Source organism: Mycobacterium tilburgii (genome assembly GCF_902168065.1).
GTDB lineage: Bacteria > Actinomycetota > Actinomycetes > Mycobacteriales > Mycobacteriaceae > Mycobacterium > Mycobacterium tilburgii.
Genome location: NZ_LR655713.1, coordinates 1 through 49,408 on the forward strand (window position 1 = coordinate 1; position 49,408 = coordinate 49,408).

Genomic DNA, 49,408 nt, shown 5'->3' on the forward strand with positions numbered 1-49,408 from the left:
CCCCCCCCCGCCCCCCGTTGGTTCTAACCCCCCCCAACTGTCCTGGATCCCCGTTCGGTCCGGCGCCCAGCGCAGCGCTCGCGTCGAAAGAGTCCCCGCATGACCCGCCCCCGAATCCGCGCCCGGGCGCCGCTGCGGATTTTCTTTGCCGGGGCTGCACCGACGCCCCGCCGTTCCCCGCCCTCGAAGGCGGCTGCGTGTTGTCGTGCGACCATCGACCGCTTCGCCTACGGCTCGCTGTCCTCGCGCACCGACCGCAAGGTCACGATCGAGTCCGTCGACTTCAAGACCACCCACGAGATGACGCTGGATAGCGAGATCCTCTACGACAGCAGCCTCGACCTGATCAAGGCCGCCGTACGGCGATTCGGCCGCGACGATACCGACGGCTACGACCTGGTGCTGCGGTCGAGTGCGCCGCCCGGCTCCGGGCTGGGCTCATCGTCGACGATGATGGTCGCGCTCGCCGGGCTGCTCGCCGAGCACTACCGCACCCCGATGGGCGAGTACGAGAACGCCCGGCTCGCCTGCGTCATCGAACGCGACGACCTCGGCATCGCCGGTGGCTTGCAGGACATGTACGCCGCCACGTTCGGCGGCTTCAACTTCATCGAGTTCTCCGACCGCGTGATCGTCAACCCGCTGCGCATCCGCGACGAGACGGTCTTCGAGCTCGAGCTCAGTCTGCTGCTGTGCTACACGGGCATCATCCGCGACTCCGCGCGAGTCATCGAGGACTAAACCCGCCGCGCCACAACGGGTTCCGACGGCACCCTCTCCGAGCTGCGCGCCCAGAAGGAACTCGCGGTGGCCATGAAGGCCGCGCTGCTGACCGGCGAGCTCAACGACTTCGGCGCGCTGCTCGGCGAGGCGTGGAGCCAGAAGAAACGCATGTCGCCCTACATCACCAACCCGCGCATCGACGAGCTCTACGATCTGGCGCTGAGCACCGGCGCGTTGGACGGCAGGCTCACCGGCGGCGGCGGTTACATACTGCTGTTCTGCGACTTCACCAAGAAGCACCGCGTCATCGAAGCGCTCGAGGGCGCCGGGGCCTCGGCGACCGAATTCGCTTTCGAGAGCAAGGGATTGACCACATGGCTGGCATGAGACTGTCGGATGTCGTCGCGCCGAGCGTGGAAACCGTTCAGGAAGGACTGGCCGAAACGATCGCGGTCAAGCAGCAGATGCAGTCCGGAGAATTTGCCCGGCAGACCGTCGAAGTGGCACGGGTGATCATCAGCGCCCTGCGCGCCGGTGGCAAGGTGATCTTCTTCGGCAACGGCGGATCGGCCCAGGAGGCCGGGCATTTGGCCACCGAGCTGATGGGCCGCTTCGCGTTCGACCGCCCGGGCCTGGCCGCGATCAGCCTGCCCGATGCCACCGCGGCGATCACAGCGATCGGCAACGACTACTCCTACGACGAGGTCTTCGCCCGCCAGGCGCTCGCGGCCGGGCCGGCGACGTGGTGGTTGGTCGGGCCTGACCACGTCGGGCAACTCCGCCAACGTCGTGCGCGCGCTCGAAGCGGCCGGCCATGCCGGAATGACGACCGTGACGCTGACCGGCGCCCGCGGCGGCAAGGTGCCGACGTCGCGCAGATCTGCATCCGGGTGCCCAGCCCCAGGACACCGGCCGGATCCAGGAGGCCTGCCTGCATCTGGGCCACACGATTTGCGAAATGGTCGAATCCGCACTGTTTCCAGACCGTCCTGACGATGCGATTGCGCAACGTCGCGACCGTGTTCCTGGACCGCGACGGCACCCTCAACGCCAAGGTCGCCGACGGCCAATGTATCCGGTCGCCGGCGGAGCTGGTGCTGTTGCCCGGCGCGGCGCGGGCGCTGGCCGCACTGAATGCGGCCAAAACCAGGCGTCGGGCAGGTGCCCGCGCAGTTGTTCGATGAGCCGCTCCTGCCGGGAAACCCAGGCCGACGAACACCAGATCGGGCACGGCGGCCACCCAGGCGGCGACCGCCGCCTGCGTGCCGTCGGCCGTCGCGTCGAACCTGAACACCGGCGATTGTGTGTCGGCGATGCGCGGCGTCGGGAACTGCGCGGTGAGCTCCGCGGCCGCCCGCTGCGGAATGCCTTCGGCGCCGCCGAGGATGTAGACCGACTTGCCGTCCGCCGCCGCTGCCGCGCTGAGCGGGCCGATCAGCGACGAGCCGTCCACCCGCTCCGGCAGCTTCGCGCCCTGCAGCCGCGCCGCCCACACCAGCGGTATACCGTCGGCGACCACCAGCGAATCCCGCGCGATCAGGTCGGTGAGGGCGGTGTCGCAGCTGGCCGCGCGGGCCACGTCGATGTTCACTGGGATGATCGCGCCTCCCCGGCCGTCGGGCCCATGCCTTGCGCACCATATCGACGACCTCGCGTTGCGTCAGGGCGTCAAACCGCAGCTCACCCACCTGGATCTTGGTTGGCCGCATGACCTGTGATTCTCACTGGATAGCCGGCAAAGTTCCACGGAACCCGCGAAAGCGGGCGGACGGGTTGTTGCTGCGCCGGTCACAAACGCCATAACCTGAGCCCATCGGACCGCAAGATGGGCCGCCGTGGCCGAACTGATCGGTGCCTGGGCAGAAGAACTCGCCGCGATGGACATCTTCGAAGGATGCTCCATCGATGACTTGGAGCCATTGGCGGCATGCCTGCAACCGCTACGGGCCGCGCCGGGCCAGGTTCTGATGCAACAGGGTGAGCAGGCCGTCTCGTTTCTGCTCATCTCCTCGGGCACCGCCGAGATCAGACACGTCGGCGTCGACGGGACGGTGTCGGTCGGCGAGGCGGCCGCCGGCACGATCATCGGCGAGATCGCCCTGCTGCGCGAAAGCCGTCGCATCGCGACCGTCACCACGGCCGAACCCCTGACCGGGTGGGTCGGCGACAACGACGCCTTCACCCGGCTGGTGCACATCCCGGGCATCATGCAACGCTTGCTGCGGACGGTCCGCCAGCGTGTCGCGGAGTTCGTCACGCCGCTGCCGATCGAGGTGCGCGACGGCACCCGCCTGCTGCTGCGTCCGGTACTGCCCGGTGACGACCAGCGCACCGTGCACGGGCACATCCGATTCTCCAGCGAGACGCTGTATCGGCGCTTCATGACCGCCCGGCTGCCGTCCCCGGCCTTGCTGCACTACCTGTTCGAGGTGGACTACGTCGACCACTTCGTCTGGGTCGTCACCGACGGCAGCGACCCGGTGGCCGACGCGCGGTTCGTCCGCGACGAAACCGATCCGACCGTCGCCGAGATCGCGTTCATCGTTGCCGACGCCTATCAGGGCCGCGGCATCGGCAGCTTCCTGATCGGTGCGCTGTCGATCGCCGCCGAGGTCGACGGAGTCGAAAGATTCACCGCGCGAATGCTTTCCGACAACCTGCCGATGCGCACCATCATGGACCGGTACAGCGCGATGTGGCAACGCGAAGACATCAGCGTCATCACCACGGTCATCGATGTGCCGCTCGGGCGCGACCTGCACATCAAACGAGAGCTGGCCGACGAGATCCGACGCGTCGCTCGCCAGGTCATCGAGGCACTCGGCTGACCCGCCGTCTCGTGCTATCAACGGCCATGCTCCCCATCCGGATTGGCCTGGCACTCGCGATGTTGACCGCTGAGTGCGGCCACCCGTCGTCCCACCCACCGTCGGCCGCGCCGTCGTCGCCACCGGCGCGCGCAACCACCGTCAACCCCGCCAACATCAAGCGAGTCGCCCGCGACCTGCCGCCCAATTACGAAGTCACCAGCGCCATCCCGAGCGCAGCCTCGCCGCGGCTGATCTGGGGTCTGGATCCGGACGCGAGATCCAGGCCCGCCAAGTGCGCCGCGCTGGCCGACCCCGGCCCGGGGCGCGACCAAACCGCGCAGGGACTGTCCGCGTCCGGCCAGGGCGGCATTATCAACGTCGTCGTGGTGACTATGCCCGACGCCGGACCGGACCCGGCCGTTATCGACGCCTGCGCCGAGTGGACCATGACCGCCAACCACACCACCGCCCACGCCCGGCTCACCGACCCGCCGCACATCGACGGCGTCGACACGATCGGGATAGCCGTCGACATCAAATCCGCCGTCGAATCGGGCACCGAAATCGACTCGCGGGCATACACATTCATCGCCTACCTGGGCGGCTATTACGCGTTCACGACGCTGACCACCGATCCCGGCTCCGCGTTGCCCGCTTTGCCACCGCAATTCGCCGCCGACTTGCTGGTCAAAACGGTGTCCACGTTGCGCGGCTGAACATCGCGGGTTGGGTAGATTAGCCACGGTGTCCAGGCTGGTCCGCGTGCTCGCAACGGTGTGCCTGCTCGCCGGTTGCTCATCGAAGCATGACAACGTCGCGCCGAGCGCCAACATCGCCAAAATCGTTCAGGTGAAGTCGAGCTTCGGGCCCGAATTCAAGGTCACCGACGTCTCGGAGCGGGCGATCGACCCCAAGCTGCTGTCCGCCCGGAAGCTGCCCGAGGGCCTGAAGTTCGATCCGGCCGACTGCGCGAAGCTGGCGTCCGGCCCGGACATGCCGCCCGACGTGCAGGGCAACATGGCCGCGGTGTCCGCCGAGGGCAACGGAAACCGCTACGTGGTGATCGCGGTGGAAACCAACAAACCGCTGCCGGCCAGCGATCCCGGCAAGGACTGCACCAAGGTCGCGTTCGCGGGGACCGGCGTGCGCGGCGGCCTGGAATCCATCGACGTGCCGCAGATCGACGGCACCCGCACCCTCGGTGTGCACCACGTGCTGCATGCGGTACTGGCCGGCGGCACCCGCACCGGCGAGCTCTACGACTACTCGGCGCAGTTCGGCGACTACCAAGTGATCGTGATCGCCAATCCGCTCGTCCTGCCCGACCAGCCCGTCTCCAAGGTCGACACCCAGCGCGCCCGCGACCTGCTGGTCAAAGGGGTCGCGGCGATTCGCGCCTGACCCGTTCAGCGCACGTCGCGCGTCCGGAACTGGATGCTGACCCGCGGGCCCTTCGGCGAGCGCGTCTTCGGGACGGCATGCTCCCAGGATCCGCCCCATCCAACAGATCGCCGTGCGCCTGCGGTAGCCGCAGCGACGGACCGCCTGCGCGCGGGTGCATCGCGAACATCCGGGTGGCGCCCAGGCTGACGATCGCCACCATGGTGTCTTCGGAGCTGCTGCGGCCGATGGTGTCCCCGTGCCACGCGACGCTGTCGGAGCCGTCGCAATAGCAACACAACCCGATCGTGGTGAACGTTTCACCGAGCTCACCGGCATAGATGTCGTTGAGTCGCCGCCGCATCCGCGCCAGCAGCGGATGGGGGCCTCCTCGACGGTCAGGTCGTAAAGCAGACCAGCCGCGGGACGTCGACCACCCGCTCGTACATCTGGCGGCGCTCGGCGCGCCACGGGATGGTCAGCAGCGCGTCGAACAGCTGCTGCGCGCCGCGCGGGTCGTCACCAAGCCAGCAGGCGCGGAGCTCGATGAAGGCACCATCCCCGAGCTGGCAGCGAGCCCTATACCCCTGCGATCTGGGTCCCCACGCGGCAAAGTTTATCGTACATTAGTTCGATTAGCCGGGACTCGCCCGGCCGCCAGGCCGCCTCGCGGGTGACGCGACGGCCGCGATCCGCGCGGCTACGGTTTAAGGTGGGTGTCACTCAATTGAGTACCAATTCCGAGGTGGGCGCACTTCGGGGTCGCGATCCTGCACCGGCCCGACGCCGAGCTGCGCCGACTCAATCCGCGCAACAGCGACCAACTGCTCTTCGACGGATTGCCCTGGGGTGGCCCGCGTCCAGGAGGAGTACGACCAGTTCTCCGGCCTGCTGCGCTGGCGCGGCGTCGAGGTGCTGCTGCTGTCCGACCTGCTGACCGAGGCGCTGCAGCACAGCGGTGCGGACCGGATGCAGGGCGTGGCCGCCGCCGTCGACGCACGCCGGCTCGGAGTGCCGCTGGCGCAAAGCCTTTCGGCATACCTGTGCGGCCTAGAACCGGCTAAGCTGGCGCACGTGCTGATGGCCCGGCATGACGTTCAACGAGCTGCTGCCCGACACCCACACCGACGTGTCGCTGGTGCGCATGCATCACGGCGTGGACTTCGCCATCGAGCCGTTGCCGAACCTGGTGTTCACCCGCGACTCGTCGATCTGGATCGTGCCGCGGGTGGTGATCCCGTCGCTGGCGCTGCGGGCCCGGGTTCGCGAGGCGCCGCTGACCGACCTGATCTACGCCCATCACCCGTGTTTCACCGGGGTGCGGCGGTCCTACGAATCGCGCACCGCTCCCGTCGAGGGCGGCGACGTGCTGCTGCTCGCCCCGGCGTGATCGCGGTCGGCGTGGGGGAGCGAACCACGCCAGCCGGGGCGGAAGCGTTGGCGCGCAGCCTCTTTGACGATGATCTGGCGCACACGGTGCTGGCCGTGCCGATCGCGCAGCGGCGTGCCCAGATGCACCTGGACACGGTGTGCACGACGGTCGACACCGTGGTGATGTACGCGAACGTTGTTGACCACCTGTCGGCGTTCACCATCCAGCGGGTGCCCGACGGGGTGAACATCAGCGACGAGGCGCCGTTATTGGAGGCAGCGGCCAAGGCGATGGGCATCGACAAGCTGCGGGTCATTGACACCGGGCTGGGTCCTCTTGTCGCCGAACGTGAGCAGTGGGACGACGGCAACAAACACGCTGGCGTTGGCGCCCGGCGTCGTGGTGGCCTACGAGCGCAACGTGCAGACCAACGCGCGGCTGCGCGACTCCGGCATCGAGGTGTTGACCATCGCGGGGTCCGAATTGGACACCGGCCGCTGTGGCCCGCGGTGCATGTTCTGCCCGGTCGCCCGCAACTTGCTGCAGCTCTGTGCCGTGTCGCTCGTCGCGAAACTGCAACTGGCAACACGTTTCCCGAGTACCGTCCGTCGCTGGTTGCAGTCCCGCGGGAAAGAATCTAACGCCAGCTGGGTAGCCAGATCTCCATGTCCCAGGTCTGCTGCGAAATCGGCAGACCGGTGAGGATCGGGAACAGCCAGGCGAAGTTCGTCACCACCAGCGCCACATAGCAGCTGACGGCGATCAGCCCCAGCGTCCGGCGCTCCGCCGTTTGATTGTGCGGCCGGTACAGAATGTCGCCGCAAATTAGCGCGATGGCCATCACCAGGAACGGCGCCATGGTCGCCGCGTAAAAGAAGTACATCTGCCGGTCGATGTCGGCGAACCACGGCAGCCACCCCGCGCAGTAGCCGACCAGCACCACGGCGTAGCGCCAGTCCCGCCGGATCGCCGATCGCCACAGGGCGTACAGCAGCACCGGCACCGCCAGCCACCACATCGCGGGCGTGCCAACCAGCAGCACGGCCTTGACGCAGGACTGCGCGCCGCACCCGCCGACGTTCTGCTGGTCGATGGCATACAGCACCGGCCGCAACGACATCGGCCAGCTCCACGGCTTGGATTCCCACGGGTGGTAGTTGCCGGCGGCATTGGTCAGGCCGGCATGAAACTCCAGGGCCTTGGCGCTGTAGTGCCACAACGAGCGCAGCGCATCGGGCACCGGCCACACGGATGACGGGCCGATCGTCTGGCCCACCTCGTGCCGTTCGATCGCGGTCTCGGACGCGAACCACGGCGCATAGCTGGCCAGGTACACCGCGATCGGGATCATCCCCAGCGCGTAGGCGGTCGGGGCCAGATCGCGCCGCAGCGTCCCCAGCCACGGCCTGCTCATCTGGTACTGCCGGCGTGCCGCGACGTCGAACGCCAGCGACATCACGCCGAAGAACACCACAAAATACAGGCCGGACCACTTTGTCCCGCAAGCCAATCCGAGGAGCACCCCGGCCAAGAAGCGCCACCACCGCACGCCCAGCCGCGGGCCCCACACGGTTTCGCCGCTGCGGCCCTCCAGCAGCGCGACGTGCATGCGGCGCCGCACCTCGTCGCGGTCGACGATCAACGCACCGAACGCCGCCACCACAAAGAAGGTGAGGATGCCGTCGAGCAGCGCGGTGCGGGCGGTGACAAAGCTGACGCCGTCGCAGATGCACAGCACCCCGGCGATCGCGCCCACCAGCGTCGAACGGCTGATGCGGCGCACGATCCGCATCACCAGCATCACCATCAGGACGCCCAGCAGCGCGCCGGTGAAACGCCAGCCCACCCCGCCGTAGCCGAAGATCGCCTCGCCGATGGCGATCAGTTGCTTGCCGACCGGCGGATGGACCACCAACCCGAAACCCGGGTTGTCCTCGACCCCATGGCTGTTGAGCACCTGCCACGCCTGCGGCGCGTAATGCTTCTCGTCGAAGATCGGGGTGCCCGCATCGGTTGGCGATCCCAAATTGATGAAGCGCGTCACCGCCGCGAGCACCGTGATGACGCCGGTGACCACCCAGCCGCGGGCGTGATCCAGGGGCCCGAAATCCGCCACCGGGACCAGCGGGCCCGGGCTGACCATGGGGACGGCACGCTCCGCGACGGCATCCTCCACCTGCACGGCGGCTTCGCTGGGCGGGGCAGACATCACGTCGATCGTAGGCTGTCCGTCATGTCTTACGGCCGCCTGTTGCTCGGTGCGACGCCGCTGGGCCAGCCGTCGGATGCCTCGCCGCGGCTGATCAGGGCGCTCGGCGAGGCCGACGTGGTGGCGGCCGAGGACACCCGCCGGGTGCGCACGCTGGCCAAATCGCTGCAGGTGACGATCATCGGCCGGGTGGTCAGCATGTTCGACCAGGTCGAGGCGGCACGAGTGGAGTCTTTGATCGCGGCCCTCAAGGGCGGCGCGACGGTGCTGGTGGTCAGCGACGCCGGGATGCCGCTAATCAGCGATCCCGGCTACCGGTTGGTCGCGGCGTGCATCGAAACCGGGGTGCCGGTGACGTGCTTGCCCGGACCGTCGGCGGTGACCACCGCGCTGGCCGTGTCCGGTCTGCCGTCGGAGAAGTTCTGCTTCGAGGGCTTCGCCCCGCGCAAGAGCGCGGCGCGCAAGACGTGGCTGGCCTCGCTGGCCGACGAATGGCGCACCTGCGTGTTCTTCGAGTCGCCGCGTCGGCTAGCGGTGTGTCTGGACGACGCCGTCGACCAGCTCGGCGGCGACCGGGCCGCGGCGGTCTGCCGGGAGCTCACCAGGGTGCATGAGGAAGTGGTGCGCGGTTCGCTCGCGGAGTTGGCCGCCTGGGCGGCCGACGGCGTGTTGGGCGAGATCACCGTGGTGCTGGCCGGCGCCCGCCCGGGCGCCGACGTGGGGTCGCTGGTCGCGCAGGTGCAGGAACTCGTCGCGGCGGGGGTCCGGATCAAGGACGCCTGCACCCAGGTGGCTGCGGCGCACCCCGCGGTGCGGTCGCGCGACCTGTACGACGCGGTGCTCGGCCAGCGCGAGGGCTAACCGGGCACTGACCCACGTCGGCCGCGGCCGCGGTGCGCGGCGATTTGACCACCGGAGCGGCCTTGTGCAGACACTCCTGCCATTCGGCGTCAGGATCGGAATTGGCGGTGATCCCGCCGCCCACCCCCAGCACGGCGCCGCCAGCGGCGTCGAACTCCACCGTCCGGATCGCGACGTTCAGCTCGCACCCCGCGACCGGAGACGCCAAACCGACTGTGCCGCAGTAGATCCCGCGATGGTGCTGCTCCCACATCGAAATCAGTTGGCGGGCACGGTGTTTGGGTGTGCCGGTGACCGAGGCCGGCGGGAAGGCGGCGTCCAGCAGCGCCGAGGTGGGCAACTCCACCGGCACCTGCGCCGAAACCGTCGACACCAGATGCCACACGCCCGGCGCCCGCCGGACCGCCAGTAGTTCAGGCACTTTGACCGATCCGGTGACCGCGACCCGGCCCAGGTCGTTACGCACCAGGTCCACGATCATGATGTTCTCGGCCACTTCCTTGGGAGAGGCGCGCAGCGCCGACGGCCACGCGTCCAACGGCAGCGTCCCTTTGATCGGACTGGACGTCACCAGCACGCCGCGGCGGCGCAGAAACAGCTCGGGTGACAGCGACGCGACCGCGCCGTCGGGGCCGGCGACATAGGCGGCGCGGGCCGGCGAGGTGCGCGCGATGCCATCGACGAAGAAGTCCAGAGGGGCCCCGCTGACCGCTCCGGTGAACCGGGTGCACACGCAGGCCTGGTAAACTTCGCCCGCGCGTATGGCTTCCAGGCACGAGAGCACGCCGTCGCGGTGAGTCGCCCGGTCGGCCGCGCCCCACGCGATGTGGAAGTCGAGCGGCGGCCCGGGGGTCGCGGCAAGCGCGGCCGTCAGCCACTCGGGCATCGGCGCCCCGGACAGGCTCTCGTACCACCACCGGCCGTCCCGATCGCGGCGCAGCGCGCAGTCGGTCCAGCCGCCGGCAGCCTCGGGGATCCGGTGCGGCTGTCCGTCGGCACCGGCGTCCGGGTAGGACACGTAGCCCACCCAGCCGCCGCCCACCGCGGCGCGCTCCCGGTGCGGGGTGTCCAACGCAACGGCGAACGCGTCCGCGACCGCCACCGGCCGCACCGCCACGCTCGGCGCGATCACCGCCAGCGCGCCGAACCATTCGCCGGTCAGCGCCGCGGGCGGCGGCAGGCCGATCCGGGCGGTGGCATTACCGATCGCGCGCAGCACGCGGTGCGCCTCGCCGAGGCCGCCGAGCTGCTCGATCCGCACCGACCTAGCTTGACAGAACGGTGCGCTCTCGCACCTCACGGCCCGCGCGGGCTCAGCCGCGGCTGATGTCGCGGGCCGTCCGCCAACGCGGCCAGCTTGTCCGGGTTGCGCATCACCTAGAAGTCCTCGATGATCGCGATCGTGATCACACCCTCGAGCTGTCCCTGCAGGTACAGCAACACCGAGGGAGCGTTGTTGCAGTTCACCACCTCCACGTGCATACCCTCCGGCGCTTTCCGGAACAGCCCGGTGATCGCCCTGGCCGACCTTGTCGGCGCCGACGACGGGCCGGCCGCGCGGCCGACACCTTGCCGCCGTTTTCGGCCATCTAGGTGGCGTCCGGCACCAGCATCGACATCAGCGCCTCCACATAGCCGCTTGCCGCGGTGGCCAGGAACTGCGCGGTGAGCTGCGGGTCCACGTTGTCGAACCGTTTGCGCCGCGCCCGCACGTGTTCGCGGGCGTGATGGGCGACTTGGCGCACCGTCGGCCCCGGTTTACCCACCGCGTCGGTGATCTCGGTGTAGTCGAATCCGAACACCTCGCGCAGCACGAACACCGCCCGCTCGTCGGGGCTCAGCGTTTCTAGCAGCACCAGCATGGCCATCGAAACCGATTCCGCCAGAACAACATCCGACGACGGATCCTGGTCGTCGAGCAGCAGCGGCTCGGGCAGCCAGGGCCCGACGTACCCCTCGCGGCGGCGGATACCGGCCCGCAACGCGTTGAGCGCCTGCCGGGTCACCAGCTGGGCCATATACGACTTGGTGTCGTGCACCTTCGACAGGTCGACGTCCGACCACCGCAGATAACTGTCCTGCAGCACGTCGTCGGACTCGGTGGCCGAGTCGAGGATCTCGTAGGCGATGGTGAACAGCAACGGGCGCAGCAGCGTGAACCGTTTCGCATGTTAACCGATCGCGATCATGGGATCGCGACCTGACGCTCGGCCGGCCGCGTGGGCCGCGCGCCGCTTTTGAGCCAGAAGTACGAGCCGGGCTTGGCCGCCTCGCGCCGAATGCTCCACAGCGCGCTCCGGCAGATGCGCTCCTTGATGGCCGCGGTGGTGCGGCCGCCGAGGGCCAGGTCCACCGGGGTGTCGTCGGTGCGCGCGAACTGCAGGGTGGGTGCTTCCGGTGCGGCCGATGCTGATGCACTGCCCGACGAACGCCTGGTTGAGCGGCGCGGAGGTTACGCCGGAGATCCGGGCAAGCACGGTGTTGGCCGCCTGGGCGCCCAACGGCCCGCCGGCCTGGCAGCTCATCCGCACGGCTGGCCCGACGGCGCGGCGGCGTCACCCGCGGCGACGATGCGGTCGTCGTCGACGCTGGTCAGCGTCTCGTCGGCGAGCAGGCGGCTCATCTCGTCGGTGCGCAGCCCGCTGCGGGCGGCCAGGTCCGGCACGGTGAATCCGGCCGTCCACACCGTCGCCATGCTGGGCAGCACCGCGCCGTCGCTGAGCACCACGGTGTTCCACCGCACCTCGGCGGCGACGGATTCCAGCACGACGACACCGCGGGCGCGCAGCTGCTTGTGCACCGACCGCCGCCCTCGCCTGCTCAGCGACGTTCCCAGCGGGCCCGCCGCACACCAGCGTCATCGGGCGGCCCTGCTCGGCGAGCTCGGACACCGTTTCGATGCCCGTCAGCCCGCCGCAGACGACGGTGACCGGGGCGCCCAGCGGCAGGTCGGCGAGCGCGTAACGCAGTCGCTGCGCGCTCTCCAGATCGCAGATCGAGTGGGCGAATTCGGCCGCGACCACCGTCGACGGCACCGCGCCGGTGCTGCCGACGGCGTAGATCAGGTAGTCGTAGTCCGGTTCGGCGCCGGACGTCAGCGCCAAGCGACGCGCGCCGGCGTCGATTCGCTCGACCGCGTCGACGACAAGCTGGATGCCCTGGCCCAGCAGCGTGCCGTAGTCGGCGGTCGCGGCGCCGGTGTCAGCGACCAGCTAGTGTAGGCGAATCCGTTCGACGAAGACCGGACGCGGATTGACCAGCGTGTCGATGTCGGTTCGCTGGCGCAGCCGATTGGCCGCCAACGCACCGGCATATCCACCGCCGACAACGACGACGCGGGTGTTTTCAGTCATTACTGTCTCTATCTTCTCATAGGACGTGTGCCCTTGAGACACCGGAGAACGGCCAGGCGTGACATTACTCGCCCGACTGTGAGCTGTATCACTGCATTTCGGGGTCGGGTGGCCGTGCCGCCGCTGCCCGCGGCCGGGGCGGCCCTCTAGCATCGCAACGATGATCCGGACAGCGAGACAAAGCGTGGCGGCGGTTGCTGCCTGCGCGGCCGTCGTGCTGAGTGGGTGCAGCAAACACAGCGATCCCGGTCCGTTGTCGGCTATCGTCAGTCCGGCCATCGCACCCAGCGCCCAGGAGATCGCCAACCCGTTGCGTGGCCAGTACGAAGATTTGCTGAATCCGCTTTTCCCGCAAGGTAATCCGGCCCAACAGCGGTATCCGGCGTGGCCGGCGTCCTACGATGCCAGCATGCGGATCTCGTGGCGGCAGCTGCAGCCCATCGATCCGGCCACGCTGCCTCCCGACGCGCCCGACGATCGCAAGTTCGACTTCAGCGCGATCGACGACACCCTGAACAAGCTCGCCAGCCGGAACATGCGGCTGAGCCTGCGCATCACCACCGTCAACACGGACCCGCACGACACGACGATCGCCATCCCCGAGTGGATGCGGCCGGCGTCGACCAGCTACCCCGCGGCACCGAACGGGTCCAGGACGCCGCAGGTCGTGCCAAATTGGGACGACCCACGCTATCTGGACGCATTCTGCCGGCTGCTGGCGGCGCTGGGCCGCCGCTACAACGGCGACGAGCGGCTCAGCGTCTTCGAGTTCTCCGGATACAGCCAGTTCCGCGATCAGGGCATCAGCGACGCCTCGGTTCGGCAGCTGGTGACGGCCAACGTCAACGCGTTTCCGCATACCCAATTGGTGGTCGCCCCGCAGCACCCGGAGATCGTGCGGGCGCTGCTCGCCGACGACGTCACCAAGCGGCTGTCCGCCCCGGTGGGGATCCGCGCCGAGTGCCTCGGCACCCAGTCGCCGTTGCCGGCCTGGGCGGAATCCGGGGATTCCCAATACGTCCGGAACAACGACGCGGTGGTCAACGTGCTAAAGCAGCGGCTGGCCTCGGCGCCGGTGATCACGCAGTGGTGCCCGCTGCCCGCGGGGACCGACCCGAAGACCTACTACGAAAAAGGGCTGCACGACGTCCTCCGCTACCACGTGTCGATGACGTCGAGTACGTACTTTCCGGACCGCGACTCGACCTCGGCGATGAACCCCAAGCTCTATGCGCTATGGGCACAGGCCAACGCGGCCGCCGGGTACCGGTATTCGATCCAGGCGCGACCCGGATCGCAGTCGATCGAGGGCAAGGTCGCGGCGATCTTGGTGGAGTGGACGAACTACGGTTCGGCGGCGACCACCGAGCGGTGGGCGCCCGGCTACAAGCTGGTGGACTCCTCCGGCGCGGTGGTGCGCACCCTGCCGTCGACGGTCAACCTCAAGACGCTGGTCCACGACGATTCCAGCCCGTCGCGCGAGGAGGCGGTCCCGGCGACGTTCACCGAGACGGTGCACGTCGACCTGGCCGGGCTGGCGCCGGGGCACTACACGCTGCGCGCATCCGTCGACTGGCAACAGCACAAGCCCGGCGCCACGCACGTGGTGAACTACGGACCGATGGCGCTGGCCCGCGACGGGCGCGACGGGTCCGGGCTGTACCCGGTTGCGGCGCTCGATATTCCGCGCTCTAGCCTGGCCGCTACCCGGGGCTGACCGGGCCCGCATCGAGCAGGTCGCGGCTGGTCATAGCCAAAACAATCCGGTAACGCGTGATACCATTTTCTCACCCATCACATCGGTGACCTGCCGTATCTGGCCTTTCGGCCGGGATATGTGCCCACGGAGGACCCATGCCGCGCAGCCTGGACCTGGTCCTGACCTCGGTCGCGGCGCAGCTGATGGAGGTCTCCGCGTCCACGGCGACGCAGGTGAGCCAAAACGTCCTCGTCCAGTTGGTCGAGCCGTTCCGGGTGGACGGCAGCTGTCGCACCTGAAGTCGCTTCCGGTCGACACGCTCAAAATTGACGCCGGATTCGTTCGTGACTTGGGAACCAACGCCAGCGACCTCGCCATCGTCCGCGCCATCATCGGCCTCGCTGAAGCCTTCGGCCTGCAGATCGTCGCCGAGGGCGTCGAAACACCAACTGCCGCATTGACTTTGATGTAGCACGACTGCCGCCGGGCGCAAGGATTTCTGCTGTCGAAGCCGGTCACCGGTCCCGCGATGGAGGCATTGCTGGCGGCGCGGTGGATGCCGATGCCGTTCTTCGCCGATCGTCAGGCCATGTCGCAACGCGCAATCTAGCATCGCAACGTGGTCCGTATAGCGAACAAGATCGCGGCGGTTGTCGGGTGCGTGGCACTGCTCGCCACCGGCTGTGGCAAACCGGGCGCCCCCGAGCCGCTGAGTGCGATCGCGACGCCAGCCATCCCGATGGGGGTGCAGGAGGTGCCGAACCCGCTGCGCGGCCAGTACGAAGATCTGCTGATGGGGCCGGTATTAAGGATATTAAATGGATGGATTTCCGTACTTTTATCCTGATTATGGCGGCGCACTGGAAAGCTCGCCGTGGGCGCGTTCTTGGCCTGCGTGATCGGCGCCGTGGTCTACACAGCGCTGCGGACCAAGCACTACCAGTCCTCGGCCACGATCCTGATCTCCTTCTCCGGTGCCACCGATCTCACCGAGCTGTACAACGGCACGTTGACCGCCCAGGAGCGGCTCTCCTTGTACACCCAGATCCCCGGCGGGCGCACCATCGCCGAGCGCGCGGTCACGCCAGCTTCAAGTGCCCGTGTCCCCGGACGCGCTCGTAACCCAGACCCAAGTGAAGTACACCGCCAAGTCGATGCTCTATCACGATCTCGGTCAAAGACACCGATCCCAACCGGGCCGCGGCGCTGGCCGGGGCGATGGCCGATCAGTTCGCCGCCATGGTCCCGACGCTCGGCGTGACGGCGCGGCCCAACCCGAACGCGCCGATCACCACAGCGCCGCGGCCCGACAGCGGCGACCAAACCGTCCGAGGCGCCCGGCCAGCCGCCGGCCAAGCCGCTGCCGGTCGCGAGGGCTCGCGTCGTGGAGGCGCCGCGGGTGCCCAACCATGCGATTGCGCCGTCGCCGGTGCGCAACCTGGCGATGGGGCTGGTCGCCGGCGTGCTGCTCGCCGTCGCCGTGGCGTCACCCGCGAGACCAACCGATCGCACCGTGCGCACCCGCGAGAAGCTGGAGGTGATCACCGGCCTGCCGACGCTGGCGGAACTGCCCGGAAAGCGTGCTGGCCAACCTGTCGTCACGGTTCGGCCGAACCGTCGTCGAGGCCCCCGGTGCTGGCCACGGCCGACGCCGGGCTGCTGGCCGGCGTCGGCCAGGCGACGGTGCTGGTGGTCCGCGCCAAGCGGACCACCATCGACGAACTCTCCGACGCGGTGGCCGCGCTGCGCGACTCCGGCGCCAACATCATCGGCACCGTGCTCACCGACGTCACCCCCTCCGTGCACACCAGAGCCGCGGCCCGCGCCTATCGCGGAAAGATCAGCGGGTCTGCGTGATCTTCTACCTGCGCAACGGCGACCGCCTGGTGGTGACGGCCGCACCGGTGGCCATGTTCCTGCTGGGCAGCTTCCTGTTCGGCGTGCTCTCCGTCCGCCGCACCACCGAGGGCGTGATGCTGATCGCCGCCCTGTTGTGCCTGATTGTGTACTGGGTGAAACCGAAGGTATGGTCGCGGTCACCCGGTTCGGCGCTGCGGCTGCTCAGCAACCCGAGGGTGCCGACGATAGCGCGATCGCCAGATAACCGCGGGCCAGGTCGACCTTGGCGAGCAGGGTGACCATCGCGATGATTCCGAACGTCCAGAACGACGCTCTGCCGATCCCCCGGTATTCGTCGATGCCGGGGGCACCGATGACGCGCGGTGACCGGGTCTGAAACACGGCCAGAGCCGATAGCCACAGCGTCGCGAAGAGCACCGAGAACAGCGTCATCACCGGGCCGGAGTACGCCGAGGTGCGGGCGGGGGATTCGCCGAACCGGACGTACTGAGCATGCATGATCGAGGCGAAAACGATGACCGAGTCGCTGACGCGCAGCCGCCCGGCGTACAGGTTGCGCCAGCGCCGCGTGGGATCGACACGGAGCCGCCCGGTGTGCGACGGCCGAACCCGGAGTCCGGTTGCCCGGCAGCGCGATCATCTTAGCCGGCTTCCGGTTAACCGGCGGCTGGTTGGGCCGGAACGCCGTGGTCGACGGCGCCGGCGCGATCGGCATGATCATGGCGCGACGTCCTCAGGTAGCGCATGGCTGATAGGTCGTACACAGAACCGGCGCGCGCCACGCGCCCCTCAGCATGATGCGATGCTCCGGAGCGGCGCGGATGCGTATGCGGCCCAGCTGGCATCCTCCTCGGAGATGACGGTCACCGGCAACGGCCACTCGAACCCGAATTCCGGGTGGTCCCACCGCAATCCGTGTTCATCGGACAGCGGGTATTTTCCGCTGACCTGATAGTCGACCTCGGTGTTGGCGGTTAGCGTCTGCAAGCCGTGTGCGATGTGTGGCGGCAAGAACAGCGCCCGGTGGTCGTCTGCGTTTAGCTCCAGCAGCACGTGATCGCCGAACGTCAGCGACTCGGGCCGGATGTCGACGACCGCGGCGGTGATGGCGCCGCGGGTGCAGCGCACCAGCTTGGCCTCGTTGTGATAGTGCAGGCCCGCACGGTGCCGCGGGTGTAGTTGAACAGGATGTCGGTCCGGACGGCGTGGAAGGTCGGACTGCAACGGATCAGCTCCACGCCGATCTACACCCACGTGACGAGTGCGCAGCAGGCCATCGATTCGTCGAACCAGCGATCCTGATCTCGTCCGACGGTTGGAACCACTCCAACGTCGTCCTCCCGGTATCCGCCGGGCCCAGCGGCCCGATCACGGTCAACGCCGTCCTTGTGCACTAATTCGACGACCATTTTGCCAGCGCGTGCACGAGCGACAGCAGGGATTCCGAATCCGGAGCCTCGTGGAAAATTTCGCGGAACGGCAACGCCAATACTTCTTCCGGCTCGTAGCCCACCATTTCTGCAAATGCGGTGTTGGTGAACAAGATCGTGCCGTCGTCGCCCACTGCCAGCACCGGAACCGGAATCCGTTCCAGCACGACCAGGGCAGGCAACTGTTTCATGGTGGTCATCGGCGATTGATTTTGTTGGTGCCGATTCTGTCGTCGCTCCACAGGCCGATTATGGTCTATGCCAGAGGCCATGTTTGACACCAATTCCTGAACGCAGGCATTTTGCGGTGAGTCGGTGCCAGTTCCCATTTCCGCCTACTGCTCTTCGGAGGGTGGCTGATACCGTGGAAACACGCCGGTGGGCGACGGTAACACCGTGCCGGGGACCAGCCGCACGCCCACGGCGCTGAATGTCCTTTGCTCCGCCGGCTGCCCCAACAGGTCTAGCAACTTGTTGGCCGACTCCGGCATGACCGGCAGCACCAGCAGCGCCGCGATGCGCACCGCCTCGCACGTGGTGTACAGCACGGTGCGGAACCGGACCTTATCCGCCTCGGTCTCGCTCTTGCGGAGCACCCACGGCTGCTGCGCCGAAAAGTAGTGGTTGGCCTCGCCGAGCATCAGCCAAATCGCCTCCAGGGCCAGGTGCATGGCCTGGTCGTCGAAGTGGGCCCGCACCCGGTTCAGCAACGAGTCGGCGAGATCGATCAGCTCGGTGTCGGCGGCGGTGAACTCGCCGGGTTCGGGCATCACCCCATCGAGGTTCTTGGTGATCATCGACAGCGACCGCTGGGCCAGGTTCCCAAGCTCGTTGGCCAGGTCTGTGTTGATCCGGTTGATGATGGCCTCTTCACTGTAGCTGCCGTCCTGACCGAACGGCACCTCGCGCAGCAGGAAGTAGCGCAGCTGGTCCACGCCGAACGCGTCCGCCAGCGCCACCGGGTCGATTGTGTTGCCCACCGACTTGCTCATCTTCTCGCCACGGTTGTGCAGGAACCCGTGCGCGAAAACCCTTCGCGGCAGCTCGATTCCGGCCGACATCAAAAACGCCGGCCAATACACCGCGTGGAACCGTATGATGTCCTTGCCGATCATGTGCAGGTCGGCGGGCCAGTAGCGGCGGAACAACTCCGAATCCGTGTCCGGGAATCCGGCGCCGGTGAGGTAGTTACTCAGCGCGTCGACCCACACGTACATGACGTGGTCGGGGTGCCCGGGCACCTGCACGCCCCAGTCGAACGTGGTGCGCGAGATCGAGAAATCGGTCAGCCCGCCGGCGACGAAACTGACCACCTCGTTGCGGCGCACCTCGGGGCCGATGAAATCGGGGTTGGCCTGGTAGTGGGCCAGCAGCTTGTCGGTGTACGCCGAGAGCCGGAAGAAGTAGGTCTGCTCCTTCTCGCTCCAGGTCACCGGCGCCCCGGTCTCGGTTGCGATCCGGGTGCCGTCGACCACCTCGGTCTCCGAATCGGTGAAATACCGCTCGTCGCGCACCGAATACCACCCGGAATAGGTGGCCAGATAGATGTCGCCGGCCGCCTCCATCCGCCGCCAGATCTCCTTGGACGCCTCGTGGTGGTCGGGAGCGGTGGTGCGGATAAAACGGTCGAACGAGATGTTCAGCGCTTCCTGCATGCGTTGGAACACATCGGAATTACGCCGAGCCAGCTCGGCGGTCGGCACGCCGGCGGCGGCCGCGGTCTCGGCGACCTTCTGACCGTGTTCGTCGGTTCCGGTCAGGAAGCGCAAGTCGAAGCCATCGAGTCGTTTGAAGCGGGCGATCGCGTCGGTGGCGATGTATTCGTAGGCATGACCGACGTGCGGTGCGCCGTTCGGATACGCGATCGCCGTCGTGACGTAATAGGGCCTCATCGAGATTCACCCTATTGTGTGCGCGTGAGCTCCAGCCGACCCGGTGAACGACAAGCCCCGCCCGCCCCGGAACCGTTGGTGCCCCTGATCGATGCCCACACCCACCTCGACGCGTGCGGGGCCGAGGACGCCGCCGGGGTGGCGGCGATCATGGACCGCGCCGCGGCGGTCGGCGTCGGCGCGGCCGTCACCATAGCCGACGATTTGAACTCGGCGCGCTGGGTGACCCGGGCCGCAGAATGGGATCCGCGGGTCTACGCCGCGGTGGCGCTGCACCCCACGCGCGCCTGCGCGCTCGACGACCGGGCGCGGGCCGAGATCGAGCGGCTGGCCGCGCATCCGCGGGTGGTGGCCGTCGGCGAGACCGGACTGGATCTGTTCTGGCCCGGCCGGCTGGACGGGTGCGCCGCGCCCGACGTGCAGCGCGAGGCGTTCGCGTGGCACATCGACCTGGCCAAACGAATCGGCAAACCGTTGATGATTCACAACCGGGACGCCGACGCCGAGGTGCTCGACGTCCTGCGGGCGGAGGGCGCCCCGGACAAGGTGATCTTCCACTGCTTCTCTTCCGACAGCGCGATGGCGCGAAGCTGCGTCGACGCCGGCTGGCTGCTCAGCCTGTCCGGAACGGTCAGCTTCACCAACGCCCGCGCACTGCGCGAGGCGGTGCCGCTGATCCCGGCTGAGCAGCTGCTGGTGGAAACGGATGCGCCTTTTTTGACACCGCATCCTTATCGTGGCGCGCCCAACGAGTCATATTGCCTTCCATATACTGTCCGGGCGATCGCGGAACTGCTCGATCGCCCGGCAGCGGAGCTGGCGCGGGCCACCACGAGCAATGCCCGGCGGGTCTACGGACTTGCGAGCCGGTCGGGTGATTTCGGCAACACAATTCGGCTCGGGTTGCTCCAGATTGACCGGTTCGTTACTGTCTTGTGATCAAATCGTTGGTTTATCGTACTGTTGTCGAAAGCTGCTGGGTAAGTTGTTTAAGTGGTTGCTGAACATGGGGTAGACGCGCGTTGACCGTCTTGAGAAAACTCGATCAGACTCCGTCCCCGATGTTGCGGTTCGTCGTTGGAGGGCTGCTCGTGGTCCTCGTCCTCGCCGGCGGCTTTGCGGTCTCGGCAGCCAAAACGGTGACGCTGACCGTCGACGGCGTCGCGATGCGGGTGACCACAATGCAGTCACGGGTCATCGACGTCGTCGAAGAGAACGGCTACGTCGTCAGCGAGCGTGACGATCTGTATCCCGCCGCCGACGTCCAGGTGCACAACGCCGACAAGATCGTGCTGCGGCGCAGCCGGCCGCTGGAGATCTCGCTAGACGGCAGCGACACCAAGCGGGTGTGGACCACGGCGTCCACCGTGGACGAGGCGCTGGCCCAGCTCGCGATGACCGACACCGCGCCGGCCGCCGCCTCCCGAGGCAGCCGGGTCCCGCTGGCTGGAATGGCACTGCCGGTCGTCAGCGCCAAGACCGTCCAGATCAATGACGGCGGCAAGGTCCGCACGGTTCACCTGCCCGCGCCCAACGTCGCCGGCCTACTCAACGCCGCCGGCATGCCGCTGCAGGATAGCGACCAGGTGGTGCCCAGCGCGACGTCGCCGATCGTCGACGGCATGCAGATCCAGGTGACGCGCAACCGCATCGAGAAGGTCACCGAGCGGATCCCGTTGCCGCCCACCGCGCATCGGGTCGAAGACCCCGACATGAACATGAGCCGCCAGGTCGTCGAGGACCCGGGTGCCCCGGGAACGCAGGACGTGACCTTCGCGGTGGCCACGGTCAACGGTGTGGAGACCGGCTGGCTGCCGATCGCCAACATCGTGATCACCCCGGCCCGCGACTCCGTCGTCCGGGTCGGCACCAAGCCCGGCACCGACGTCGGCCCGATCAGCGACGGAGCCATCTGGGACGCTATCGCGGGTTGTGAGGCCGGCGGCAACTGGGCGATCAACACCGGCAACGGCTATTACGGCGGCGTGCAGTTCGATCAGGGCACCTGGGAGCGCAACGGCGGGCTGCGGTTCCCGCCCCGCGCCGACCTCGCCACCCGCGAGGAGCAGATCACGATCGCCGAGGTGACCAGGGAGCGCCAGGGCTGGGGCGCGTGGCCGGTGTGCAGCGGAAGAGCTGGTGCACGCTGACAATCCGGCTGCTCGGACGCAGCGATATCAAACGGCTGGCCAAAGAACTTGAGTTTCTGCCACGAAAATCGTTCGGCCAGAACTTCGTCCACGGCGCCAACACCGTCCGGCGTATCGTGTTGGTCTCCGGGATCGGCCGCTCCGACCACGTCCTCGAGGTCGGACCCGGACTTGGCTCGCTCACGCTCGCGCTGCTCGACCGCGGCGCGGCGGTCACCGCGGTCGAGATCGATCCCGTGCTGGCCGGGCGGCTGCCGCAGACCGTGGCCGAGCATTCGCACAGCGAATCCCAGCGGCTGACCGTGTCCAATCGCGACGTGCTGACGCTGCGGCGCGACGAGGTCGCCGGGCAGCCCACCGCCGTCGTCGCCAATCTGCCCTACAACGTGGCCGTCCCGGCGCTGCTGCACCTGCTCGCCGAGTTCCCCTCCATCCAGACCGTTACCGCGATGGTGCAGGCCGAGGTCGCCGAGCGGCTGGCCGCCGAACCGGGCGGCAAGGAATACGGCGTGCCCAGCGTCAAGGTGCGCTTCTTCGGCACGGTGCGCCGGTGCGGCACCGTCTCGCCGACCGTGTTCTGGCCGGTGCCGCGCGTCTACTCCGGTCTGGTGCGCATCGACCGGTACGCCAGCGCGTCGTGGCCCACCGACGATGCCTTCCGCCGGCAGGTCTTCGAACTGGTCGACATCGCGTTTGCGCAGCGGCGCAAGACGGTGCGCAACGCCTTCCTCGATTGGGCGGGATCGGGCAACGAGTCGGCGAACCGGCTGCTCGCGGCCAGCATCGATCCGGCCCGGCGCGGTGAGACGCTGTCGATCGAGGATTTCGTGCGCCTGCTGCGCCGCTCCGGTGACTCCGCGCAACCGCAGACCTCCGGCGGCTGACGGCCGGTCGGCGCGGCGCCGGTCGGGCGGTGATGCGTGAAGTCGCCTCCGTGCAGCGATAGTCTGCTGCCGTGGCGGTGGCTGGCTGGGTGACCGAGGATGTCTGACGGCAGCACCGCCGCGCAGTGGGTGCCCACCGGGTCAGTCACCGTCCGCGTCCCCGGCAAGGTCAACCTCTACCTCGCGGTCGGCGATTGTCGTGAGGACGGCTATCACGAGCTGACGACGGTGTTTCAGGCCGTCTCGCTGCTCGACGAGCTGACCGTCCGCAATGCCGACGTCCTGACGCTGGAACTCGTCGGCGAGGGCGCCGAGCAGCTGCCCACCGACGAGCGCAACCTGGCCTGGCGGGCCGCCGAGCTGATGGCCGAGCACGTCGGCCGGGCGCCCGACGTGTCGATCATGATCGACAAATCCATTCCGGTGGCCGGCGGCATGGCGGGCGGCAGCGCCGACGCCGCGGCGGTGCTGGTCGCGATGAACTCGCTGTGGGAACTCAACGTTCCCCGCCGCGACCTACGGATGCTGGCCGCACGGCTGGGCAGCGACGTGCCGTTCGCGTTGCACGGGGGCACGGTGCTGGGCACCGGGCGCGGCGAGGAGCTGGCGACGGTGTTGTCGCGGAACACTTTTCACTGGGTGCTGGCCTTCGCCTACGGTGAGCTGCTCACGCCCAAGGTGTTCGGCGAGCTCGACCGGCTCCGGGAGACGACCAACCAGTCCCGGCTCGCCGAGCCCGGGCCGGTGCTGGCCGCGCTGGCGGCGGGCGATCTCGAGCAGCTGGCGCCGCTGCTGGGCAACGAATTGCAGGACGCCGCGATTAGCCTGCGCCCGGAGCTGCGGCGCACGCTGCGCGCCGGGGAGGACGCGGGCGCGCTGGCCGGCATCGTGTCCGGCTCCGGCCCGACGTGTGCGTTCCTGTGCGCGTCGGCGCCCTCGGCGGTCGACGTAGGCATGGCGCTGTCGGCGGCGGGGGTGTGTCGTGCGGTGCGGGTCACCAGCGGCCCGGTGCCCGGGGCGCGGGTGGTTTCGGCGCCGATGACCGCCGGCTGAACAAGCTGTGAAATCAGACTCAAATCGGCGAAATGGTGGGTTGCTACTTAAGAGGAGTTTAAGATAGCTTGCGGTGAGGAATCTAGGTCAGGACGAGCATTCGGCCTGGCCGTTCGCCGGCAGCCCAGGTGGACGGCCATTTGGTTCCGTCTGGTCGGACCGCGTGCTCAGCGATCGGGCAACCGGACATCGGTTTGCTGAGACGTCACCGTTTCGAGATCTAACCGCTTCCCAACTATGCTCGCGTGCCTGCTGCAAAGTCTTGCCTGGAAAGCGGAACATGAAATCCCGGGTGTTGGGGACGGCGCCAGGAACCAAGGAGGTTTGCGTGAGCAGGTTTACCGAGAAGATGTTCCACAACGCCCGCGTCTCCAAAAAGGGCATGGTCACCGGTGAGCCGCACGAAACCGTCCGTCACACCTGGGGTGAGGTCCACGAGCGGGCGCGCCGCATCGCGGGCGGCCTGGCCGCCGCGGGCATCGGGCTCGGCGACGCGGTCGGCGTGCTGGCCGGCTACCCGGTAGAGATCGCGCCCACCGCCCAAGGCCTCTGGATGCGCGGCGCCAGCCTGACCATGCTGCACCAGCCCACCCCGCGCACCGATCTGGTCATGTGGGCCGAAGACACCATGAACGTCATCGGCATGATCGAGGCCCGGGTCGTGATCGTCTCGGAGCCCTTCCTGGTCGCCAACCCGGTGCTGGAAGAAAAGGGCATCAAGGTCCTCACCGTCACCGACCTGCTGGCGTCCGAGCCGGTCGACCCGATTGAAGTCGGCGAAGACGACCTGGCGCTGATGCAGCTGACGTCGGGCTCGACCGGATCGCCCAAGGCCGTCCAGATCACGCACCGCAACATCTACTCCAACGCCGAGGCGATGTTCATCGGCGCCCAGTACGACATCGACAAAGACGTGATGGTCAGCTGGCTGCCCTGCTTCCACGACATGGGCATGGTCGGTTTCCTCACCATTCCGATGTACTTCGGCGCGGAGCTGGTCAAGGTCACGCCGATGGACTTCCTGCGTGACGCCCTGCTTTGGGCGAAGCTGATCGACAAATACCGAGGCACCATGACGGCGGCGCCCAACTTCGCCTACGCGCTGCTGGCCAAGCGGCTGCGCCGGCAGGCCAAGCCCGGGCAGTTCGATCTGTCCACCCTGCGCTTTGCGCTGTCCGGTGCCGAGCCGGTCGAGCCGGCCGACGTCGAGGACCTGCTGGACGCCGGCAAGCCGTTCGGCCTGCGCCCGTCGGCGATCCTGCCCGCCTACGGGATGGCCGAGACGACGCTGGCCGTCTCGTTCTCGGAGTGCAACGCCGGGCTCGTAGTCGACGAGGTGGACGCCGACCTGCTGGCCGCCCTGCGCCGGGCCGTGCCCGCCACCAAGGGCAACACCCGCCGGCTGGCCACCCTAGGCCCGCTGCTGCAGGGTCTCGAGGCTCGCATCATCGACGAGCAGGGCAACGTGATGCCCCCGCGTGGCGTCGGCGTCATCGAGTTGCGGGGCGAGTCGCTGACCCCGGGCTACTTAACCATGGGCGGTTTTATCTCGGCCCAGGACGAGCACGGCTGGTACGACACCGGCGACCTCGGCTATCTGACCGAGGAGGGCCACATCGTCGTCTGCGGCCGCGTCAAGGACGTGATCATCATGGCCGGGCGCAACATCTATCCGACCGACATCGAGCGGGCGGCCTGCCGCGTCGACGGTGTCCGGCCGGGGTGCGCCGTCGCGGTCCGGCTCGACGCAGGGCACTCGCGCGAGACGTTCGCCGTGGCGGTCGAGTCCAACGCGTTCCAGGACCCGGCCGAGGTGCGACGGATGGAGCACGAGGTGGCGCGCGAGGTTCTCAAAGAGGTCGACATGCGTCCGCGCAATGTGGTGGTCCTCGGTCCCGGCACCATCCCAAAGACACCGTCGGGCAAGCTGCGCCGGTCCAACTCGGTCACGCTGGTCACCGGCTAGCGGTCGCCGGTTCTACCAGGTGTGTACGCGGTTCTGCGCGGGCTCTAATCCCAATTCGATCAGCAGCTCGGTCGCGTCGGCGGCCTGCTCGTAGATTGCGGGGATCTCCGGGCGCTCCTTGGCGGTGAATGGCTCCAGCACATACGCCGCCGGATCCTTGCGGCCGGGCGGCCGCCCGATGCCGACCCGTACCCGCTGAAAGTCCTTGGTTCCCAGCGCCGCGGCCACCGAGCGCAGCCCGTTGTGGCCACCCTCGCTGCCGCCCAGCTTGAGCCGGATGCGGCCGTACTCGAGGTCGAGTTCGTCGTGAACGACGATGACGTCGGCAGGGGGCACCGAGTAGAACTTGGCCAGCGGCCCCACCTGGCGACCCGATTCGTTCATGTAACAGCGCGGTTTGGCGAGCACCACCGCGCGGCCGGCCAACCGGCCGGTGACGACCTCGGCGCCGGACCGCTTGTGCGCCTTGAATTTCGAGCCGATCCGCGCTGCGAGCAGGTCGGCGACCATGAACCCGAGGTTGTGTCGGGTGCAGGCGTAGGTTTCGCCCGGGTTGCCCAGGCCGACCACCAAGAGCGGTTCGGCCATCTCGGTGGCCGCCTACTCGGACGCTTCGGCGGACGCCTCGCCCTCGTCGGCCGCTCCGGTGCCCTCGGTGGCGTGCTCAGCGGCTTCGGCGGTCTCCTCCGCGCCCTCTTCCTCGTGGTCCTCGGCGGTCGGCTCGGTGACCACGTTGACCACCAGCATCTCCGGGTCGGACACCAGAGTGACGCACTTGGGCAGCGGGATCTGGCCCGCGGCGATCTGCGTGCCGGGCTCGGCGTCCTGCACCGAGACGGCCAGCTGCTCGGGGACCGACAGCGCGTCCGCCTCGATCTCGATGGTGTCGGTGTCCTGGGTGATCAGGCTGCCGGACACGGGCTCACCCTCGATGACGACCCGGACCTCGACCGTGACCTTCTCGCCGCGACGCACGACCAGCAGGTCGGCGTGCTGAATGGTGCGGCGGATCGGGTGGATGTCGAGGACCTTGGTCAGCGCCAGCTGCTCCTTGCCCTCGATATCGAGCGTCAGCACCGCGTTGGTCCCCGAGTGCCGCAGCACGGCCGCGAAGTCGTGCCCGGGCAGCTCGAGGTGCTGCGGTTCGATGCCGTGGCCGTAGAGAACGGCGGGAATCTTGCCGTCGCGGCGGGCCCGGCGGGACGCGCCCTTGCCCGTCTCGGTCCGCACCGTGGCCGTGAGTTGGTTGACTGCGGATTTCTTCGCCATTGTGTCGCTCCTGTGTGCTCAGACCTAAGTGTCAAGGCACGGCCAGGGTCGCGACATCTGTCGGTCGCCGTCGATAACGGTGCTGGCGGTACGCCAATCACCCTCGCCGTGACGCCCGGCCAGGGTATCCCATCGGCACCTCAGAGGGGAAATTTGGTGCCGATGAGCTGCCCGGAGCGTTCCCAGAGCGCGGCGGCGGTGCGCGCATCCTAGGTTCGACGGCTGCGACCGACGGGCTGGGTGTGTCCGATCCAACCGAATTTGGGGCCGATGAAGGTGTCCGCCCGGCAAATCCTGCGACGCGGCGTTCACCGTTTGCCGCGCGCCGAAGTCGGCGTCGGTGGCCACCACGCGGGTGGCGGCCGTCATCAGCGCGTCGCCCACCGGGCGGCGGAGGCGCCCTGCAGGTTGGTGTGCGAGTAACCCAGATGGGCGGCCACCGCGCGCAGTGGCGAACCAATTGAACGCAGCCGCCGCTGCTGCTCGCTGGTGAACAGCAGGTTGGCCAGCTTCGACTGGCTGTAAGCCAGGCGAGTATCGGCGGGACTGCCAGTTGATGTCGTCGAGGTTGATCCGCCCGGCCCAGTGCGCCATCGACGACAGCGTCACCACCCAGTCGGTCAGCTTGGGCGGCAGCAGGTTGGTCAGCGCGACATGGCCGAAGTGGTTGGTGCCGATCTGGCTTTCGAAGCCGTCCTTGGTCAGCGCGAACGGGGCGGCCATGATGCCGGCGTTGTTGATCAGCAGGGCGGCCGCGGTCGACACCGTCGGCGAACTGGTGCACCGACGACAGGCCCTGCAGATCCAGCCGGCGCACCTCGACGTCACCGCTCATCTTTGCGGCGGCGGTCTCACCCTTGGCGGGGTGCGCACGGCGAGGATCACGGTGGCGCCGTTGCTGGACGACTCGCGGGCGGTGATCGCGCCCAGGCCGCTGTTGGCGCCGGTGACGATCACGGTGCATCCGGCAAATGACGGCAGATCGGCGGCGGTCCAGTCGGTCATGCTTGACCACCCTAGCGATGGCAACCTCGCGATTGCCCGAGATGTCCGAGCGGCTGCGGCCAAGCCGCCCGCGACGACCACGACGACACCCTCGCCGGGCTGCCCGCTCCTCGCGCCGCCCCTATTTGGCGGCGACGACGAAGCCGTGAATGATCATGTCGATGTCGGGAGCCTGCGCCGCCGCCTGGTCGGCTAGGCCGGTGATGGTCAGCTGGACGAAGTAGCGCTGCTTTGCCGGTGGCGGCCCGGTCGGCAGCACGATCCGGTTCCAGCTGTGCAGCCGGGTGCCGTTCTCGCTGTTGTAACTGCCCTGGATCATCGACGACGGAAACCCGTTGAACGGGTCCATCGAAACGTCCAATTGTTTGAAGTTCTCGAACAATTGGGCGTCGTCGTTGCCGTACTTGATGACTTGTGCCGGGTCGAACTCGCCGTTGAGTTTGAACACCACGAGTCTCGCCGTCGGGTACTTGCCGCCTTTGGCCAGTATTAGCGTCTCCGGTGCGATGTGCGGATCGGTGAACCGCGACCACCCCGGCGGGGTCGGTATCGACACCCGCAGATCGGTCAGCGAATCGGGTGCCACCTGCTGTCCAGTGACGCCGATGCTGTTCAGGTACATCGACAGCGGCACCGGACGGTCGGTGGTCGTGGTGGTGGCCGTCGAGCTCGTCGTCCAAACCGACGAGTAGTCGGGACTTTTGGGTCCACACGCGACCACTGCCAGGGTCAGCGCGGCGATCGCGGCGGCCAGCCTTCTCACAGAATCTCGTGCACCGCGTCGATCGGCCGAGCCAGCCGGGTGCCTTTCGCCGTGACGACGAACGGCCGCTCGATCAAGATGGGATGTTCGGCCATCGCGTCGAGCAGCTGGTCATCGGTGGCATCGGCGAGATTGAGACCGGTGTACAGCGATTCGCGTTTGCGTACCGCGGTGCGGACGTCGATGCCCGCGTCGCGGATCATGGTCGCGAGTTCCTCACGGGACGGCGGAGTCTTCAAATACTCCACGATCGTCGGCTCTAAACCGTTGTCCCGCAACAAGTCCAAGGTTTTACACGAGGTGCTGCACTTGGGATTGTGGTAGATGACGGAACCAGAAGCCATCTAGGCGTCTCCGTCGAATAGACCTGTGACAGAACCGTTTTCGAAGACAGCGCGGATGGTGCTGGCCAGCAGCGGCGCGATGGACAGCACGGTGAGCTGTGGGAAGCGCTTTTCATCGCCGATCGGAAGCGTGTTGGTGACTATGACTTCGCGGGCGCCGCACGCGGCCAGCCGCTCGGTGGCCGGGTTCGACAGCACGCCGTGGGTGGCCGCGACGATCACGTCGCTGGCGCCATCCTGGCGCAGCAGGTTCACCGCGCCGGCGATGGTGCCGCCGGTGTCGATCATGTCGTCGATCAGCACGCAGGTGCGGCCTTCGACCTCGCCGACCACCCGGTTGGAGACCACCTGGTTGGGCACCCGCGGGTCGCGGGTCTTGTGGATGAAGGCCAGCGGCACGCCGCCCAGCGCGTCAGCCCACTTCTCGGCGATGCGCACCCGGCCGGAGTCGGGGGAGACCACGACCATGTTGCTGTCGGGGTAGTTGTCCCGGATGTAGCCGGTCAGCAGGTTCTGGCCGCGCATGTGGTCGACGGGCCCGTCGAAGAAGCCCTGGATCTGGTCGGTGTGCAGGTCGACCGTGACGATGCGGTCCGCCCCCGCCTTCTTGAGCAGGTCGGCGACCAGTCGGGCCGAGATGGGTTCGCGGCCGCGGTGCTTCTTGTCCTGGCGAGCGTAGGGATAGAACGGCATGACGGCGGTGATCCGCTTGGCACTGCCCCGCTTGAGGGCGTCGATCATGATCAGCTGTTCCATCAGCCAGTTGTTCACCGGCGCCGGATTGGACTGCAGGACGAACGCGTCGCAGCCGCGCACCGATTCGTGGAAGCGCACGAAGATCTCGCCGTTGGCGAATTCCCGCGCGGTCTGCGCCGTCACGTGGACGTCGAGTTCCTTGGCGACCTGTTCGGCGAGCTCGGGATGCGCCCGGCCGGAGAGCAGCATCAGATTTTTGCGATTGTCGGTCCAGTCGAGGCTCAACGTGCTGCCCTTGCCGTTCGGGTCGAGATGATGGAAGTGCTGCTCATCGTACGTAGCGAATCGTACGGAATGATCGTTGGGTTGCATGCCACCAAATTCATGGTTTCTATTTGGATTCAGGCGGTTCAGGAAGCGGTGGGGCTTGCTGGGCGGCCTTCTCGGCGGCTTCGGCGGCGGCGGTGCCTGGGCGTTTACGCTGCACCCAGTTTTCGATGTTGCGTTGCGGGCCGCCGGACACGGCCAGCGCGCCCGGCGGAACGTCCTCACGCAGCACAGTGCCCGCCCCGGTGTAAGCCCCGTCGCCGACGGTCACCGGCGCCACGAACATGGTGTCCGAGCCGGTGCGCACGTGCGAGCCGACCGTGGTGCGCCGTTTGGTGGTGCCGTCGTAGTTGACGAAGACGCTGGACGCCCCGATATTGCTTTGTTCGCCGATGTCGGCGTCGCCGACGTAGGTCAGGTGCGGCACCTTGGTGCCCGTCCCGATGGTGGAGTTCTTCACCTCGACGAACGCGCCGAGCTTGCCGTCGGCGCCCAGGGCGGTGCCGGGCCGCAGGTAGGTGAACGGGCCGACGGTGGCCCCGCTGCCGATCGCTGCCGACTGGCCGTGCGTGCGCACCACCGAAGCACCGTCGCCGACGGTGACGTCGGTCAGCGTGGTGTCCGGGCCGACGACGCAGTGCCCGCCGATCTGGGTGCGGCCGAGCAGCTGCGTGCCCGGATGAACAACGGTGTCGCGACCGATTGTCACGTCGACGTCGATCCACGTGGTGGCTGGATCGATCACTGTGACCCCCGCCAGTTGGTGCACGGCGACGATGCGGCGGTTAAGCTCGGCGCCCAGCTGGGCCAGCTGGACACGGTTGTTGACACCGGCCACTAGCGCGCTGTCGTCCACATGCTGGGCGTGCACGGTCCGTCCGTCGCCGCGCAGGATCGCGATCACGTCGGTCAGGTAGAGCTCCTGCTGGGCGTTGTTGGAGCTGAGCCGGCCCAGCGCCGACCGCAACGCGGTGGCGTCGAATGCGTAGACGCCGGCGTTGACCTCACCGATGCTGCGCTGCGCCGGCGTCGCGTCGGCTTCCTCCACGATCGCCATCACTTCGTCGTCCTGGGTGCGCAGGATGCGGCCGTAGCTGAACGGATCGCTCAGGGTGGTGGTGAGCACCGTCGCCGCGGCCGACACCGCGTTGTGGGTGGCGATCAGATCGGCCAGCGTGTCCGCGTCCAGCAGCGGGGTGTCGCCCGAGGTGATCACCACGACGCCGGCGTCATCTTGCGGCAGCGCGGACAGGCCGCACAGCGCGGCGTGGCCAGTGCCGCGCGGGCTGTCCTGCAGCGCGACGTCGATCGGGCGTCCGAGGGTGTCGGCGAGTTCGGCGACGACGGGCGCGATGCGCTGGTGTTCATGGCCCAGCACCACCACCAGCCGCTGCGGTGCGACCTTGGCGATCGAGTGCAGGGCGTGAGCGAGCATGCTGCGTCCGGCGAGCGTGTGCAGCACCTTCGGGGTGTCCGATCGCATCCGGGTGCCGGGCCCGGCCGCCAGGACCAGGACCGTTGTGTCACCCCGTAACGACATCGACTCTCCTCGTGCTCAGCCCCAAGACTGTCATTGCACCTGCGCCAATGGCAAAGGCTCGACACCGGCGAGCCCACGGATGAGCCGAAAGCAGCCGAAGCTCCGTCGCCAGGACTCGAACCTGAACTATCTGAACCAAAATCAGAGGTGCTGCCGATTACACCACGACGGACTGTCGACCACGGCGGTGGCGGTACCTGCCAACCGCGCCACCAAGACTTTAGTCGGACGGCGATGCGAACCGCTCGCGGCGCCGGGGAAACCCGGGCCTTTGCGGTCGAGCGAACCGATACGCTGAGTGACGTGGCAGCCCCGGATAAAGAGGTGCGTGCGCCACGCGCCCGGATGACCGGCAGCGAGCGTCGACACCAGCTGATCGGCATCGCTCGCGCACTGTTCGCCGAGCGCGGATACGAGGGTGCCTCGATCGAAGAGATCGCCCAGCGTGCCAACGTCTCCAAGCCGGTCGTCTACGAGCATTTTGGCGGCAAGGAGGGTCTGTATGCCGTGGTCGTCGACCGTGAGATGTCCGCGCTGTTGGACGGCATCACGTCGTCGCTGACCAACAACCGGTCCCGGGTCCGGGTGGAGCGGGTCGCGCTGGCGCTGCTCACCTATGTCGAGGAACGGACTGACGGCTTCCGGATCATGATCCGCGACTCGCCGGCGTCGATCAGCACCGGTACCTATTCCAGCTTGCTCAACGACGCCGTCAGCCAGGTGAGTTCCATTCTGGCCGGCGACTTCGCCCGCCGTGGCCTGGATCCGAACTTGGCGCCGTTGTACGCCCAGGCGTTGGTGGGTTCGGTGTCGATGACCGCGCAATGGTGGTTGGACACGCGCGAGCCGAAGAAGGAAGTGGTGGCCGCGCACCTGGTCAACCTGATGTGGAACGGCCTGACCCATCTGGAATCCGATCCGCGGCTGCAAGACGAATAACGCTCACTCGACCAGCGACTGCGTTCCCTCGGCGAAGACGGACCGCGGCCGTATTCGCTTGCGCCACTTGGAGGTACAGACGACGATCGCGAGCGCGAGGCGTTCCGCGTCGCCGGTTCCGGGCTCGGCGGTGTAGAGCATGATGCGCAGGTCGTCGGCGGCGACGATCAGCACGTCGCAGTCCAGCGTGAGGTGCCCTACGACGGGATGGTCGATCGTCTTGCGGGCGGCCATGGTCGGGCGTCGGCCGTCTCACCCAGCTCGACGAACCGGGGATTCTGCGCCGCGAGATCCTGGATCAGCTGCCTGAGTCGCTGATCAGCCGGATACCGGGCCGCGGTCAGCCGCAGGTCGGCGACCAGCCCGGCCTCCAATTCCGCCTGTTCAGCCGGGGTGTGGACGACGCGGTTGCCGGGGCCGACCAGGTTGCGCCAGACGCTGTCGCGTTCGACTCCGCGCCAATCCGTCGTCGGACCCATCACCGCGTCGTACGGCGTGTTGGCGGCCAGCAGGGTCCAGGTCGCGTCGAACACGGCGACGGTCCTGTGCGCCAGCCGGTCGAGCAGGCGCTGCATGCTCGGCGTGATGCGTGACGACACGACGTCGACCCCGGGCGCGACGTGCCCGGCCAAACGGAACAGCCGCGTTCGGCGTCGGAAACCCGCAGCGTGCGGGCCAGCGCCTCGACGATCTGCACCGACGGCGACGTGGCCCGGCCCTGCTTGAGCCTGGTGAGGTAGTCCACCGATCCCGGCCAGCCCGGCGAGCTCTTCGCGGCGCAGCCCCGCCGCCCGCCGACCGGGGTGCCGACATCCGCCGGCTGGACGCGGTCACGCCACCGCCTGAGGGTTCGGCCGAACTCCCACGACTCCACCGCTTCACTGTGCGCGATCCGCGCGGGCTTTGCCTGGCCCTGGCGGTCCTACGACAACCGGACGACTGCCTGACCGGACGCGCTGACGAAAATCTGTTTCGTCGATCGCATAGGTGGGGGTGTTCGTCCGCGATGTCCGTAAGCGCTACCGCCGACGCACAGCCGGCCTTCCTGGTCGGAATGCGTAGTGGCAGGCCAGATCGCGGGATCCACCCGCCGGGGCGCCGCCCGGCGGGTGGAGGGCAGCATGTAAAGCAATGTCATGAGTTCAAAGTGCGCTCGGACGGACCCCCGTGACCTGATCCTTACGATCCTTTGACAGCCCCCGGCAATCTTGACGTCGTTCTGCGGCTTCGCCGGGACCCTAGAATGAATGCATCATGACCGCACCGGGGCCTGCTTGCCCAGAAACCCCGATCGCGGGGCTCGTCGAATTGGCGCTGACAGCGCCAACGTTCCAGCAGATCACCGCCGCCGCGGCGGCCGGACCGGCCACGCTGAACCTGGTCGGTCCGGCGAGCGCGCGAGTATTCGTCGCCAGCATGCTGGCGCGGCGCGGCCCGTTGTTGGTGGTCACCGCCACCGGCCGCGAGGTCGACGATCTCGGCGCTGAACTGCGTGGTGTCTTCGGCGACGCCGTCGCGATCTTCCCGTCCTGGGAAACGCTGCCGCACGAACGTCTTTCGCCGGGCGTGGACACCGTCGGCACCCGCTTGATGGTGTTGCGCCGGCTGGCGCATCCCGACGACGCGCGGTTGGGGCCGCCGCTGCAGGTCGTCGTGACCGCCGCGCGCTCGTTGCTACAGCCGATGCCGCCGCGGCTGGGCCAGGTGGAGCCGCTCACCCTGACCGTCGGTGCGGAAGTCGACTTCGACGGTGCGATCGCGCGGCTGGTCGAACTCGCCTACACCCGGGTGGACATGGTCGGGCGGCGCGGCGAATTCGCGGTTCGCGGCGGCATTCTCGACGTCTTCCCACCGACCGCCGAGCACCCGGTGCGCGTCGAATTCTGGGGTGACGAGATCACCGAGATGCGGATGTTCGCGGTCGCCGACCAGCGGTCCATCCCGGAGCTCGAGGTCGACACCCTGGTCGCGGTCGCCTGCTGCGAACTGCTGCTCACCGACGAGGTGTGCAAGCGGGCCGCCGCGCTGGCTGCCGCGCATCCGACCAGAGAGGGCGCGATCACCGGCAGCGTCGCCGACATGCTCGCCAAGCTTGCCAGGGGCATACCCGTGGACGGCATGGAGGCGCTGCTTCCGGTGCTGCACCCCGCCACCAAAGGGGCCGAGGGCGAAGCTGGGGCCCACGCGTTGCTGACCGATCAGCTGGCCGCCGGCACGCCGGTGCTGGTGTGCGACCCGGAGAAGGTGCGCAGCAGGGCCGCGGACCTGATCAAGACGGGACGCGAATTCCTGGAGGCGTCCTGGTCGGTCGCGGCGCTCGGCACGGACGCTCCCGTGGACATCGAGCAGCTGGGCGGTTCGGGTTTCGTCGAACTCGAGGACGTGCACGCTGCGGCCGTGGCGGCCGGTCATCCGTGGTGGACGCTGAGTCAGCTGTCCGACGACTCGGCCGTGGAGCTCGACGTGCGGGCGGCGCCGTCGGCGCGCGGGCATCAGCACGACATCGAAAGCATCTTCGCGATGCTGCACGCACACGTCTCCACAGGCTGCTACGCGGTGGTAGTCGCGCCCGGCACCGGGACCGCGCACCGGGTGGTGGAGCGGCTCGCCGAGTCCGACACACCCGCCGCCATATTGGAACCGGGCGCCGCCCCGAAGGCCGGGGTGGTCGGGGTGCTCAAGGGGCCGCTGCACGACGGTGTCGTCATCCCCGGCGCCAACCTGGTCGTCATCACCGAGACCGACCTGACTGGCAACCGGGCCACGTCTCCCGAAGGCAAGCGGCTGGCCGCCAAGCGCTGCAACACCGTCGACCCGCTGGCGCTGACCGCCGGCGACCTGGTCGTCCACGACCAGCACGGCATCGGGCGGTTCGTCGAGATGACGGAACGCACCGTCGGCGGCGCCCGCCGCGAGTACCTGGTGCTGGAGTACGCGTCGGCCAAGCGAGGCGGCGGATCCGACAAGCTGTACGTCCCGATGGACTCGCTCGACCAGCTGTCGCGGTATGTCGGTGGGCAGGCGCCCGCGCTGTCCAAGCTGGGCGGCAGCGACTGGGCCAACACCAAGACCAAGGCTCGCCGCGCCGTGCGCGAGATCGCCGGCGAGCTGGTGTCGCTGTACGCCAAGCGCCAGGCCAGCGCGGGGCACGCGTTCGGGCCGGACACGCCGTGGCAGGCCGAGATGGAGGACGCGTTCGGATTCACCGAGACCGTCGACCAGCTGACCGCCATCACCGAGGTCAAGAGCGACATGGAAAAGCCGATCCCGATGGACCGGGTGATCTGCGGCGACGTCGGCTACGGCAAGACCGAGATCGCGGTGCGGGCGGCGTTCAAGGCCGTGCAGGACGGCAAACAGGTCGCGGTGCTGGTGCCGACCACGCTGCTGGCCGACCAGCATCTGCAGACGTTCACCGACCGGATGGCCGGCTTCCCCGTGACGGTCAAGGGGCTGTCCCGGTTCACCGACCCCGGCGAGTCACGCGCCGTGATCGAGGGCCTGACCGACGGGTCGGTGGATGTCGTGATCGGCACGCACCGGCTGCTGCAGACCGGTGTGCGGTGGAAGGACCTTGGCCTGGTGGTGGTCGACGAGGAGCAGCGCTTCGGGGTCGAGCACAAGGAACACATCAAGTCGCTGCGCACCCACGTCGACGTGCTGACCATGAGCGCCACCCCGATTCCGCGCACGTTGGAGATGAGCCTGGCCGGGATCCGGGAGATGTCGACGATCCTCACCCCGCCCGAGGAGCGTTACCCGGTGCTGACCTACGTCGGCCCGCACGACGACAAGCAGGTCGCCGCCGCGCTGCGCCGCGAGTTGCTGCGCGACGGGCAGGCCTTCTACGTGCACAACCGGGTCAGCTCGATCGACCGGGCCGCGGCCCGGGTGCGCGAGCTGGTGCCGGAGGCGCGGGTCGTCGTCGCGCACGGGCAGATGCCCGAGGAGCGGCTGGAAGGCACCGTGCAGGGCTTCTGGAACCGCGAATACGACATCCTGGTGTGCACCACGATCGTGGAGACCGGCCTGGACATCTCCAACGCGAACACGCTGATCGTCGAGCGGGCCGACACCTTCGGCCTGTCCCAGTTGCATCAGCTGCGCGGCCGGGTCGGCCGCAGCCGGGAGCGCGGATACGCCTACTTCCTCTATCCACCGCACACTCCGCTGACCGAGAAGGCCTACGACCGGCTGGCCACGATCGCGCATAACAACGAACTAGGTGCCGGGATGGCGGTCGCGCTGAAGGATCTCGAGATCCGTGGTGCGGGCAACGTGCTGGGTGTCGAGCAGTCCGGCCACGTCGCCGGCGTCGGCTTCGACCTGTATGTGCGGCTGGTGGGCGAGGCCGTCGAGGCGTACAAGGCCGCCGCCGACGGGGAGACGGTGACGACGGCGGAGGAGCCCAAGGACGTGCGGATCGACCTGCCGGTCGACGCGCATCTGCCGCCGGACTACATCGCCAGCGACCGGCTCCGGCTGGAGGCCTACCGGCGGCTGGCCGCCGCTCCCGACGACGCGGCCGTCGACGCCGTCGTCGAAGAGCTCATCGACCGGTACGGGGCGCTCCCGGAACCGGCTCAGCGGCTGGTGGCGGTGGCCCGGCTGCGGCTGCTGTGTCGCGCCTCGGGCATCATCGAAGTCTCGGCTCCGTCGGCGGCGAAGGTGCGGTTGTCCCCGCTGACGTTGCTCGATTCGGCTCAGGTGCGGCTCAAGCGGATGTATCCGGCCGCCAACTATCGCGCCAACACGTCCACGGTGTCGGTGCCGATTCCGCGGGCCGGGGGTGTTGGCGCGCCGCGCCTGCGCGACGTCGAGTTGGTGCAGATGGTGGCCAGCCTGGTGACGGCCCTGCAGGGGAAACCGCAGCAAGAGGTTGGTATAACCAGTTCGTCATCGCCGCACGACGACAACGCCGGTCGCAAATCGGCGGGTTGAAGGTCGGGCGATGGATGTGAGCGAACGCGGGGGAGGAGGCGCAGCGCCCGATGATTCGCGCCGGTGACGATGCAGAGCGTCGTGATGAGGAGGAACGGCGCCCGATGATTGTCGTCCTGTTCGATCCCCGTCGTCCCTCGCTGGTGCCCGTTGAAGCCGTCGAGCATCTGACCGGCGAGATCCAGTACACCGAAGAGATGCCCGTCGCGGTGCCCTGGTCATTGTCGTCCGCCCGTCCGGTGGACACCGGCGAGGATGCCCCGGTGCTGCTGTCGTCGGACCCTGACCATCCCGCCGTCACCGCCCGGCTGGCCGCCGGGGCCCGACTAATCTCGGCGCCGGAGACGCCCCGTGGTGAACGCCTGGTCGACGCCGTCGCGATGATGGACAAGCTGCGTACCGCGGGGCCCTGGGAGAGCGAGCAGACCCACGACTCGTTGCGCCGGTACCTCCTCGAGGAGACCTACGAGCTGCTGGATGCGGTGCGCAGCGGCAACGCCGACCAGCTGCGCGAAGAGCTGGGCGACGTGTTGTTGCAGGTGCTTTTCCACGCCCGCATCGCAGAGGAGGCGCCGCAGTCGCCGTTCGACATCGACGCCGTCGCCACCACACTGATGCGGAAGCTGGGCAATCGGATGCCGGGAGTGCTTGCCGGCCAAACGATTTCACTCGAAGAGCAGCTGGTGCAGTGGGAGCAGCGCAAAGCGGCGGAAAAGCCCCGCATGTCGGTGATGGACGACGTGCACACCGGTCAGCCGGCGCTGGCGCTGGCGCAGAAGGTGATTGCGCGTACGCGTGTGGCCGGGCTGCCCGCCGACCTGATTCCCGGCGAGATCACCTCGATTGCAGTGGACGGCGATGTCGATGCGGAAAGCTTGCTGCGCACAGCCGTTTTGGAGTTCATGGACACGGTTCGCGCTGTCGAGCGGTCGATCGCCGCGACGCGGCGCGGGGACAGCGTGCCCGAGGAGTTCGACGTGGTGCCGCTGGGCGCGGTCACCGAGCAGGAGTGGCGCGAGCACTGGCCCGCCGACAACCTCGACGACAGGCCAGCCGGGGACTCCGAGGCTGCCGGCCAGGCCGACGGCGAGATCGGGGGCGGCACCGACGAGATCGATCCCGAGACCGACGAGCCCGGCCACACGGCCGAAGAACCGGCCGACGATGCGCCCAAAGCGTCCAACCGGTCCGGCAAAGACCCCAAAAAGGCGCGCAGTCGCGACTGACGCGGGTTCGATCACCTTCACAGGTTTGCTGGACAGCGATCCCCGTAATGTCTGCCGTCGGCTACGGCGGTCCCGGGTAATGTGGCTTATGAGTTGGCGAATCCCGGTAATCGGCAGCGACCGCGCTTTGCTAGCCATGATCGTCGCCAAGCTAACGCTTCATTTGGCGAGACTCGGGCTCACCGGCTCAAAGAGACCGGTTACGGCGGAAGATCATGGGACGATAATCAGTGGGTGACGTTGGTGTAGGCGAAGTTGAGGGGAGCGTGGTGTCGCCGAGGCGTTGGTTACGGACGGCCGCCGTGATCGGCGCCACCGCCATGCTGATGGCCTCCAGCTGCACCTGGCAGCTTAGCATTTTTATTCCCGCGGGCGTGCCGCCGCCGTTCGGGGATCCGGTGCCATCGGTCGACACGCACGCCAGCGGTCGGCCCGCGGACCAGTTGCGCGCGTGGGCAATCCCGCGGGCCGCGGCCCTGGAAATCCCGCTCATAGCGCTGGAGGCGTACGCCTACGCCGCCCGGGTCGCCGAGGTCGAGAACCCGAAGTGTCACATTGCCTGGACCACCCTGGCCGGCATCGGCCAGGTCGAAAGCCACCACGGCACCTACCGGGGGGCGACGCTGTCGCCGAATGGGGATGTCAGCCCGCCGATCCGGGGTGTCCAGCTCGACGGCACCGGGGGCAACCTGCGCATCGTCGACGCCGACGAGAACAGCACCGGCAGCGAGCCCGCGCTCGCCCGTGCCATGGGGCCGATGCAGTTCATCCCGGAGACCTGGCGGTTGTACGGGGTTGACGCTCACAACGACGGCCGGGTCAGTCCGGACAACATCGACGACGCGGCCCTGGCGGCCGCGGGTTATTTATGTTGGCGCGGAAAAGACCTAGCGACCCCCCGGGGGTGGGTCACCGCGCTGCGAGCCTACAACAACTCCGGCGTGTACGCGCGCGCCGTCCGGGACTGGGCCACCGCTTACGCGGCCGGCCACCCGCTGTAGAAGGATGGTTTGCGACCGAGGCTTTAGGCCGGGGCCCGTAGAGGGCTGGCCCGGAGCGGCGCCATCAGCAACGAGTCAAGTTCAAGCAAGGAGATCCTAGTGCCGATTATCGAGCAGGTCGGGGCCCGCGAGGTCCTAGATTCCCGCGGTAACCCCACGGTCGAGGTCGAGGTCGCCTTGATCGACGGGACTTTTGCCCGGGCGGCGGTGCCGTCCGGCGCGTCGACCGGGGAGCACGAGGCCGTCGAACTCCGCGACGGCGGCACCCGTTACGGCGGCAAGGGTGTGGACAAGGCGGTGCAGGCCGTCCTCGACGAGATCGGCCCAACGGTGATCGGCCTCAACGCCGACGACCAGCGTCTGGTCGATCAGGCGCTGGTGGACCTCGACGGCACCCCCGACAAGTCTCGGCTGGGCGCCAACGCGATCCTGGGCGTGTCGCTGGTGGTGGCCAAGGCAGCGGCCGACTCCGCCGCGCTGCCGCTGTTCCGCTACCTGGGCGGGCCGAACGCGCACATCCTTCCGGTGCCGATGATGAACATCCTCAACGGTGGCGCCCACGCCGACACCGGGGTCGACGTCCAGGAATTCATGGTCGCGCCGATCGGCGCGCCGAGCTTCAAAGAGGCGCTGCGTTGGGGTGTCGAAGTATACCACTCGCTGAAGTCGGTGCTGAAGAAGCAGGGTCTGAGCACCGGGCTCGGCGACGAGGGCGGTTTCGCCCCCGACGTCGCGGGCACCAAGGCGGCGCTGGACCTGATTCTGACCGCGATCGAAGCGACCGGCTTCAAGACGGGGTCCGACGTGGCCCTGGCACTGGATGTGGCCGCGACCGAATTCTTTACCGGCGAGGGTTACAGCTTCGAAAACGAGACCTGCAGCGCCGAGCAGATGGCCCAATTCTACACCGGCCTGCTGGACAGCTACCCGTTGGTGTCCATCGAGGACCCGCTATCCGAGGACGACTGGGACGGCTGGGTGGCGCTGACGTCGGCCGTGGGCGACCGCGTGCAACTGGTCGGCGACGACCTGTTCGTCACCAACACGGAGCGTTTGGAGGAGGGCATCGAACGCGGAGCCGGCAACGCGCTGTTGGTCAAGGTGAACCAGATCGGCACGCTGACCGAGACACTCGATGCCGTCGCGCTGGCGCACCACAGCGGATACCGCACGATGATGAGCCACCGCAGCGGCGAAACTGAGGACACCACCATCGCCGATCTGGCGGTCGCGGTGGGCAGCGGACAGATCAAGACCGGCGCGCCCGCGCGCAGCGAGCGGGTGGCCAAGTACAACCAGTTGCTGCGCATCGAGGAGGCACTGGGCGACGCGGCCCGCTACGCTGGCGACCTGGCCTTCCCGCGTTATGCATTGGATGTGAAATAGCTTGGCAGCCAACGGAAAACGCGGATAGGTCGGACATGCCCGACGCGAAACGGCCGGATCCGAAGCGCCGCTCCCCGGCATCACGCCCGGGGAAAGCGGGTGAGTCGGTCCGGCGCGGACGCGCCGCCAAGCCGTCGTCCAAGCCGTCACGTTCGGCGAAGGTGGCGCAGAACGCCTCGACGGCCCGGACCACCGTCGAGCACATCATCGAACCTATCAAGCGCCAGATCACCGAGTCGCTGGAGCAACGGTCCGAGCAGCGGCTGGGTTTCACCGCCCGGCGCGCGGCGGTGCTGGCCGCGGTGGTCTGCGTGCTGACCCTGACCATCGCGGGGCCGGTGCGGACGTACTTCGCTCAGCGCACCGAGATGGCCCAGCTGTCCGCCAGTGAGGCGGTGCTGCGCCGTCAGATTGCCGATTTGGAGCAGAAGAAGGTCAAGCTCGCCGACCCGGCCTACATCGCGGCGCAGGCCCGCGAGCGGTTGGGTTTTGTGATGCCGGGGGACACGCCCTTCCAGGTGCAGCTGCCGCCGACCGCGGCCGCGGCGCCGCAACCCGGAGACGAAACGTCGCGGCCGGCGAGCAACGCCCCGTGGTATTCGTCGTTGTGGCATACCATCGCCGACGCGCCGCACCTGCCGCCGGCCGCCCCGCCACCGGCCGAACCCGGACCGCCCGTGCCGGCACCGCCGGATGCACCGAAGCCCACGGTGCCCGGTGGTTGAGCGTGCAGACCTGGAAGCGGTGGCACGCCAGTTGGGACGTGAGCCGCGCGGTGTGCTCGAGATCGCCTATCGGTGCCCCAACGGTGACCCCGGCGTGGTGAAGACTGCGCCGAAACTGCCTGACGGTACGCCTTTTCCGACGTTGTACTACCTGACGCATCCGGTGCTGACCGCCGCGGCGAGCCGGCTGGAGTCCACGGGGCTGATGCGGTACATGACCGAGCGCCTGAAAACCGACCCCGAGTTGGCCGCCGCGTATCGGCGCGCGCACGAGTCGTATCTGGCCGAGCGGGACGCGATCGAGCCGCTCGGGACGACGTTCTCGGGTGGCGGCATGCCGGATCGAGTGAAGTGCCTGCATGTGCTGATCGCGCATTCGCTGTCCAAAGGGCCCTGGGTCAATCCTTTTGGTGACGAGGCGCTGGCGCTGCTGGCCGCCGAGCCGGCCATGGCCGGGGTATTGGACGGAGAGTTGTGGCGTTGAAAGCGGCGGGTGTGGACTGTGGCACCAACTCGATTCGGTTGCTGATCGCCGACGTTTCCGACGGGAAGCTGTGTGACGTGCACCGCGAGACGCGGATCGTGCGACTGGGTCAGGGCGTCGACGCGACGGGTCAGTTCGCGCTGGAGGCGATCGAGCGGACCAGGGCCGCGCTTTCCGACTACGCGAGCCTGATGAAAACCCATGGCGTGCAGCGTGTTCGGATGGTAGCCACGTCCGGCGCCCGCGACGTCAGCAATCGCGACGAGTTCTTCGCGATGACGGGGGAGGTGCTGGACACCGTGCTGCCCGGCGCGGTGGCTGAGGTGATCAGCGGCGCCGAGGAGGCCGCCCTGTCCTTCCGCGGGGCTGTCGGTGAATTATACTGCGCACGAGTACCTTTCGTCGTCGTCGACCTGGGAGGCGGTTCCACCGAGATTGTGCTGGGATCCGACGACGTCGTGGCGAGCTACTCCGCCGACATCGGCTGCGTCCGGCTGACCGAGCGCTGCCTGAATTCGGATCCGCCGACCCCGGCGCAAGTGGAGGCGGCGCGGCAGTTCGTCCGCGATCGGCTCGCTCCCGCGCTGCAGGCCGTGCCCGTCGAGCGAGCGCGGACCTGGGTGGGGCTGGCCGGCACGCTGACCACACTGTCGGCGTTGGCCCACAACATGACGACGTATGACGCTGCCGCCATCCATCTTTCGCGGGTCGCCGGCGCCGATCTGCGGTCGGTGTGCGAGCGGCTGATCGGCATGACCCGGTCCGAGCGAGTGGCGCTCCCGCCGATGCATGAGGGCCGTGCCGACGTGATCGGCGGCGGCGCGATAGTGGTGGAGGAGTTGGCGCGCGAGTTGCACGCCCGGGCCGGCATCGATGAGCTGACCGTCAGCGAACACGACATCCTCGACGGCATCGTGCTGTCGATTGCGCGGTAGCGGATTTCGGTGTGCGGTGACGGCGGCCTCACCCGGCGTGTCGCCGCCGCGGCGAACATTCAGACTTCGAACCGGTAGCCCATACCCGATTCGGTGACCAGGTGTTTGGGATGGGGCGGATCAGCTTGATACCGATGAATGTGGCGACGATGTTGCCCAAGCCGTAGATGGTATAGGTTGCGGCTGAGTAGCTTCGCTGCGGCTTGGTGTGTACCGAACACCGCGCAGCGCCAACGGAATCAGGGCAACGATGACGATCGCGTTGAAGATGACCGCGGACAGGATCGCCGATTGCGGGTTGTGCAGCCGCATCACGTTTATCAGGTCCAGGTCGGGGAAGACCGTCACGAACATCGCCGGGAGGCGATGTTATTGGCGATGGAGAACGTGGTCAACGCGCCCCGGGTGATCAGCAATTGCAATTGCTTGCCGATCTCGACGATCTCGATCAGCTTGGTGGGGTCGGAGTCCAGATCCACCATGTCGTCGGCATCTTTGGCCGTCGAGGTACCGGTGTTCATCGCGACGCCGACGTCGGCCTGCGCCAAGGCCGGGGCGTCGTTGGTGCCGTCACCGGTTATCGCCACCAGGCGTCCGTCCTGCTGCTCCTTCTTGATCAGTATCATCTTGTCTTCGGGCGTGGCCTAGGCGAGGAAGTCGTCCACCCTGGCCTCTTCGGTCGATTGCCTTGGCGGTCAACGGGTTATCCACGGTGACCATCACCGCGCGTATGCCCATCAAGCGCATCGCGTCGAAGCGTTCGCGCATGCCCTGCTTGACCACGTCCTTGAGATGGATGACGCCGAGCACCCGGGCTGACGCGGAACCGTCGTCTCCGTCCACCTGGCCGACCATCAGCGGGGTGCCACCGGCGGCGGAGATGCCGTCGACGATCTCACCGAGTTCGGTCGGGACGGTGCCGACGTGGCTGCGGACCCACTCCGAGACGGAGTTGGCCGCACCCTTGCGCAACTGGTCGGTCATCGACGTCCACATCCGACATTCGGGTGGTCGCACTGAATTCCACCCACGAGGCGTTCGCCAACTCGCCCGGCGTGCGCGCGCAGGCCGAAGGCGTCCTTGGCGTACACCACGATGAAACGGCCCTCGGGGGTCTCGTCGGCGAGGCTGGACAACTGCGCGGCGTCGGCCAGGTCCGCGTGGGTCACTCCGGACACTGGAATGAATTCGGACGTTTGACGATTGCTAAGCGTGATGGTTCCCGTCTTGTCCAACAGCAGGGTGTTGACGTCGCCGGCCGCTTCCACCGCGCGGCCCGGCCAGCACGTTGCGTTGCACTAGGCGATCCATGCCGGCGATACCGATCGCCGACAGCAGCGCGCCGATAGTGGTCGGAATGAGGCACACCAGCAACGACATCAGCACGATGCCGCTGATGCCGTCGGAGCTCAGCGCCGAGGTGTCGGGGACACCGGGTTGTTCACCTTGGAGTAGATCGCCAGGGGCTGCAGCGTGGCGACCGCGAAGACGAAGATGATGGTCAGCGCGGCCAGCAGGATGTTTAGCGCGATCTCGTTGGGTGTCTTCTGCCGGTTGACGCCCTCGATAAGGGCGATCATCTCGTCCACAAAGCTCTCGCCGGGTTTCTGGGTGATCTTGACGACGATGCGGTCCGAGAGCACGGTGGTACTGCGGTGACCGCGGAACGGTCGCCGCCGGACTACCGGGTCCGACTCGCCGGTGATGGCCGACTCGTCAACAGACGCAATGCCTTCCACCACATCGTCGTCGCCGGGGATGACCTCGCCTGGGGTGACGACCACGACGTCGCCCTGTTGCAGCAGCGGTGCCGGGATCTCCTCGATCGAGGCTGCCGCCGTGGTGCCGGGGCGTCAGCCGATGATACGGCGCGCGATGGTATCGGCTTTGGACTTGCGCAGGGTGTCGGCTTGTGCCTTGCCGCGGTCCTCGGCGACAGCTTCGGCGAGGTTCGCGAAAAGTATTGTCAGCCACAGCCAGAACACGGTGAGCAAGCTGAACCAGGTGCTGTCGCGATAACAAGCACCGTCGACCAGATGGCGCCTATCTCGACGATGAACATCACCGGGTTGCGCCACAACGTGCGCGGATCGAGCTTGCGCAGCGCGTCCGGCAACGACTTCAGCAGGGCCGGGTCGAGCAGGCCGCCCTGAAGTCTCTCCCCGGGTGCGTGTGCGGAAGGCCGGCGGAGGCGGGAATCCGTTACGGTGGTCACTTTCAGTGCATCCCTTCAGCGAGCGGCCCGAACGCGAGCGCGGGCAGGAAGGTGAGGGCAACCAGAATCACGGTCACGCCCACGACCAGGCCAATGAACTGCGGCCTATGTGTCGGCAGCGTGCCGCTCGATTCGGGTGCCATGCCCTGGTGCGCAAGCGAAACGGCCAGCGCGAGAACGAGGATCATCGGCAGAAAGCGGCCGAAGGCCATCGCCAACACCAACGCGGTGTTCCACCACACCGTGTTGGCCGACAGGCCCGCGAACGCGGAGCCGTTGTTGTTGGCTGCGAGGTAAAGGCATACAGCACCCGGACAATCCGTGCGGTCCGCTGTTGGCCATGCCGGCGCGCTCGCCCGGTAGCGCCATGGCAATGGCGGTGACGAGCAGCACGATCAGCGTGGTGATCAGGAACTCGGTGAGGTCGTACCCGGCTGTGTGGGATCCGGCCTGTACGGTATCTTGATTCTCGCGGTCATCACGGTGTTTGTCGCCGGGTTGATGGTCGGCCGGACACCGGAATACCTCGGCAAGAAGATCAACCTGCACGAAATGAAGCTGTCCTCAGGCTATTTGCATGTTGAACATCGTCATCATGCTGCCCAGGCTGGTGTAGGAGTCGTGGGTGGAATCAATTGCGCCGGTTGAGGTCAGGGTGGTGGCATCGGCGAAAATCGCCGAATCGGCGACGCCGAAGCGTTGCTCGACACCCTCGTAGGAGGCGCCGGTCGCGGTAGGCACCGCGCCGTGGTGCTGCAGCTGGAACAGCATCATGAACGTGACGCTGAGTAAGGCCAGCACGCTAACCACCGCGGCGATCGCGTAACCCTGCTTCTTGCGGTTTACCATGCGACCGAAGGTGCGTGGCAGCGAGAAGCTGATGACCAGCAGCAGGAAGATATCGACCCAGTCCACGCCTGTCGAGGTGGCACTCACTAGAAGCGCTCCGGGTACATCAGCGCGGCGCCCAGTAACAGGGCCACCCGGACGGACAGGATGAGTCCACGGTGTTGGCGATGTTCATGAGCCCAGCCTCAGCGTCAGGCCGAGTGCGACGAAGACCGCCGTAGTCAGCACGAGGTAAATCACCACGGACATGTTTGTCTTTCGTTCGATGAGCGATTGATTCCAGACAGTTCTCGGGCACCAGTGACCGGCCTCAGTGAGAAGGCCACGACCGAGGCTAAGCTCGCCAGCTAACCGTAAAGCTTTCCCTTAACGCTTCCTTTACGGGTTGGCCGCCACTTTGATGAATTCCTTACCCTTGTTGACCGCGTCCCGCGGCAACCATGGCTCAACCGCAGGGTACCGTCAGTCGGGAGTCGGGCCGTCGATCATCGGAAGACGCACGCGGAACACCGTTCGACCGTTGGTGGATTGGGCGTCCACCGAGCCGTGATGAGCCTTCACGATCGAACTGACGATGGCAAGGCCCAGCCCGATACCGGCGCTGTCCGACTGGGAGGCGTCGCCGCGCACGAAGCGCTCGAACAGCCGCGGCAGCAAATCCGGATCGATGCCGGGTCCGTCGTCGGTGACGGTGAGTTCCGCATACGGCGCGGCGGGATCGTCACGGCGACAGACGATTGCGGTGGTCACTGTCACACCGGGCGGGGTGTGCAACTGGGCGTTGTTTAGCAGGTTGCTGAGCAGCTGGTGCAGCCGCGCGTGGTCACCGCGCACCCAAACGGGTTCTTCCCGAAGGTTTTTGCGCCAACGATGGGTGGGTGCGGCGACCGCGATGTCGTTCACCGCGTTCACGGCGAGGTCAGCCAGATCGACGTCTTCATTCTGCAGATCCTCGCCTTCGCCGAGGCGGGACAGCAGCAGCAACTCTTCAACGAGCAGGGCCATGCGGCGCGCTTCGGATTCGATGCGCGCCAACGCGTACTCGGTGGTGGGCGGCAACGCCGAACTGTCCTGACGGGTCAGCTCGGCGTAGCCCTGGATCGCCGCCAGCGGGGTCCGCAGCTCGTGGCTGGCGTCGGTGAGGAACTGCCGCATGCGCATGTCGGAATCGACGCGGTGCGCCAGGGCGCTATCGACGTTGTCCAGCAACCGATTCAGCGTGTGCCCGACGATACCCACCTCATTGTCCGGGTCGGTGTCTTCCGCTCGGACCCGAACGCTGATCCGGTGGTCGTCCCCGGTGAGCGGCATCGCGGCAACTTCCGCGGCGGTCGCTGCAACTCGGCGCAGCGGGCGAAGGGTGTAGCCGACCAGCCACGCGGTGAGGCCGGCGGTGAGCAACAGGGCGACCGCGACGAGCACGGTGGTGGTGATGTATTTGCGGGCGATGATCTGGTCGGCGAGTTGCACCGACATCCCGACGATCAGCAGGTCGGATCCTTCGACTCGGCTGTCGACGCGGTAGGCGCCCAGGCTGCCCAGCCGGATGGTGCGTGGCGGCCCATCGGTCCAGGACTGCGCCTCGATCGCCTTGACGACGTCCGGCGGCGCGGGTTTGGGTTCGTCCTCGGAAAACACCGCCGTCCCGATGACCACGCCGTCATGCACGATGGCGATCAGGTTTCCCGGTGTCTGCCCGGTGAACTCGAGCATCGCCTGCGGCACCGGCGGGGTTCGCCGGTGCGCCGAGGTGTGTTCCCCGTTATGGTACCGGTTATACGAATTACTAAGTGCGTCAAGTGATTCGGCGACATCAGCGTCGCTGATTGCGGTGACGTAGCCGCGCAGGCTGAGCACCGAGACCACGCCGACGGTCACCAAGACCACGGTGACGACTGTCAACACGCCCAGCAGTAGTTGACGGCGCAGCGACCGGGGGAACCACGATGGAGTATTGCGGTGACCTGTCATTCCGGCGGCCGCAGCATGTATCCAACGCCGCGGACGGTGTGGATCATCGGCTCACGCCCCGAGTCGATCTTCTTCCGCAGATACGAGATGTACAGGTCGACGATGCTGGTTCGCCCGGCGAAATCGTAGTTCCACACTCGGTTGAGGATTTCGGTGCGGCTCAGCGCGCGGCGCGGGTTGCGCATCAAGAAGCGCAACAATTCGAACTCAGTGGACGACAGCGCGATTACGGTGCCGTCGCGGGTGACCTCGCGGCTGGCCGTGTCGAGCCGAAGGTCGCCGACCTTGAGGGCTTCCGCGGCCGGCGGAGACTGCTGGCTGGACCGGCGCAGTAACCCGCGCAGTCGCGCAACCAGCTCCTCCAGGCTGAACGGCTTGGTCATGTAGTCGTCGGCGCCCGCGGTGAGGCCGGTGACCCGGGCCATGACCGAGTCGCGGGCGGTGAGAAACAGCGTGGGGGTGTAGACATCCGATTCACGGATACGCTGCAGGATCCGCAGACCATCCATGTCGGGAAGCATGATGTCGAGGACGAGCACGTCGGGGTTAGACCGTTCGAATTTGGCCAGTGCTTCGCGACCGTTGTGGGCGATCTCCACCACCCAGCCCTCGTAGTGCAACGCCATTTTCACCAGATTGGTCAGCGCCGGTTCGTCGTCCACCAGCAAAACTCGGATCGGTGAGCCGTCGGCCCGATAGATCCTGGGGAGTTGCCCGAGAATAGCTTGACGGGGTCGCTGGTTACCCGCGTTACCCGTGTACCCCGGCGTTGCTGTCACGTCCGTTGATCCTCGCAAAGCGCTTATGTGCTTGTCACAAACCTCATATCTACCTCACATCTTTCGCCGCGCTCGGGTGGGTGCCGTCGGGGTCACCCGGGCCGGTGTCCGGTGACCGCGGTAGCGCGGATCCGGTTCCCCGGGCAAACATGATCAAGGAAACGGCCGCGTAACAGACAACGAGGCAGCACACCGTGTGGTGTGCTGCCTCGCTTGAAGTTAGGTGGTGTCAGGCCCAACTGGACCCGACGGCGCTGTCGGTGCTGGCCATGTTGTTGCCCGCGGTCTGCACCTTCTGCCCGTGCTGGTTGGCCTGCTCGTAGATCACCTGGAAGTTCCGGCCCAACTGGGTAATGAACTCCTGGCAAGCC

The 49,408-nt window shown here is 67.6% G+C and carries 35 protein-coding genes, 1 tRNA gene and 21 pseudogenes; 29 read left to right on the forward strand and 28 right to left on the reverse strand.

From position 1 onward, the window contains the following. Window positions 1-99: 99 nt before the first annotated feature. From FQ389_RS10790 to FQ389_RS19860, 3 pseudogenes are all read left to right on the forward strand, one after another. A pseudogene (locus tag FQ389_RS10790) lies at window positions 100-1,110 on the forward strand (GHMP family kinase ATP-binding protein). Next, window positions 1,098-1,705 (forward strand): annotated as a pseudogene (locus tag FQ389_RS10795) (D-sedoheptulose-7-phosphate isomerase); the annotation flags it as partial. The pseudogenes FQ389_RS10790 and FQ389_RS10795, both read left to right, overlap by 13 nt. A 13-nt stretch (window positions 1,706-1,718) precedes the next feature. Further along, window positions 1,719-1,874: pseudogene (locus FQ389_RS19860) on the forward strand (histidinol phosphate phosphatase); the annotation flags it as partial. 101 nt (window positions 1,875-1,975) lie between these two features. On the opposite strand, the pseudogene FQ389_RS22415 reads toward FQ389_RS19860, so the two are convergent. Next, window positions 1,976-2,218 (reverse strand): annotated as a pseudogene (locus tag FQ389_RS22415) (WecB/TagA/CpsF family glycosyltransferase); the annotation flags it as partial. Here FQ389_RS22415 and FQ389_RS19865 point away from each other — a divergent pair. From FQ389_RS19865 to FQ389_RS10815, 4 genes are all read left to right on the forward strand, one after another. Further along, window positions 2,121-2,441 carry a hypothetical protein gene (locus FQ389_RS19865; RefSeq protein WP_260860681.1) on the forward strand — a complete coding sequence of 107 codons (321 nt, stop codon included), beginning with the start codon at window positions 2,121-2,123 and terminating at the stop codon, window positions 2,439-2,441. The pseudogene FQ389_RS22415 and the gene FQ389_RS19865 sit on opposite strands and share 98 nt — an antisense overlap. Before the next feature lie 117 nt (window positions 2,442-2,558). Beyond that, window positions 2,559-3,551 carry a GNAT family N-acetyltransferase gene (locus FQ389_RS10805; RefSeq protein WP_144207495.1) on the forward strand — a complete coding sequence of 331 codons (993 nt, stop codon included), beginning with the start codon at window positions 2,559-2,561 and terminating at the stop codon, window positions 3,549-3,551. Window positions 3,552-3,577: 26 nt separating this feature from the next. Further along, window positions 3,578-4,249 (forward strand): DUF5642 family protein, encoded by a 672-nt coding sequence (locus tag FQ389_RS10810; protein ID WP_144207498.1) that lies wholly within the window; start codon window positions 3,578-3,580, stop codon window positions 4,247-4,249. Between the two features lie 28 nt (window positions 4,250-4,277). Further along, window positions 4,278-4,934, forward strand: coding sequence for a DUF5642 family protein (locus FQ389_RS10815; protein WP_144207501.1), 657 nt, complete (start codon window positions 4,278-4,280; stop codon window positions 4,932-4,934). A gap of 5 nt (window positions 4,935-4,939) precedes the next feature. Here the strand turns inward: FQ389_RS10815 and FQ389_RS10820 are convergent. Further along, window positions 4,940-5,533: pseudogene (locus FQ389_RS10820) on the reverse strand (alpha-ketoglutarate-dependent dioxygenase AlkB). A gap of 92 nt (window positions 5,534-5,625) precedes the next feature. On the opposite strand from FQ389_RS10820, the pseudogene FQ389_RS10825 reads away from it, so the two are divergent. Then, a pseudogene (locus FQ389_RS10825) lies at window positions 5,626-6,828 on the forward strand (arginine deiminase); the annotation flags it as partial. Window positions 6,829-6,922: 94 nt separating this feature from the next. On the opposite strand, the gene FQ389_RS10830 reads toward FQ389_RS10825, so the two are convergent. Further along, on the reverse strand, window positions 6,923-8,494 hold the full coding sequence (locus FQ389_RS10830; protein WP_144207504.1) for a dolichyl-phosphate-mannose--protein mannosyltransferase: 1,572 nt from the start codon (window positions 8,492-8,494) through the stop codon (window positions 6,923-6,925). A 24-nt stretch (window positions 8,495-8,518) separates the two neighbouring features. Here FQ389_RS10830 and rsmI point away from each other — a divergent pair, with 24 nt between their 5' ends. After that, the gene (gene rsmI, locus FQ389_RS10835; protein WP_144207507.1) at window positions 8,519-9,355 is read left to right on the forward strand and encodes a 16S rRNA (cytidine(1402)-2'-O)-methyltransferase; all 837 of its coding nucleotides are present in this window, start codon (window positions 8,519-8,521) and stop codon (window positions 9,353-9,355) included. Here the strand turns inward: rsmI and FQ389_RS10840 are convergent. The 3 genes and pseudogenes from FQ389_RS10840 to FQ389_RS10850 form a co-directional block, all read right to left on the reverse strand. Beyond that, entirely contained in the window at window positions 9,264-10,616 is a 1,353-nt protein-coding gene (locus tag FQ389_RS10840) for an aminodeoxychorismate synthase component I (protein WP_144207510.1), read from the reverse strand. The genes rsmI and FQ389_RS10840 overlap by 92 nt on opposite strands. Before the next feature lie 52 nt (window positions 10,617-10,668). After that, window positions 10,669-11,508 (reverse strand): annotated as a pseudogene (locus tag FQ389_RS10845) (sigma factor-like helix-turn-helix DNA-binding protein). 32 nt (window positions 11,509-11,540) lie between these two features. Next, window positions 11,541-12,708, reverse strand: a pseudogene (locus FQ389_RS10850) (NAD(P)/FAD-dependent oxidoreductase). 160 nt (window positions 12,709-12,868) lie between these two features. Between FQ389_RS10850 and FQ389_RS10855 the strand changes: the two are divergent. The 4 genes and pseudogenes from FQ389_RS10855 to FQ389_RS10865 all read left to right on the forward strand — a co-directional run bounded on the left by FQ389_RS10855 (window position 12,869) and on the right by FQ389_RS10865 (window position 15,254). Beyond that, the gene (locus FQ389_RS10855; RefSeq protein ID WP_144207513.1) at window positions 12,869-14,425 is read left to right on the forward strand and encodes a copper resistance CopC family protein; all 1,557 of its coding nucleotides are present in this window, start codon (window positions 12,869-12,871) and stop codon (window positions 14,423-14,425) included. A gap of 137 nt (window positions 14,426-14,562) precedes the next feature. Then, window positions 14,563-14,706 carry a hypothetical protein gene (locus FQ389_RS17955; RefSeq protein WP_186296368.1) on the forward strand — a complete coding sequence of 48 codons (144 nt, stop codon included), beginning with the start codon at window positions 14,563-14,565 and terminating at the stop codon, window positions 14,704-14,706. Next, window positions 14,694-15,017 (forward strand): annotated as a pseudogene (locus FQ389_RS19870) (EAL domain-containing protein); the annotation flags it as partial. The gene FQ389_RS17955 and the pseudogene FQ389_RS19870, both read left to right, overlap by 13 nt. 9 nt (window positions 15,018-15,026) lie before the next feature. Next, window positions 15,027-15,254 (forward strand): hypothetical protein, encoded by a 228-nt coding sequence (locus tag FQ389_RS10865; RefSeq protein WP_144207516.1) that lies wholly within the window; start codon window positions 15,027-15,029, stop codon window positions 15,252-15,254. 89 nt (window positions 15,255-15,343) lie between these two features. On the opposite strand, the gene FQ389_RS19875 is transcribed toward FQ389_RS10865, so the two are convergent. Next, the gene (locus FQ389_RS19875; RefSeq protein WP_260860668.1) at window positions 15,344-15,490 is read right to left on the reverse strand and encodes a hypothetical protein; all 147 of its coding nucleotides are present in this window, start codon (window positions 15,488-15,490) and stop codon (window positions 15,344-15,346) included. 549 nt (window positions 15,491-16,039) lie between these two features. Here FQ389_RS19875 and FQ389_RS19880 point away from each other — a divergent pair. Both FQ389_RS19880 and FQ389_RS21245 read left to right on the forward strand, forming a co-directional pair. Further along, entirely contained in the window at window positions 16,040-16,264 is a 225-nt protein-coding gene (locus FQ389_RS19880; protein WP_260860669.1) for a P-loop NTPase family protein, read from the forward strand. 53 nt (window positions 16,265-16,317) lie between these two features. Beyond that, a pseudogene (locus FQ389_RS21245) lies at window positions 16,318-16,484 on the forward strand (O-antigen ligase family protein); the annotation flags it as partial. Here FQ389_RS21245 and FQ389_RS10880 read toward each other — a convergent pair. The 4 genes and pseudogenes from FQ389_RS10880 to metG all read right to left on the reverse strand — a co-directional run. Beyond that, window positions 16,458-16,810 (reverse strand): annotated as a pseudogene (locus tag FQ389_RS10880) (sugar transferase); the annotation flags it as partial. The pseudogenes FQ389_RS21245 and FQ389_RS10880 sit on opposite strands and share 27 nt — an antisense overlap. A gap of 246 nt (window positions 16,811-17,056) precedes the next feature. Beyond that, window positions 17,057-17,521, reverse strand: coding sequence for a dTDP-4-dehydrorhamnose 3,5-epimerase family protein (locus FQ389_RS10885; RefSeq protein WP_407662848.1), 465 nt, complete (start codon window positions 17,519-17,521; stop codon window positions 17,057-17,059). 125 nt (window positions 17,522-17,646) lie between these two features. After that, window positions 17,647-17,897: pseudogene (locus FQ389_RS10890) on the reverse strand (PAS domain S-box protein); the annotation flags it as partial. A 135-nt stretch (window positions 17,898-18,032) separates the two neighbouring features. Continuing rightward, window positions 18,033-19,589 carry a methionine--tRNA ligase gene (metG, locus tag FQ389_RS10895; RefSeq protein ID WP_144207519.1) on the reverse strand — a complete coding sequence of 519 codons (1,557 nt, stop codon included), beginning with the start codon at window positions 19,587-19,589 and terminating at the stop codon, window positions 18,033-18,035. A gap of 18 nt (window positions 19,590-19,607) precedes the next feature. Here metG and FQ389_RS10900 point away from each other — a divergent pair. From FQ389_RS10900 to FQ389_RS10925, 5 genes and pseudogenes are all read left to right on the forward strand, one after another. Then, window positions 19,608-20,453 (forward strand): annotated as a pseudogene (locus FQ389_RS10900) (TatD family hydrolase); the annotation flags it as partial. 158 nt (window positions 20,454-20,611) lie between these two features. After that, entirely contained in the window at window positions 20,612-21,739 is a 1,128-nt protein-coding gene (locus FQ389_RS10905; protein ID WP_260860670.1) for a resuscitation-promoting factor, read from the forward strand. Then, window positions 21,703-22,623: a 16S rRNA (adenine(1518)-N(6)/adenine(1519)-N(6))-dimethyltransferase RsmA gene (gene rsmA, locus FQ389_RS10910; protein ID WP_144207525.1), complete on the forward strand. Its 921-nt coding sequence runs from the start codon at window positions 21,703-21,705 to the stop codon at window positions 22,621-22,623. Before FQ389_RS10905 ends, rsmA begins: the two co-directional genes overlap by 37 nt. Window positions 22,624-22,722: 99 nt before the next feature. Continuing rightward, window positions 22,723-23,676 carry a 4-(cytidine 5'-diphospho)-2-C-methyl-D-erythritol kinase gene (locus FQ389_RS10915; RefSeq protein WP_186296364.1) on the forward strand — a complete coding sequence of 318 codons (954 nt, stop codon included), beginning with the start codon at window positions 22,723-22,725 and terminating at the stop codon, window positions 23,674-23,676. A gap of 328 nt (window positions 23,677-24,004) precedes the next feature. Then, on the forward strand, window positions 24,005-25,642 hold the full coding sequence (locus tag FQ389_RS10925; protein ID WP_144207528.1) for a fatty acyl-AMP ligase: 1,638 nt from the start codon (window positions 24,005-24,007) through the stop codon (window positions 25,640-25,642). A gap of 12 nt (window positions 25,643-25,654) precedes the next feature. Here the strand turns inward: FQ389_RS10925 and pth are convergent, their stop codons facing one another. The 8 genes and pseudogenes from pth to FQ389_RS10965 all read right to left on the reverse strand — a co-directional run bounded on the left by pth (window position 25,655) and on the right by FQ389_RS10965 (window position 31,758). After that, entirely contained in the window at window positions 25,655-26,230 is a 576-nt protein-coding gene (gene pth / locus FQ389_RS10930; RefSeq protein ID WP_144207531.1) for an aminoacyl-tRNA hydrolase, read from the reverse strand. Window positions 26,231-26,242: 12 nt separating this feature from the next. Then, window positions 26,243-26,911, reverse strand: a complete 669-nt coding sequence (locus tag FQ389_RS10935) for a 50S ribosomal protein L25/general stress protein Ctc (RefSeq protein ID WP_144207534.1) — start codon at window positions 26,909-26,911, stop codon at window positions 26,243-26,245. A gap of 140 nt (window positions 26,912-27,051) precedes the next feature. Continuing rightward, window positions 27,052-27,916, reverse strand: a pseudogene (locus FQ389_RS10940) (SDR family NAD(P)-dependent oxidoreductase). 121 nt (window positions 27,917-28,037) lie between these two features. Next, window positions 28,038-28,679, reverse strand: a complete 642-nt coding sequence (locus tag FQ389_RS10945; protein ID WP_144207537.1) for an LpqN/LpqT family lipoprotein — start codon at window positions 28,677-28,679, stop codon at window positions 28,038-28,040. Next, window positions 28,676-29,023 (reverse strand): arsenate reductase (glutaredoxin), encoded by a 348-nt coding sequence (gene arsC, locus FQ389_RS10950; RefSeq protein ID WP_144207540.1) that lies wholly within the window; start codon window positions 29,021-29,023, stop codon window positions 28,676-28,678. The genes FQ389_RS10945 and arsC overlap by 4 nt, the downstream gene beginning before the upstream one ends. Next, a complete protein-coding gene (locus FQ389_RS10955; RefSeq protein ID WP_144207586.1) occupies window positions 29,024-30,004 on the reverse strand; it encodes a ribose-phosphate diphosphokinase in 981 nt (326 codons plus the stop codon). Window positions 30,005-30,110: 106 nt separating this feature from the next. Next, window positions 30,111-31,586 (reverse strand): bifunctional UDP-N-acetylglucosamine diphosphorylase/glucosamine-1-phosphate N-acetyltransferase GlmU, encoded by a 1,476-nt coding sequence (glmU, locus tag FQ389_RS10960; RefSeq protein ID WP_144207543.1) that lies wholly within the window; start codon window positions 31,584-31,586, stop codon window positions 30,111-30,113. Window positions 31,587-31,686: 100 nt separating this feature from the next. Next, a tRNA-Gln gene (locus tag FQ389_RS10965) sits at window positions 31,687-31,758 on the reverse strand. A gap of 173 nt (window positions 31,759-31,931) precedes the next feature. Here FQ389_RS10965 and FQ389_RS10970 point away from each other — a divergent pair. Next, a complete protein-coding gene (locus tag FQ389_RS10970) occupies window positions 31,932-32,525 on the forward strand; it encodes a TetR/AcrR family transcriptional regulator (RefSeq protein WP_144207589.1) in 594 nt (197 codons plus the stop codon). Window positions 32,526-32,528: 3 nt separating this feature from the next. On the opposite strand, the pseudogene FQ389_RS21610 reads toward FQ389_RS10970, so the two are convergent. After that, window positions 32,529-33,100: pseudogene (locus FQ389_RS21610) on the reverse strand (MmyB family transcriptional regulator). 372 nt (window positions 33,101-33,472) lie between these two features. After that, window positions 33,473-33,663, reverse strand: a pseudogene (locus tag FQ389_RS21250) (diaminopimelate decarboxylase); the annotation flags it as partial. A gap of 116 nt (window positions 33,664-33,779) precedes the next feature. On the opposite strand from FQ389_RS21250, the gene mfd reads away from it, so the two are divergent. The 7 genes from mfd to FQ389_RS11010 all read left to right on the forward strand — a co-directional run bounded on the left by mfd (window position 33,780) and on the right by FQ389_RS11010 (window position 43,223). Beyond that, the gene (gene mfd / locus FQ389_RS10980; RefSeq protein WP_144207546.1) at window positions 33,780-37,466 is read left to right on the forward strand and encodes a transcription-repair coupling factor; all 3,687 of its coding nucleotides are present in this window, start codon (window positions 33,780-33,782) and stop codon (window positions 37,464-37,466) included. A 104-nt stretch (window positions 37,467-37,570) separates the two neighbouring features. Then, the gene (locus FQ389_RS10985; RefSeq protein WP_144207549.1) at window positions 37,571-38,692 is read left to right on the forward strand and encodes a nucleoside triphosphate pyrophosphohydrolase; all 1,122 of its coding nucleotides are present in this window, start codon (window positions 37,571-37,573) and stop codon (window positions 38,690-38,692) included. A gap of 269 nt (window positions 38,693-38,961) precedes the next feature. Next, window positions 38,962-39,693 carry a lytic transglycosylase domain-containing protein gene (locus FQ389_RS10990; protein ID WP_144207552.1) on the forward strand — a complete coding sequence of 244 codons (732 nt, stop codon included), beginning with the start codon at window positions 38,962-38,964 and terminating at the stop codon, window positions 39,691-39,693. A 99-nt stretch (window positions 39,694-39,792) separates the two neighbouring features. Continuing rightward, window positions 39,793-41,079: a phosphopyruvate hydratase gene (eno, locus tag FQ389_RS10995; protein ID WP_144207555.1), complete on the forward strand. Its 1,287-nt coding sequence runs from the start codon at window positions 39,793-39,795 to the stop codon at window positions 41,077-41,079. A 35-nt stretch (window positions 41,080-41,114) separates the two neighbouring features. Next, window positions 41,115-41,804: an FtsB family cell division protein gene (locus FQ389_RS11000; protein ID WP_144207559.1), complete on the forward strand. Its 690-nt coding sequence runs from the start codon at window positions 41,115-41,117 to the stop codon at window positions 41,802-41,804. Next, a complete protein-coding gene (locus FQ389_RS11005) occupies window positions 41,797-42,288 on the forward strand; it encodes a DUF501 domain-containing protein (protein ID WP_144207562.1) in 492 nt (163 codons plus the stop codon). The genes FQ389_RS11000 and FQ389_RS11005 overlap by 8 nt, the downstream gene beginning before the upstream one ends. After that, the gene (locus FQ389_RS11010) at window positions 42,285-43,223 is read left to right on the forward strand and encodes a Ppx/GppA phosphatase family protein (RefSeq protein ID WP_407662846.1); all 939 of its coding nucleotides are present in this window, start codon (window positions 42,285-42,287) and stop codon (window positions 43,221-43,223) included. The genes FQ389_RS11005 and FQ389_RS11010 overlap by 4 nt, the downstream gene beginning before the upstream one ends. A gap of 59 nt (window positions 43,224-43,282) precedes the next feature. Here FQ389_RS11010 and FQ389_RS19900 read toward each other — a convergent pair. The 3 pseudogenes from FQ389_RS19900 to FQ389_RS22425 all read right to left on the reverse strand — a co-directional run. Beyond that, window positions 43,283-43,384, reverse strand: a pseudogene (locus tag FQ389_RS19900) (DNA-binding response regulator); the annotation flags it as partial. Then, window positions 43,342-45,438 (reverse strand): annotated as a pseudogene (kdpB, locus tag FQ389_RS22420) (potassium-transporting ATPase subunit KdpB); the annotation flags it as partial. The pseudogenes FQ389_RS19900 and kdpB, both read right to left, overlap by 43 nt. 2 nt (window positions 45,439-45,440) lie before the next feature. Further along, window positions 45,441-45,852, reverse strand: a pseudogene (locus FQ389_RS22425) (potassium-transporting ATPase subunit KdpA); the annotation flags it as partial. A 24-nt stretch (window positions 45,853-45,876) separates the two neighbouring features. Here FQ389_RS22425 and FQ389_RS22430 point away from each other — a divergent pair. Beyond that, complete coding sequence (locus FQ389_RS22430) at window positions 45,877-46,086, forward strand: potassium-transporting ATPase subunit KdpA (protein ID WP_407662847.1); 210 nt, start codon at window positions 45,877-45,879, stop codon at window positions 46,084-46,086. On the opposite strand, the pseudogene FQ389_RS19935 reads toward FQ389_RS22430, so the two are convergent. The 4 genes and pseudogenes from FQ389_RS19935 to FQ389_RS11050 form a co-directional block, all read right to left on the reverse strand. Further along, window positions 46,006-46,347 (reverse strand): annotated as a pseudogene (locus FQ389_RS19935) (potassium-transporting ATPase subunit KdpA); the annotation flags it as partial. The gene FQ389_RS22430 and the pseudogene FQ389_RS19935 overlap by 81 nt on opposite strands. A 402-nt stretch (window positions 46,348-46,749) precedes the next feature. Next, window positions 46,750-48,258, reverse strand: a complete 1,509-nt coding sequence (locus tag FQ389_RS11040) for a sensor histidine kinase (protein ID WP_144207574.1) — start codon at window positions 48,256-48,258, stop codon at window positions 46,750-46,752. Further along, a complete protein-coding gene (locus FQ389_RS11045) occupies window positions 48,255-49,037 on the reverse strand; it encodes a response regulator transcription factor (protein WP_144207577.1) in 783 nt (260 codons plus the stop codon). The genes FQ389_RS11040 and FQ389_RS11045 overlap by 4 nt, the downstream gene beginning before the upstream one ends. Window positions 49,038-49,266: 229 nt before the next feature. Next, window positions 49,267-49,408, reverse strand: a pseudogene (locus FQ389_RS11050) (type VII secretion protein EsxI); the annotation flags it as partial.

Excerpts from the sequence above, each read along its gene's own strand:
- FQ389_RS10935 (WP_144207534.1), bottom strand. The coding sequence starts at position 26,911 with ATGGCGAAGAAATCCGCAGTCAACCAACTCACGGCCACGGTGCGGACC.
- metG (WP_144207519.1), bottom strand. The coding sequence starts at position 19,589 with ATGAGGCCCTATTACGTCACGACGGCGATCGCGTATCCGAACGGCGCA.
- FQ389_RS10810 (WP_144207498.1), top strand. The coding sequence starts at position 3,578 with ATGCTCCCCATCCGGATTGGCCTGGCACTCGCGATGTTGACCGCTGAG.
- glmU (WP_144207543.1), bottom strand. The coding sequence starts at position 31,586 with ATGTCGTTACGGGGTGACACAACGGTCCTGGTCCTGGCGGCCGGGCCC.
- FQ389_RS10915 (WP_186296364.1), top strand. The coding sequence starts at position 22,723 with ATGTCTGACGGCAGCACCGCCGCGCAGTGGGTGCCCACCGGGTCAGTC.
- arsC (WP_144207540.1), bottom strand. The coding sequence starts at position 29,023 with ATGGCTTCTGGTTCCGTCATCTACCACAATCCCAAGTGCAGCACCTCG.
- FQ389_RS11040 (WP_144207574.1), bottom strand. The coding sequence starts at position 48,258 with ATGACAGGTCACCGCAATACTCCATCGTGGTTCCCCCGGTCGCTGCGC.
- pth (WP_144207531.1), bottom strand. The coding sequence starts at position 26,230 with ATGGCCGAACCGCTCTTGGTGGTCGGCCTGGGCAACCCGGGCGAAACC.
- FQ389_RS10855 (WP_144207513.1), top strand. The coding sequence starts at position 12,869 with ATGATCCGGACAGCGAGACAAAGCGTGGCGGCGGTTGCTGCCTGCGCG.
- FQ389_RS10970 (WP_144207589.1), top strand. The coding sequence starts at position 31,932 with ATGACCGGCAGCGAGCGTCGACACCAGCTGATCGGCATCGCTCGCGCA.
- FQ389_RS10830 (WP_144207504.1), bottom strand. The coding sequence starts at position 8,494 with ATGTCTGCCCCGCCCAGCGAAGCCGCCGTGCAGGTGGAGGATGCCGTC.
- mfd (WP_144207546.1), top strand. The coding sequence starts at position 33,780 with ATGACCGCACCGGGGCCTGCTTGCCCAGAAACCCCGATCGCGGGGCTC.
- FQ389_RS11000 (WP_144207559.1), top strand. The coding sequence starts at position 41,115 with ATGCCCGACGCGAAACGGCCGGATCCGAAGCGCCGCTCCCCGGCATCA.
- FQ389_RS10985 (WP_144207549.1), top strand. The coding sequence starts at position 37,571 with ATGATTGTCGTCCTGTTCGATCCCCGTCGTCCCTCGCTGGTGCCCGTT.
- FQ389_RS17955 (WP_186296368.1), top strand. The coding sequence starts at position 14,563 with ATGCCGCGCAGCCTGGACCTGGTCCTGACCTCGGTCGCGGCGCAGCTG.
- rsmI (WP_144207507.1), top strand. The coding sequence starts at position 8,519 with ATGTCTTACGGCCGCCTGTTGCTCGGTGCGACGCCGCTGGGCCAGCCG.